Origin of the sequence: Pseudomonas sp. Root71, from assembly GCF_001429045.1 — a bacterium.
GTDB classification, from domain to species: Bacteria; Pseudomonadota; Gammaproteobacteria; order Pseudomonadales; family Pseudomonadaceae; genus Aquipseudomonas; species Aquipseudomonas monachiensis.
The window spans coordinates 114,149-171,819 of record NZ_LMHY01000005.1 but is presented as its reverse complement, the minus strand read 5'-3'; the positions used below and the strand labels follow the sequence as shown (position 1 = coordinate 171,819).

At 59.9% G+C, this 57,671-nt stretch carries 53 protein-coding genes and 1 pseudogene (1 of these 54 cut by a window edge); 37 read left to right on the top strand and 17 right to left on the bottom strand.

From position 1 onward, the window contains the following. Positions 1-30: 30 nt before the first annotated feature. The 4 genes from rfbC (at position 31) to ASD95_RS06985 (ending at position 4,365) form a co-directional block, all read left to right on the top strand. The gene (gene rfbC / locus ASD95_RS07000; protein ID WP_056726895.1) at positions 31-576 is read left to right on the top strand and encodes a dTDP-4-dehydrorhamnose 3,5-epimerase; all 546 of its coding nucleotides are present in this window, start codon (positions 31-33) and stop codon (positions 574-576) included. Between the two features lie 93 nt (positions 577-669). Then, positions 670-2,478 (top strand): sensor histidine kinase, encoded by a 1,809-nt coding sequence (locus ASD95_RS06995; RefSeq protein ID WP_056727033.1) that lies wholly within the window; start codon positions 670-672, stop codon positions 2,476-2,478. Further along, on the top strand, positions 2,475-3,869 hold the full coding sequence (locus ASD95_RS06990) for a sigma-54-dependent transcriptional regulator (RefSeq protein WP_056726896.1): 1,395 nt from the start codon (positions 2,475-2,477) through the stop codon (positions 3,867-3,869). The genes ASD95_RS06995 and ASD95_RS06990 overlap by 4 nt, the downstream gene beginning before the upstream one ends. A 40-nt stretch (positions 3,870-3,909) precedes the next feature. Beyond that, entirely contained in the window at positions 3,910-4,365 is a 456-nt protein-coding gene (locus tag ASD95_RS06985; protein WP_056726897.1) for a thioesterase domain-containing protein, read from the top strand. Between the two features lie 133 nt (positions 4,366-4,498). Here ASD95_RS06985 and cysQ read toward each other — a convergent pair whose 3' ends face one another. Both cysQ and nudE read right to left on the bottom strand, forming a co-directional pair. Then, the gene (cysQ, locus tag ASD95_RS06980; protein WP_056726898.1) at positions 4,499-5,326 is read right to left on the bottom strand and encodes a 3'(2'),5'-bisphosphate nucleotidase CysQ; all 828 of its coding nucleotides are present in this window, start codon (positions 5,324-5,326) and stop codon (positions 4,499-4,501) included. Beyond that, positions 5,323-5,889, bottom strand: a complete 567-nt coding sequence (gene nudE / locus ASD95_RS06975; RefSeq protein WP_056726899.1) for an ADP compounds hydrolase NudE — start codon at positions 5,887-5,889, stop codon at positions 5,323-5,325. The genes cysQ and nudE overlap by 4 nt, the downstream gene beginning before the upstream one ends. Before the next feature lie 88 nt (positions 5,890-5,977). On the opposite strand from nudE, the gene yrfG reads away from it, so the two are divergent. Further along, a complete protein-coding gene (yrfG, locus tag ASD95_RS06970) occupies positions 5,978-6,640 on the top strand; it encodes a GMP/IMP nucleotidase (RefSeq protein WP_056726900.1) in 663 nt (220 codons plus the stop codon). Positions 6,641-6,735: 95 nt separating this feature from the next. Here yrfG and lysM read toward each other — a convergent pair whose 3' ends face one another. After that, a complete protein-coding gene (gene lysM, locus ASD95_RS06965; RefSeq protein ID WP_007972838.1) occupies positions 6,736-7,176 on the bottom strand; it encodes a peptidoglycan-binding protein LysM in 441 nt (146 codons plus the stop codon). Positions 7,177-7,304: 128 nt separating this feature from the next. Here lysM and ASD95_RS06960 point away from each other — a divergent pair, with 128 nt between their 5' ends. The 4 genes from ASD95_RS06960 to ASD95_RS06945 all read left to right on the top strand — a co-directional run bounded on the left by ASD95_RS06960 (position 7,305) and on the right by ASD95_RS06945 (position 12,312). Next, entirely contained in the window at positions 7,305-8,192 is an 888-nt protein-coding gene (locus ASD95_RS06960) for a LysR family transcriptional regulator (protein ID WP_056726901.1), read from the top strand. A gap of 92 nt (positions 8,193-8,284) precedes the next feature. Further along, complete coding sequence (gene fdhD / locus ASD95_RS06955; protein ID WP_056726902.1) at positions 8,285-9,124, top strand: formate dehydrogenase accessory sulfurtransferase FdhD; 840 nt, start codon at positions 8,285-8,287, stop codon at positions 9,122-9,124. Beyond that, complete coding sequence (locus tag ASD95_RS06950) at positions 9,121-11,469, top strand: FdhF/YdeP family oxidoreductase (RefSeq protein ID WP_056726903.1); 2,349 nt, start codon at positions 9,121-9,123, stop codon at positions 11,467-11,469. The genes fdhD and ASD95_RS06950 overlap by 4 nt, the downstream gene beginning before the upstream one ends. A 354-nt stretch (positions 11,470-11,823) precedes the next feature. After that, on the top strand, positions 11,824-12,312 hold the full coding sequence (locus ASD95_RS06945; RefSeq protein ID WP_056726904.1) for a glycine zipper domain-containing protein: 489 nt from the start codon (positions 11,824-11,826) through the stop codon (positions 12,310-12,312). A 65-nt stretch (positions 12,313-12,377) separates the two neighbouring features. Here the strand turns inward: ASD95_RS06945 and ASD95_RS06940 are convergent, their stop codons facing one another. The 3 genes from ASD95_RS06940 to ASD95_RS06930 form a co-directional block, all read right to left on the bottom strand. Further along, a complete protein-coding gene (locus tag ASD95_RS06940; RefSeq protein ID WP_007972849.1) occupies positions 12,378-12,800 on the bottom strand; it encodes an acyl-CoA thioesterase in 423 nt (140 codons plus the stop codon). Between the two features lie 174 nt (positions 12,801-12,974). Further along, positions 12,975-14,201, bottom strand: a complete 1,227-nt coding sequence (locus tag ASD95_RS06935; protein ID WP_056726905.1) for a 3-hydroxyacyl-CoA dehydrogenase — start codon at positions 14,199-14,201, stop codon at positions 12,975-12,977. 246 nt (positions 14,202-14,447) lie between these two features. Further along, entirely contained in the window at positions 14,448-16,382 is a 1,935-nt protein-coding gene (locus ASD95_RS06930) for a RecQ family ATP-dependent DNA helicase (RefSeq protein ID WP_056726906.1), read from the bottom strand. A gap of 449 nt (positions 16,383-16,831) precedes the next feature. On the opposite strand from ASD95_RS06930, the gene ASD95_RS06925 reads away from it, so the two are divergent. The 5 genes from ASD95_RS06925 (at position 16,832) to ASD95_RS06905 (ending at position 20,172) form a co-directional block, all read left to right on the top strand. Beyond that, positions 16,832-17,122, top strand: a complete 291-nt coding sequence (locus ASD95_RS06925) for a hypothetical protein (RefSeq protein ID WP_056726907.1) — start codon at positions 16,832-16,834, stop codon at positions 17,120-17,122. 434 nt (positions 17,123-17,556) lie between these two features. Beyond that, positions 17,557-17,853 (top strand): hypothetical protein, encoded by a 297-nt coding sequence (locus tag ASD95_RS06920; RefSeq protein ID WP_056726908.1) that lies wholly within the window; start codon positions 17,557-17,559, stop codon positions 17,851-17,853. 203 nt (positions 17,854-18,056) lie between these two features. After that, entirely contained in the window at positions 18,057-18,548 is a 492-nt protein-coding gene (locus ASD95_RS06915; protein WP_056726909.1) for a helix-turn-helix domain-containing protein, read from the top strand. Continuing rightward, the gene (locus ASD95_RS06910; RefSeq protein ID WP_056726910.1) at positions 18,545-19,822 is read left to right on the top strand and encodes a type II toxin-antitoxin system HipA family toxin; all 1,278 of its coding nucleotides are present in this window, start codon (positions 18,545-18,547) and stop codon (positions 19,820-19,822) included. Before ASD95_RS06915 ends, ASD95_RS06910 begins: the two co-directional genes overlap by 4 nt. Then, positions 19,819-20,172 (top strand): DUF1493 family protein, encoded by a 354-nt coding sequence (locus ASD95_RS06905; RefSeq protein WP_056726911.1) that lies wholly within the window; start codon positions 19,819-19,821, stop codon positions 20,170-20,172. Before ASD95_RS06910 ends, ASD95_RS06905 begins: the two co-directional genes overlap by 4 nt. Before the next feature lie 690 nt (positions 20,173-20,862). Here ASD95_RS06905 and ASD95_RS30070 read toward each other — a convergent pair. Together ASD95_RS30070 and ASD95_RS06895 are read right to left on the bottom strand one after the other, a co-directional pair. After that, on the bottom strand, positions 20,863-20,994 hold the full coding sequence (locus ASD95_RS30070; RefSeq protein ID WP_269083127.1) for a hypothetical protein: 132 nt from the start codon (positions 20,992-20,994) through the stop codon (positions 20,863-20,865). Between the two features lie 313 nt (positions 20,995-21,307). Then, positions 21,308-22,927, bottom strand: coding sequence for a hypothetical protein (locus tag ASD95_RS06895; protein WP_056726913.1), 1,620 nt, complete (start codon positions 22,925-22,927; stop codon positions 21,308-21,310). Positions 22,928-23,478: 551 nt separating this feature from the next. Between ASD95_RS06895 and ASD95_RS06890 the strand changes: the two genes are divergently transcribed. After that, a complete protein-coding gene (locus ASD95_RS06890; RefSeq protein WP_056726914.1) occupies positions 23,479-23,871 on the top strand; it encodes a hypothetical protein in 393 nt (130 codons plus the stop codon). 3 nt (positions 23,872-23,874) lie between these two features. Next, positions 23,875-24,000, top strand: a pseudogene (locus ASD95_RS30230) (hypothetical protein); the annotation flags it as partial. A 730-nt stretch (positions 24,001-24,730) separates the two neighbouring features. Here ASD95_RS30230 and ASD95_RS06885 read toward each other — a convergent pair. From ASD95_RS06885 to ASD95_RS06875, 3 genes are all read right to left on the bottom strand, one after another. Beyond that, positions 24,731-26,272, bottom strand: coding sequence for a phosphoenolpyruvate carboxykinase (locus ASD95_RS06885; protein ID WP_056726915.1), 1,542 nt, complete (start codon positions 26,270-26,272; stop codon positions 24,731-24,733). A gap of 180 nt (positions 26,273-26,452) precedes the next feature. Then, a complete protein-coding gene (hslO, locus tag ASD95_RS06880) occupies positions 26,453-27,355 on the bottom strand; it encodes an Hsp33 family molecular chaperone HslO (protein WP_056726916.1) in 903 nt (300 codons plus the stop codon). Between the two features lie 363 nt (positions 27,356-27,718). Next, on the bottom strand, positions 27,719-28,126 hold the full coding sequence (locus ASD95_RS06875) for an RNA-binding S4 domain-containing protein (protein WP_008045331.1): 408 nt from the start codon (positions 28,124-28,126) through the stop codon (positions 27,719-27,721). Positions 28,127-28,342: 216 nt separating this feature from the next. Between ASD95_RS06875 and rimB the strand changes: the two genes are divergently transcribed. Continuing rightward, complete coding sequence (gene rimB, locus ASD95_RS06870) at positions 28,343-28,822, top strand: retropepsin-like aspartic endopeptidase RimB (RefSeq protein WP_007983163.1); 480 nt, start codon at positions 28,343-28,345, stop codon at positions 28,820-28,822. Continuing rightward, positions 28,819-29,724: a 30S ribosomal protein S6--L-glutamate ligase gene (rimK, locus tag ASD95_RS06865; protein WP_007972871.1), complete on the top strand. Its 906-nt coding sequence runs from the start codon at positions 28,819-28,821 to the stop codon at positions 29,722-29,724. The genes rimB and rimK overlap by 4 nt, the downstream gene beginning before the upstream one ends. Positions 29,725-29,893: 169 nt before the next feature. Here rimK and ASD95_RS06860 read toward each other — a convergent pair whose 3' ends face one another. After that, complete coding sequence (locus ASD95_RS06860; RefSeq protein WP_056726917.1) at positions 29,894-31,207, bottom strand: ATP-binding protein; 1,314 nt, start codon at positions 31,205-31,207, stop codon at positions 29,894-29,896. 115 nt (positions 31,208-31,322) lie between these two features. After that, positions 31,323-32,063: an osmolarity response regulator transcription factor OmpR gene (ompR, locus tag ASD95_RS06855; RefSeq protein WP_056726918.1), complete on the bottom strand. Its 741-nt coding sequence runs from the start codon at positions 32,061-32,063 to the stop codon at positions 31,323-31,325. A 359-nt stretch (positions 32,064-32,422) separates the two neighbouring features. Here ompR and ASD95_RS06850 point away from each other — a divergent pair, with 359 nt between their 5' ends. From ASD95_RS06850 to tauD, 7 genes are all read left to right on the top strand, one after another. Next, entirely contained in the window at positions 32,423-34,747 is a 2,325-nt protein-coding gene (locus tag ASD95_RS06850) for a Tex family protein (protein ID WP_056726919.1), read from the top strand. After that, positions 34,747-35,130 (top strand): PaaI family thioesterase, encoded by a 384-nt coding sequence (locus ASD95_RS06845; protein ID WP_056726920.1) that lies wholly within the window; start codon positions 34,747-34,749, stop codon positions 35,128-35,130. The genes ASD95_RS06850 and ASD95_RS06845 overlap by 1 nt, the downstream gene beginning before the upstream one ends. 244 nt (positions 35,131-35,374) lie before the next feature. Then, complete coding sequence (gshA, locus tag ASD95_RS06840; RefSeq protein WP_056726921.1) at positions 35,375-36,958, top strand: glutamate--cysteine ligase; 1,584 nt, start codon at positions 35,375-35,377, stop codon at positions 36,956-36,958. A 226-nt stretch (positions 36,959-37,184) separates the two neighbouring features. After that, positions 37,185-38,162, top strand: a complete 978-nt coding sequence (tauA, locus tag ASD95_RS06835; RefSeq protein ID WP_056726922.1) for a taurine ABC transporter substrate-binding protein — start codon at positions 37,185-37,187, stop codon at positions 38,160-38,162. A gap of 15 nt (positions 38,163-38,177) precedes the next feature. Continuing rightward, positions 38,178-38,972: a taurine ABC transporter ATP-binding subunit gene (tauB, locus tag ASD95_RS06830; RefSeq protein WP_056726923.1), complete on the top strand. Its 795-nt coding sequence runs from the start codon at positions 38,178-38,180 to the stop codon at positions 38,970-38,972. Continuing rightward, positions 38,969-39,802, top strand: coding sequence for a taurine ABC transporter permease TauC (gene tauC / locus ASD95_RS06825; protein WP_056726924.1), 834 nt, complete (start codon positions 38,969-38,971; stop codon positions 39,800-39,802). Before tauB ends, tauC begins: the two co-directional genes overlap by 4 nt. Positions 39,803-39,882: 80 nt before the next feature. Beyond that, positions 39,883-40,725 (top strand): taurine dioxygenase, encoded by an 843-nt coding sequence (gene tauD / locus ASD95_RS06820; protein ID WP_056726925.1) that lies wholly within the window; start codon positions 39,883-39,885, stop codon positions 40,723-40,725. Positions 40,726-40,900: 175 nt separating this feature from the next. Here the strand turns inward: tauD and mgrA are convergent, their stop codons facing one another. Continuing rightward, complete coding sequence (mgrA, locus tag ASD95_RS06815; protein WP_056726926.1) at positions 40,901-41,938, bottom strand: L-glyceraldehyde 3-phosphate reductase; 1,038 nt, start codon at positions 41,936-41,938, stop codon at positions 40,901-40,903. A gap of 134 nt (positions 41,939-42,072) precedes the next feature. Then, positions 42,073-42,963: a LysR family transcriptional regulator gene (locus ASD95_RS06810; protein ID WP_056726927.1), complete on the bottom strand. Its 891-nt coding sequence runs from the start codon at positions 42,961-42,963 to the stop codon at positions 42,073-42,075. A 120-nt stretch (positions 42,964-43,083) separates the two neighbouring features. On the opposite strand from ASD95_RS06810, the gene ASD95_RS06805 reads away from it, so the two are divergent. Both ASD95_RS06805 and ASD95_RS06800 read left to right on the top strand, forming a co-directional pair. Then, positions 43,084-43,824, top strand: coding sequence for an SDR family oxidoreductase (locus ASD95_RS06805; protein ID WP_056726928.1), 741 nt, complete (start codon positions 43,084-43,086; stop codon positions 43,822-43,824). A 162-nt stretch (positions 43,825-43,986) separates the two neighbouring features. After that, positions 43,987-44,247: a hypothetical protein gene (locus ASD95_RS06800; RefSeq protein ID WP_056726929.1), complete on the top strand. Its 261-nt coding sequence runs from the start codon at positions 43,987-43,989 to the stop codon at positions 44,245-44,247. 9 nt (positions 44,248-44,256) lie between these two features. On the opposite strand, the gene betT is transcribed toward ASD95_RS06800, so the two are convergent. Beyond that, on the bottom strand, positions 44,257-46,212 hold the full coding sequence (gene betT / locus ASD95_RS06795) for a choline transporter BetT (protein ID WP_162252428.1): 1,956 nt from the start codon (positions 46,210-46,212) through the stop codon (positions 44,257-44,259). Between the two features lie 348 nt (positions 46,213-46,560). Continuing rightward, positions 46,561-47,487 carry a serine O-acetyltransferase EpsC gene (epsC, locus tag ASD95_RS06790; RefSeq protein WP_056726931.1) on the bottom strand — a complete coding sequence of 309 codons (927 nt, stop codon included), beginning with the start codon at positions 47,485-47,487 and terminating at the stop codon, positions 46,561-46,563. 190 nt (positions 47,488-47,677) lie between these two features. On the opposite strand from epsC, the gene ASD95_RS06785 reads away from it, so the two are divergent. From ASD95_RS06785 to ASD95_RS06740, 10 genes are all read left to right on the top strand, one after another. Then, complete coding sequence (locus ASD95_RS06785; protein ID WP_056726932.1) at positions 47,678-48,670, top strand: D-cysteine desulfhydrase; 993 nt, start codon at positions 47,678-47,680, stop codon at positions 48,668-48,670. A 294-nt stretch (positions 48,671-48,964) separates the two neighbouring features. Then, positions 48,965-49,765: a cystine ABC transporter substrate-binding protein gene (gene tcyJ, locus ASD95_RS06780; protein WP_056726933.1), complete on the top strand. Its 801-nt coding sequence runs from the start codon at positions 48,965-48,967 to the stop codon at positions 49,763-49,765. Continuing rightward, the gene (tcyL, locus tag ASD95_RS06775) at positions 49,765-50,430 is read left to right on the top strand and encodes a cystine ABC transporter permease (RefSeq protein ID WP_046040764.1); all 666 of its coding nucleotides are present in this window, start codon (positions 49,765-49,767) and stop codon (positions 50,428-50,430) included. The genes tcyJ and tcyL overlap by 1 nt, the downstream gene beginning before the upstream one ends. Before the next feature lie 4 nt (positions 50,431-50,434). Then, on the top strand, positions 50,435-51,190 hold the full coding sequence (gene tcyN, locus ASD95_RS06770) for an L-cystine ABC transporter ATP-binding protein TcyN (protein ID WP_056726934.1): 756 nt from the start codon (positions 50,435-50,437) through the stop codon (positions 51,188-51,190). 480 nt (positions 51,191-51,670) lie between these two features. Further along, on the top strand, positions 51,671-52,435 hold the full coding sequence (locus ASD95_RS06765; protein ID WP_056726935.1) for a hypothetical protein: 765 nt from the start codon (positions 51,671-51,673) through the stop codon (positions 52,433-52,435). A 223-nt stretch (positions 52,436-52,658) separates the two neighbouring features. Continuing rightward, positions 52,659-53,891 carry an SfnB family sulfur acquisition oxidoreductase gene (locus ASD95_RS06760; RefSeq protein ID WP_056726936.1) on the top strand — a complete coding sequence of 411 codons (1,233 nt, stop codon included), beginning with the start codon at positions 52,659-52,661 and terminating at the stop codon, positions 53,889-53,891. 38 nt (positions 53,892-53,929) lie between these two features. Then, positions 53,930-55,123: an SfnB family sulfur acquisition oxidoreductase gene (locus tag ASD95_RS06755; protein ID WP_056726937.1), complete on the top strand. Its 1,194-nt coding sequence runs from the start codon at positions 53,930-53,932 to the stop codon at positions 55,121-55,123. Continuing rightward, positions 55,124-56,476, top strand: coding sequence for an LLM class flavin-dependent oxidoreductase (locus tag ASD95_RS06750; protein ID WP_056726938.1), 1,353 nt, complete (start codon positions 55,124-55,126; stop codon positions 56,474-56,476). A 129-nt stretch (positions 56,477-56,605) separates the two neighbouring features. Next, complete coding sequence (locus ASD95_RS06745; protein ID WP_056726939.1) at positions 56,606-57,415, top strand: MetQ/NlpA family ABC transporter substrate-binding protein; 810 nt, start codon at positions 56,606-56,608, stop codon at positions 57,413-57,415. Between the two features lie 2 nt (positions 57,416-57,417). Then, positions 57,418-57,671, top strand: the 5' end (the start) of a protein-coding gene (locus tag ASD95_RS06740; RefSeq protein ID WP_056726940.1) for a methionine ABC transporter ATP-binding protein. Its footprint extends 868 nt past the window's final position; only the first 254 of its 1,122 coding nucleotides appear in the window; its start codon is at positions 57,418-57,420; its stop codon lies beyond the right edge, outside the window.

Here is a 57,671-nt window from a genome sequence, read left to right as displayed (position 1 = left end):
CCATTAAACGCACACTGCTGGAGAGCCACCATGAATGTAGTGACCACCGACCTGCCCGGTGTTCTGATCCTCGAACCCAAGGTCTTTGGTGACGAACGTGGTTTCTTCTACGAGAGCTTCAACGCCAGGGCATTCAAAGAGGCCACCGGGCTGGAGACTGAATTCGTTCAAGACAATCACTCCCGTTCGCAGAAGGGCGTGCTGCGCGGCCTGCATTACCAACTGGAAAATACCCAGGGAAAACTGGTTCGCGTCACGGTCGGTGAAGTGCTGGACGTCGCCGTAGACATCCGTCGCAGCTCGCCTCACTTTGGTAAATGGGTCGCTGTGCGCCTGTCTGCCGCCAATCATCGCCAGCTCTGGGTCCCGGAAGGTTTCGCCCACGGGTTCGTGGTCTTGAGCGAATTTGCCGAGTTTCTTTACAAAACCACCGACTACTACACGCCATCGGCCGAGCGCAGCATTCGCTGGGACGACCCGGACCTGGCCATCGACTGGCAACTGCAAGGCACGCCGCAGCTGTCGGCGAAAGATCAGGCCGGGGTATTTTTCAGGGACGCCGATGTCTTTGCCTGACAGGCCGGCTGAAACTCGCCAATCAAGATGCAACTGACCCAAGGCGGGCAAGCCTAGGCATAATGCGCCTGTACCCACAGGCGCATGCTGCTCATGAAACCAACTCTTCCTCCCAGACCCCGTTGGCGCAGCCTGGCCCTGCTGGCACTGTGCCTGGCGCCGTTGCTGTGGCCGCTGGAGCATCTCGCCGAGCGTTACTACCGCAGCGAGTTGGCCAGCCAGAATCGTCAGACCCTCGACCTCTACGTCGCCAACCTGCTGGGTACCCTGCACCGCTATGAAGTGTTGCCGCAAATCCTCGGCGACCTGCCGGCCTTGCGTGCCGTGCTCGGCGCGCCGGACGATGGCGTCACCCAAGGCAATGCCAACCGCTTGCTGAAAAACATCGCCACCCAGACCGGTGCCGAAGTCATGTACCTGATGGACGCCACCGGCAAGACCCTGGCCGCCTCCAACTGGGACAAACACGACAGTTTTGTCGGGCGTAATTTTTCCTTCCGGCCGTATTTCAGCGAAGCCATGGCCGGGCGCCTCGGGCGCTTTTTCGGCCTGGGCACGACATCCGCCAAGCGCGGTTACTTCTTTGCCGCCGGCGTACGTGATGGCGAAAAAATCGTTGGTGTACTGGTAGTCAAGGTCGACCTCGACCACACCGAAAGCCTCTGGGGCGAAACCCCGGAACAACTGCTGCTGACCGACCACAACGGCGTGGTCATTCTCACCTCGCGACCGGAGTGGCGATTCCGCTCGACCCGCCCGTTGAGCGAAGACGAAAGCAAAGCCATCACGGCGATCCAGCCCTATCCAACCCGCGACCCAAAACCGCTGAAGCTCAATACCAATGCCTGGTTGACCCAGACCCGGCAGATCGCTGAAACCGGCTGGGACGTCAGCATCCTCGCCCCGCGCACCTTGATCGACCGCCCGGTGCGCACAGTGGTGGCTATCGGTGGCGCAACGTTGCTGGTGTTGATGCTGTTGCTTGGCCTGATGATGCAGCGCCGTCGCCACTACCTCGAACGCATCGCTTTCGAAGCCAAGGCCCGCCGCGAGCTGGAAGGCCGGGTCGCCGAGCGCACCAGCGATCTCGAGGGCCTGAACCGACGCCTGAAACAGGAAGTGCTGGAACGCGAGCAGGCCCAGCAAGAGCTGGTCCGCGCCCAGGATGATCTGGTGCAAGCCGGCAAATTGTCGGCGCTGGGCACCATGTCGGCGAGCATCAGCCACGAACTCAATCAGCCGCTGGCAGCAATTCGCAGCTACGCGGAAAACGCCGAAGTATTGCTCGATCACCAGCGCACCGACGACGCCCGAGGCAACCTCAAGCTGATCAGCGAATTGACTGGTCGCATGGCCTCGATCATCGCCCACCTGCGCGCCTTTGCCCGACGCGACCGCCACGCCCCGGAAAGCGTCGCCCTGCAACCGGCGCTGGACGATGCCCTGGCCTTGCTGGCCAAGCGTCGACGCAGCATGGAAGTCGAACTGATCCGCGACTTGCCCGCCGCCACCCTGTGGGTCGAGGCCGGGGAAACCCGCCTACGCCAGGTGCTCGGCAACCTGCTGGCCAATGCCCTGGACGCCCTGACGGAAAAAGGCCCGCCACGTAAACTCTGGCTCAGTGCCCAATCCACGGCCGATGGCGTCAACCTGTACATTCGCGACAACGGCCCAGGCTTTTGCATGGAAGCCCTTGGGCGCGCCAGCGAGCCGTTCTACACCACCAAGACCCGCACCCAGGGCCTCGGCCTGGGACTGGCGATTTGCGAAACCCTGATGCGCGCCTTCGGCGGTGAACTGTCGTTCGCCAACCACAAGGAGGGCGGCGCCCTGATTACCCTGAAGCTGCGCGCAGGCGCACCGGGCGTGAGCCTGCAACCGTCCGAGGACCGAAGTGCATGACCATCGACAACCGCATTCAGGTCGTGTTGATCGACGACGATCCCCACTTGCGCCAGGCCTTGAGCCAGACGCTGGATCTGGCGGGCCTGAAAATCCTGCCGCTGGCCGAAGCCAAGGGCCTGGCCGCGCAACTTGAACGCGACTGGCCAGGGGTGGTGGTCAGCGACATCCGCATGCCCGGCATGGACGGTCTCGAACTGTTGACCGAACTGCACGCCCAGGACCCGGAGCTACCGGTGCTGCTGATCACCGGCCACGGCGATGTGCCGCTGGCGGTTCAGGCCATGCGCGCCGGAGCCTATGACTTTCTGGAAAAACCCTTCGCCAGTGACGCCCTGCTCGACAGCGTACGCCGCGCATTGGCCCTGCGCCGACTGGTGCTGGACAACCGCAGCCTGCGGTTGGCCTTGAGCGACCGCAACGAGCTGAGCACGCGCCTGGTCGGCCACTCACCTTCGATGCTGCGCCTGCGCGAGCAGATCGGCGCCTTGGCGGCGACCAGGGCCGACGTGCTGATCCTCGGCGAAACCGGCGCTGGCAAAGAAGTCGTGGCCCGGGCGCTGCACGATTTATCAAGCCGTCGCAACGGTCCGTTCGTGGCGATCAACGCCGGTGCCCTGGCCGAATCGGTGGTCGAAAGCGAACTGTTCGGCCACGAGCCCGGCGCCTTCACCGGCGCGCAGAAACGTCGCATCGGCAAGTTCGAATTCGCCAATGGCGGCACGCTGTTCCTTGATGAAATCGAAAGCATGAGCCTGGATGTGCAGGTCAAGTTGCTGCGCTTGCTGCAAGAGCGGGTGGTCGAACGCCTGGGCGGCAATCAACTGATCCCGCTGGACATCCGCATCATTGCCGCCACCAAGGAAGACCTGCGCCAGGCGGCGGATCAGGGGCGTTTCCGTGCCGACCTGTATTACCGCCTGAACGTCGCGCCGCTACGGATTCCACCGCTGCGTGAACGGGGCGAAGATGCGCTGATGCTGTTCCAGCATTTTGCCGATGAAGCCAGTGCCCGCCACGGCTTGCCACCCCATGAACTGCAACCGGGGCAACGTGCGTTGCTGCTGCGCCACACCTGGCCCGGCAACGTGCGCGAGCTGCAAAATGCCGCCGAACGTTTTGCCCTCGGGCTGGAACTGGCCCTCGACAACAGCACGCCGGATGGCGGCGCTGGCAACAGGGTCGAAGTCGTCAGCGGCGGTTTGAGCGAGCAAGTGGAGAACTTCGAAAAAACCCTCATCGCCGCCGAACTGGCACGCTCGCACAGCTCCGTGCGCAGCGTTGCCGAAGCCCTCGGCATTCCGCGCAAGACCTTGCATGACAAACTGCGCAAGCACGGTCTGAGTTTCGCCGACAGTGGTGCCTCGGCCCACCCTGACGATCTCGACTGAGCTACCGTCCAATCATCCACTTCACGCCAGAGGCCCCTGAATGAGCCGCGACAGTCGACAACTGGAATCCGTTCTCCATCATGACATTCCCCTCACCCGGGACATGGGCCTCAAAGTGCTCGACTGGCATGACCAGCAACTGCGCCTGCACTTGCCGCTGGAAGCCAACGTCAACCACAAGAGCACCATGTTCGGCGGCAGCCTGTATTGCGGCGCGGTCCTGGCCGGTTGGGGCTGGCTGCATTTGCGCCTCAAGGAGGAAGGCATTACCGACGGGCACATCGTGATTCAGGAAGGGCAGATCAGCTATCCGCTGCCGGTGACGGGGGATGCCCACGCCATTTGCCAGGCGCCGGACCCGGTGATCTGGAAGAAATTCCTGACCACCTTCCAGCGATACAGCCGAGCGCGGTTGACGCTGCATACGCGGGTCGTCAATGAAGGTCGCGATGAGGATGCGGTGAGGTTTGTCGGGCAGTACGTGTTGCACCGCTGAACTTCAGATCGGTAAGAAACCCTGTGGCGAGGGAGCTTGCTCCCGTCAGGCTACACAGTAGCCGCAATAAAGCATTGGGGCCGCTTCGCGCCCCGACGGGAGCAAGCTCCCTCGCCACAAAAAGGTGTGAATCTCAGGACCGCGCCAATTCCAGCAGCTTCTCCCGCCAGGCTGCCTTCGCCGGCAATGCCAGGAAGAACGCATTCAACAGCGACTCCCGCGCCGGATAGCTGAACGGCTCACCGCTCAACTCCAGTACTTCACCGCCCGCGCCTTCCAGCACACCTTGCGCTGCCGCCGTGTCCCACTGGGAAGTCGGTGCCAGGCGCGGATAGCAATCCGCGGCGCCTTCGGCCAGCAGGCAAAACTTCAGCGAACTGCCGATATTGGCCAGTTGCAGCTCGCCAAGGCTGGCGCTCAACCCGGCCAGCAAGCGCTCCTGCTCCGGGCTCGAATGGCGACGGCTGGCCACCACGGTGAAGGACTCACCGGGCGCTAATGCATCACGCACCTTGATCGCCACGGGCGTACCACCTTTATCGCCGCGCCAGGCTCCGAGACCAGCGCCACCGACGTAAAAACGCCCGTTGGTCGGCATCGACACCACGCCGAACACCACCCGACCGTTTTCGATCAGCGCGATGTTGACGGTGAACTCTTCGCTGCCGCTGATGAATTCCTTGGTGCCATCCAGCGGATCGACCAGCCACCAGCGCTGCCAGCCGGCCCGCACGCTTTGGGGAATGTTGGCGTCCTCTTCGGAGAGCACCGGGATGCTCGGATCGAGCGCCGTCAACCCGGCCAGAATCAGGTGATGAGCAGCCAGGTCGGCAGCGGTCACCGGCGAATCATCAGCCTTTGCCGTGACGGCCGTGCCTGTGCGCCAGAACGGCAGGATCGCATTACCGGCCTGCAAAGCCAGTTCAATCACCGATGCCATCATCGGGTGTGGGAAATTCATGGCTGGAACGCTCCGCGCTGAGTCAACAGGTCTCGGGCCAGGTACAGCGCCGCCAAGGCACGGCCCTCGGTAAATTGCGGGTTTTGCGCCAGTGCCGAGAGTTCACGCAGATTGACCTTGTCCACCCGCATCGGCTCGGGCTCGTCGCCTTCCAGACGCTCTTCGTAGAGGTCGGTGGCCAGCACCACTTGGATCTTCTGGCTCATGTAACCGGGGGACAGCGACAACTCGGTCAGGTGCTCCAGTTGCCGCGCGCCAAATCCGGCCTCTTCCTTGAGTTCGCGCTCGGCCGCCGCCAGCACGTCTTCACCCGGCTCGATCAAGCCCTTGGGCAATGACATTTCATATGCATCCGTGCCGCCGCAATACTCCTCGACCAGCACCGCATGCTCGGCATCGAGCATCGCCACGATCATCACCGCGCCGTACCCGGCGCCCTTGCCGACCAGGCGTTCATACGTACGCTCCACGCCGTTGGAAAAGCGCAGCTTCATCTCTTCCACGCAGAACAATCGACTGGTGGCGACAATTTCGCGGGCGAGTATGGTGGGTTTCTGGCGCATGCAAAGCTCCTTGGCGTGAACGCGCTACTATAACGCGGCTTTCCCGATTGTTTACGCCAGAAATCTTTCTACTGCCCGAGACGTTGCCATGCCTTCATTACCCTGGTCCGACATCGATACCGTTCTGCTGGACATGGACGGCACGCTGCTGGACCTGCATTTCGACAATCACTTCTGGATGGAGCACCTGCCCCAGCGTTACGCCGAACTGCACAGGGTCAGCCGGGCCATGGCCGAGATGGAATTGCAGCCGTTGTTCGAGCGCAATGCCGGCCAGTTGCAGTGGTACTGCCTGGACTTCTGGAGCACCGAACTGAAGCTGTCGGTGCGCGACCTGAAACTGGAAACCGCGCACCTGATCGCCCTGCGTCCGGATGCCGACACCTTTTTGGCGGCGATCAAACGGGCGGGCAAGCGCGTGGTGCTGATCACCAATGCCCATCGGGATGCGCTGTCGTTGAAGCTGGAAAAAATCGAACTGGCGCCCTACTTCGAACGCTTGATCAGTTCCCATGACTACGGCTTCCCCAAGGAAAACCCGCAATTCTGGGATGCGCTGCAAGCCGATATCGATTTCGATCCGGCGCGCAGCCTGTTCATCGACGACACCTTGCCGATCCTGCGCAGCGCGCGGGACTTCGGCGTGGCGCATTTGCTGGCCGTGCGCGAGCCGGACAGCCGCAAGGGGCCGAAGGATACGGCGGAGTTTGCGGCGGTCGGGGATTATCGGGATTTGATTGCGGGACTTTGATTGACCGTAGGAGCTGCCGCAGGCTGCGATCTTTTCATCTTAATTGCGTCAAGGTCAAAAGATCGCAGCCTGCGGCAGCTCCTACGGGCCTCGTGTTACTCAGGAATCCGCAACGACTGCCCCGGATAGATCTTGTCCGGGTGCGACAGCATCGGCTTGTTGGCCTCGAAGATTTTGTTGTACTTGTTGGCGTCGCCGTACACGCGCTTGGAAATCGCGCTGAGGGTGTCACCCTTCACCACGGTGACAAATACCGCCGCTTTCACGACCGGGCCGGTCACGGTGATCTGATCATCCACACTGCCAACCCCGGCGATATTACCCACCGCCAGCAGAATCTTTTCCTTCTCTTCCTGGCTCGCCACTTCACCGGTCACCGTGACCTTGTCGCCGTCGACCGTCGCCTGCACATTCGGGTTGCCCAGGCCGACCTTGCTGATGTGCTCCTTCAACTGCTCACTGGCGTTGGCGTTACCTGGCGTCAGCAAATCCAGCAATTTTTCGCCTGCTTCCTTCACAAAGCTCAAAAGACTCATGGTGCACTCTCCTTGGGTTTCGGGTTCCAGACGTCAAAGCCTAGACCACGGTCGTCACCTGCGAATCCAACCCGACCAATGACCCCGCTTGCGATAGAATCCGCACCTTCCCACCCCTTGGAGCGCAGATGGACATCAAGCAGCTGAAATTCCTCATCGCGCTCGACGAAACCCGCCATTTCGGCCAGGCCGCCGCGCGTTGCCACATCACTCAGCCGACCCTGTCCATGCGCCTGCGCAGCCTCGAAGAAGAACTCGACCTGCCGTTGGTCAATCGCGGCCAGCGCTTCGAAGGCTTCACCGCGCCAGGCGAGCGGGTGCTGGCCTGGGCGCGCACGGTGTTGGCGGCCTACGACGGCTTGTACGCCGAGGCAGCCGCCTGTCGCGGCAATCTGGTCGGCACCTTGCGCCTGGGCGTAGTGCCGTTGTCGAGCTTCGATCCGCTGCCACTGATGCAACGCTTGCACGCCGAGCACCCAAACCTGCGCTTCGAACTCTCGGCCCTGAGTTCCGAGCAGATCCTCGAGCAACTGGCGAACAATCGCCTGGACCTCGGCGTTTCCTACCTGGAACGCCTCGATACCGAACACTTCGACTCACTGGCCTTCAGCGAAACCCGCATGGGCCTGCTCTATGATCAACGCTTCTTCAGCTTTGGCGAGGCACCGCTGAGCTGGGAATCCTTGATCGAACTGCCGCTGGGCATGCTCACCAGCGGCATGCACTTTCGTCAGTCCATCGACCACAACTTCCACAGCCGTGGCCTGACCCCGCAACCGTTGCTGCAGACCGATGCCGTGCATCAACTGTTACAAGCCGTGCACGGCGGCTTGTGTTGCGCCGTAATGCCATTGAACGGCGGCCTCGAAGGCCTGACCGAACACTTGCGCCTGCAACCGATCGAGAACGCCCAGACCCTCGGCCGCCTGGGGCTGATCATGCGTCGCAGCGCGCCACGCTCGGCGCTGGCAGAAGCCTGTTTTGCCCTCTATCAACAATCGCTGATCGGCGCTTGATCGACGGCATCTATCGGTAGATCAGTATTAGCGATTAGACGTGACAACTTGCCGCGCCTAGTCTTAAAGCTGATCAAACCGTCGGTGATGCCATGAACACCAAGCGCCCTGCATGCGCGGCGCCTGCCCTCGAAGCGCCCGCGCCCTCCGCAAGCCAGACGTACTGCTATAGCAATCTCGAATACTCCGAATCGGCCAGCACCGCACTGGCCGAGGAAGTCGCGCTGGCGATTGCCTTCAACGGCATCAGCCAGGCGGTCATGCTGGTGACGCCCACGGACCTGGAAGATTTCATCGTCGGCTTCAGCCTGGGCAGCGGCATCATCCAGGACGCCACGGACATCTATGACCTGCAACTCAGCGGCTCGGGATCGGCGCAATACGCGCAAGTGACCATCTCCAACCGCGCGTTCTGGAACCTCAAGCAGCAGCGTCGGCAACTGGCCGGCACCAGCGGTTGCGGGTTGTGCGGCGTGGAAGCAGTCGAGCAGGCGTTGCCTGACCTTCGGGTATTGCCCGGCGCCCCATTGCCGCCTGTCGAATGGCTTGATGGCCTGCGCGAGCGCATCGGTGCCTTCCAGCCCTTGGGCCAACATTGCGGTGCGGTGCATGCCGCAGTGTTCATGAATGACAAGGGCGAGTTGCTGCTGGGCCGCGAAGACATCGGCCGGCACAACGCCCTCGACAAACTGATCGGCGGATTGATCCGGCAAAAAATCCCGACCGCTGGCGGCCTGGCGATTGTCACCAGCCGCTGCAGCCTCGAATTGATCCAGAAAGTCTTGCGCGCTGGCATCCAGACCCTGGTCAGTCTGTCGTCGCCCACGGGCCTTGCCGTGCAATGGGCCCGTCGCCACAACCTCAATCTCATCCATCTGCCTCAGAAGAATGCACCGCGGGTCTACAGCCCAACGTTGGAGAATCAAGCGTGAGTCAACACCGTCAGGCCGACCAGAAACCCGTCCCTCGCTTCAAGCCCTACAAAGGCCCGGCCGGTGGCTGGGGGGCACTGATCAGCGTGGCCCAGGCCTGGTTGACCAGCGACAACGCGCTGAAGAACCTGCGCATCATGCTCAAGACCAACCAGAACGGTGGCTTCGACTGCCCGGGTTGCGCCTGGGGCGATTCTCCGGAAAAGGGCATGGTGATGTTCTGCGAGAACGGCGCCAAGGCGGTGAACTGGGAAGCGACCAAACGCCGTGTCGATGCCAAGTTCTTCGCCAAGCACAGCGTCACGTCGCTGCTGGAGCAAAGCGACTATTGGCTCGAGTATCAGGGCCGCCTGACCGAGCCGATGAGCTATGACGCCGAGACCGATCGCTACAAGCCGATCAGCTGGGACGACGCATTCGCCCTGATCGCCAAACACCTGAACGGCCTGTCGAGCCCGGATCAGGCCGAGTTCTACACCTCGGGCCGGGCAAGTAACGAAGCGGCGTACCTCTATCAGCTGTTCGTGCGCGCCTACGGTACCAACAACTTCCCTGACTGCTCGAACATGTGCCACGAGGCCAGCGGTGTCGCGTTGTCACAAAGCGTCGGGGTCGGCAAAGGCACCGTGACCTTCGACGACTTCGAACACGCCGATGCGATTTTCGTCTGGGGCCAGAACCCCGGCACCAACCACCCACGGATGCTCGAACCGCTGCGCGAAGCGGTGAAGCGCGGCGCCCAAGTGGTGTGCATCAACCCGCTCAAGGAGCGTGGCCTGGAGCGTTTTCAGCACCCCCAGCACGCGATCGAAATGCTCACCAATGGCGACAAGCCGACCAACACCGCATTCTTCCGCCCGGCCCTGGGTGGCGACATGGCGATCATGCGCGGCATGGCGAAATTCCTCCTGCTGTGGGAGCGTGACGCGCAGAAAACCGGTGAGCCGGCGGTGTTCGACCACGACTTCCTCAACGGGCACAGCGTCAACGTGCTGGAATACCTGGCCGTCATCGACGACACCCCCTGGGAGCAGATCGTCGAGCAGTCCGGCCTGAGCCTGGTGGAAATCGAGCAAGCGGCGCGCATGTACGCCAAGGGCAAGAACGTCATCATGTGCTGGGCCATGGGCATCACCCAACACCGCCATTCGGTGGCGACCATCCAGGAAATCGCCAACCTGATGCTGCTGCGCGGCAACATCGGCCGGCCGGGTGCCGGCCTGTGCCCGGTGCGTGGCCACAGCAACGTGCAGGGCGACCGGACCATGGGCATCAACGAACGCCCTCCTGCCGCGTTCCTCGATGTCCTGGAGCGGCGCTTCCAGTTCAAGGTGCCACGCGACAACGGCCACAACGTGGTCGAGGCGATTCATGCGATGGCTGAAGGGCGGGCGAAAGTCTTCATCGGTCTGGGCGGCAACTTCGCCCAGGCCACGCCAGACAGCCCGCGCACGTTCCAGGCCCTGCGAAACTGCGACCTGACCGTGCAGATCAGCACCAAGCTCAACCGCAGCCATTTGACCCACGGCAAGGACGCGCTGATCCTGCCGTGCCTGGGCCGCACCGACATCGATATCCAGACCCAAGGCCCGCAAGCGATCACCGTCGAAGACTCGTTCAGCATGGTCCACGCCTCCAATGGCCAACTGCAGCCGCTGTCGAACCAGATGCGCTCGGAACCGGCGATCCTGGCCGGCATCGCTGCCGCGACCCTGGGCAGCCACCCGGTGGACTGGAACTGGCTGGTGGCCGACTACAGCCGCATCCGCGATCTGATCGCCGAGACCATTCCCGGCTTCAAGGACTTCAACGAGAAAATCAAGAACCCGGGCGGCTTCTACCTGGGCAACAGTGCCGGCGCACGCAAGTGGAGCACCGCTTCGGGCCGGGCCAATTTCCGCTCGAACGCGCTGCCCAAAGACCTGGTGCACGAACGCACCCGCGCCACCGGAGTACTGCCGGACCTGATCATGCAATCGATGCGTTCCCATGATCAGTACAACACCACCATTTATGGCCTCAACGACCGTTATCGCGGCGTGAAAGGTCAGCGCGATGTGTTGTTCGTCAACGAAGCCGACATCATTCGCCTGGGCTTCAAGCCGGGGCAAAAGGCCGACATCGTTTCGCTCTGGGACGATGGCGTGGAACGTCGGGTAAAAGGCTTCACCCTGCTGGCGTTTGATATCCCGGCCGGGCAAGCGGCGGCCTACTATCCGGAGGTGAACCCGTTGGTGCCGCTGGAAAGCACCGGCGATGGCAGTGATACGCCGACATCGAAATTCGTGGCGGTCCGGTTGGAAGCGGCGAGTGAGACCGGGTTGATCATGGCCAGGTCTGCTTAATGTGTTGTCTGAACTGGCCCCATCGCGAGCAAGCTCGCTCCCACAGTCTTTTTCTGTTGTTCACATAATCTGCGTTCGACTGAAATCCCTGTGGGAGCGAGCTTGCTCGCGATGGGGCCAGACCAATCACCAAAAACTCCGGACCCTGCACTTTCCTTTCGCCCACAAAAAAGGCCGCTTTCTTATGAAAACGGCCTTTGCGAATAAGTAAAAGACCTGCAAAAAAACGTTAAGTTCCGCCCAAAAAACAGTAACTTGCAATATTGTATACAAGTCGTGTTATTCGTCGGATTTCGATTGTCACGCCCATTCCAGAGCCTCAGGATCGCGCCGTCATCCCCTTGAGGTTCCTCCATGAAGTTCTCCTCGATTCTCTTGTTGTCCCTTGGCCTGGTCAGCGGTATCGCGTCTGCTGGCGGCACCACCGAAGCCGGTGTAGGCGGCGCATTGGGCGGGGTTTTAGGCTCGGTCGTCGGTCAGTCGTTAGGCGGCAGCACAGGTTCCACCATCGGCGCGGCCCTGGGTGGCGCGGGTGGTAGCGCCGTCGGCGCAAACAAGCACAGCCGTGGCGAAGCAGCCCTTGGCGGTGCGTTGGGTGCAGCGGGCGGTAACGTGGTCGGCCGCAGCGTGGGCGGCACCACTGGCAGCCTGATCGGCGCCGCAGCGGGCGGCGGCGCTGGTGGCGCGCTGGGTAACTACATGGGCAAAGATTACGATGATGAAGACGGCGGTCATCGTTCGTATCGCGGCCATGACGATCGTCGTTACTACCGTGACGGCCATCCGGGCCGTGGCCATGCTTATGGCCATCGCAAGCACCACCACAAGTACTACCGCGACTAAGGCCTCGAGCGCCTCGCTGGTGAGTACAACAAAAATCGCAGCCCAAGGGCTGCGATTTTTTTGCCTTACTGAACCACCAGACGTTCCAGGGCCCCGCGCAACCCGGCAGGAATCGCCACGGGTTGATTCGATGCACGATCGACAAACACATGCACAAAGCGCCCCGCCGCGCAGGCCTCGTCTTCTCCTTGCTTGAACACGGCCAGTTCGTACTGCACCGAACTGTTGCCCAGCTTGCCCACCCGCAGACCGATCTCGATGCGGTCCGGGAAGGCAATGGAAGCAAAGTAATCACAGGAAGAACTCACCACGAACCCCACCACCTCACCGTCATGGATATCCAGGCCGCCGACTTCGATCAGGTAAGTGTTCACTGCCGTATCGAAGAAGCTGTAGTAGGTCACGTTGTTGACGTGACCGTAGGCGTCGTTGTCGTGCCAGCGGGTGGTGATGGGCTGGAAGTGCGGATAGTCGGTGCGTTGGGGCATTGGTGTTGATTCCTGAGTGGGTTCGCCAGTCTAAGGCGAAAACCGCGTTATCGTTCTTCGCGAGCAAGCCCGCTCCCACAATGGATCATCGCCGGACACAAATTTTGCAGGCAATGAAGTAACAGTGTGGGAGCGGGCTTGCTCGCGAAGGCGCCCTCACAGGCGCCACAACAATCACTTGTCAGCGAAGCCTTTGCCGGCTGCCGCCAACTCGCCAATCACCCGCGCCGGTTGCCAGTGATCGCCCTGACGCGTCTCAAGGTCCATCAAGCGCCGGTGAATGTCCGCCAGCCCTTGCTGATCGGCCCAGGCCATCGGCCCGCCCTTGTCCGCCGGGAAACCGTAACCGTTGAGGTACACCAGATCGATATCGCGGGCCGACCCGGCGATGCCTTCCTGGAGGATCTTCGCGCCTTCGTTGACCAGTGCCAGCAAACAGCGCTCGAGAATTTCTTCCGGGCCGATCTCGCGGCGCTGGAACCCCAGCTCCTCACTGACTTGAAGCACCAGTGCATCCACCTGCGGATCGTGTTCGGCCTGACGACTGCCGGGTTCATAGTGGTAAAAACCGTTGCCACTCTTCTGGCCAAAACGTCCCTGCTCACACAAACGATTATCCACCTGGACCTCCGGCGCATCCTGCCCGATGCCGGATAGCTGGCGCGAGCGCCATTGCAGGTCGACGCCCACCACATCGAACATGCGGAACGGCCCCATGGCGAAACCGAAGCCCTGCAGCGCTGCGTCAACCTGGTAGGGATAAGCGCCTTCCAGCAGCATTTTTCGCGCTTCGAGCACATAGGTATTGAGCATGCGGTTGCCGATGAAACCGTCGCAATTGCCCGACACCACACTGACCTTGCCCATGCGTTGGCCGAGCGCCAGCGCCGCGTCGAGTACCGCCGGTGCAGTCTGCGCGCCACGGACGACTTCCAGCAGTTTCATGATGTGCGCCGGGCTGAAGAAGTGCAGGCCCAGTACTTGTTGCGGCCGACGTGTGGCCGCAGCGATGGCATCGATGTCCAGCGCCGAAGTATTGCTCGCCAGAATCGCCTCAGGCTTGAGCAGGCCATCGAGCTCGCGGAAGATTTTCTGCTTGAGCTCAAGGTTTTCGTACACCGCTTCGATGACCAGGTCGACATCGCGGATGGCCACATAACCATCCGCCGCCGTAACCCGCGCCACACGGGCATCGGCTTCGCCTTGGTCAATGCGGCCCTGGCGCACGTTGTGGGCGTAGGTGTCGGCCACGGTGGCCAGCGCTTGCTCCAGCATTTGCGGATTGTTGTCGACCCACTGCACGGCCACCCCGGCGTTGGCCAGGCACATGACAATGCCACGGCCCATGGTGCCCGCGCCGATGACGGCGGCGCGCTGAATATTCGACGGTGTCTGGCTCATGTTTTGTTCTCTTGTTGGCGATCCGAAGACAGCCACCACCATAGTCAGCCACCAGGTTTTTTTGAAATTTATTCCTGTGATGAGCAACATTCAGCGGATGGATGTAGCCCTTTGAGCACACCGAAAACCCCTGTGGGAGCGGGCTTGCTCGCGAAGGCGATCCATCTAGTGGCAGTGATGGTGACTGACCCACCGCTTTCGTCGGATCGCCGCCCGGAGCAAGCCCGCCCCCACAAGGACCACGGTTCAGCCTGCCAGATGTTGCTCGGCCCACTCCCGCACCCCGGCATACGGATAATCCTCCAGCGCCGCAAACCCCGAAATCGACCGCGCCTTGAGCCTGGTGAACAACGGCACACTGATCCCGCACAGAAACCGTGTCACGCGTTCAGCCGAGGGCACGTTGCCCGTGTGCTGCTCGTGCCTGTGGATAAAACCGCCACACAGTGCCTCGAAATTCTTATCCACAAGGGCCGGCAACTCCGGTGGTGCCGGTAGCCGCGCCACTTGCCCATGACACACCGAACAATGCCCGCATTGCTGCGGCGCATTGTGGTCGCCGAAATACTCGGCCAGGCGATAACCCAGGCAACGGTCGGTGGCGAACAGGTCCAGCATCGCGTGAATCCGCGCGACCTCGGTGCGCTCATGCCGAGTGAAATAGCCGTGCAGTTCCTCGCTCAACGCGGCGCTGTCGAACCCGCTTTGCAGCACGCTGTAGACCTCGGTCATCTGCTTGCTTTCGAGCTCCACCCAGCCCTTCTCCTGGAAGTAATCCAGTGCCTTGACCACCCGACTGCGCTCGGCCTGATGCTGCTCGTACAACGCCTCGAAATTCACCGTGGCCCAGGTCCGTGCGCGGCTGGAGGTCTGGATGATCGCCGCGACAAAATCCCTGCGCTCGCCCTCGAAGCGTGCCAATAGCGCCTCGGGCTCCTGCACATACTTGAAACGGTACTCGGCGTAGTACGCGTAGCGCGGGGCGATCAACCCGCGCAACTCGAGCTGCACCAGCAAGGTCTTGAGCGGCAACTGGCGAATATTGCTCTGATCGGCCAACGGCCCCAGCAGAAACTCCCACTGCCCTTCGGTTGCGGCGGCATGCATCTCGTCAAGCACGCAACGGATGCCATCGAGCTCGGGCGTGTCGCCGTAGACGAAGTTCTCCAGCACGTTGAGGCTGTCGCGGTTGGCCAACACCAGGCAGTCCGACGGCTGCCCGTCACGCCCGGCGCGGCCGATTTCCTGGCTGTAGTTTTCGATGGATTTGGGCAGGTCGAAATGCACCACGTTGCGGATGTCACTCTTGTCGATGCCCATGCCGAAAGCGATGGTGGCGACGATGCAATTGGACTGCCCGCCCATGAATCGACGCTGGATCGCTTCCCGTTGCTCATGGGGCAACCCGGCGTGATAAGCCTCGGCCTGAATGCCGTTGCGGTTCAGATGTTCGGCGATGTGCTCGGCGGTTTTCTGCAAGGTGACATAGACGATGCTCGGCTGGTCCGGACGCTGGCTCATCCATTCGACCAGACGCCTGCGCTTGTCCGCTCCGCGAACCGGTTCCACCAGCAAATTGAGGTTCGGACGATAGAAACCGGTGGTCACCACATCGTTGGCGGCGATGGCGAATTTCGCCTGCATGTCGGCGATGACCTTGGGCGTCGCCGTTGCGGTCAACAACAACACCTGAGGGATGTTGAACTGGCGTTGATAGTCGGGAAGCTTGAGGTAGTCCGGGCGAAAGTTATGTCCCCATTCGGAAATGCAGTGCGCCTCGTCCACCACCAGCAGCGAAATCGGTACTTGCTGCAAAAAATGCCGGAAGCGCTCGTTCTTCAGGCGCTCCACGGAGATCATCAAAATCTTCAGTTCGCCGGATTTTGCCCGGGTCATGACATCGCTGGCGTCATCGCGACTCTGCGCCGAATCGATACTGCCCGCCGAGATGCCGTGGCGTTGCAGGAACGCCAGTTGATCCTGCATCAACGCCAGCAGCGGTGAGACCACCAGCGTCAGGTGCGGCAGCAACAGCGCCGGCAATTGGTAGCAAAGGGACTTGCCGGAACCGGTGGGGAAAATCGCCGCCGCCGAGCGCCCCGCCAGCACGGCACTGACGGCCGCCTCCTGACCGGGTCGAAATTGTGGATAACCGAAAACCTGTTCCAGGGTGTTGTGCATAAGCTGTCACTCCGTTGACTGCTGCGGAGTCAAAAGCCTGGCCGGCGATCGCAGCGAGTCGAGAAAAGGTCGGGGGCAAAAACGATACCGGATCATACAGCGGATGGCTGGAAGGGCTTGAGATCGCTTTCGCGAGCAGGCTCGCGAAGAGGCCAGCACACCCACCGCAAAACTCGAAATACCCGACATTGTCCGAGGCCCCCTCTACCGAGATTTACTGCGAAGCGGCTGAAAACGCTGTAAGCATTTTTACCTCTCGCCATTCCACGTTGAAAACCCAGCCCCAACGTGTAGTCCGCTTCCTCAAAATATGACAAAACCCTTACAAAGCCTGTCGATCTCAGCCGTCTTGTCCCGTAACGCCATACCCTCCTATAGTTTCCAGCGCGGCTGAAAACAGTGTCTCGGCCTGCCGGGAACACTTGCCGATTTCGCACAGGACCCATTCAATGAAAAACCCCGACTCACTGACAACCCGCTACCACCCACTCAAGACCCGCTACAGCGAAACCCCGGTGCTGGTCATCGATACCGAGGCCGACCCCTTCGAGATCCTCGACGCCGCCCGACAACGCATCCACGCCGCCAGCGACCTGCTCGAAACCCTCTATTGCATGTGCTTCAAACAGGCCAATGCCAGCGACATCCCCAAGATCGTCAGCGCGCTGTACCTGCTGACCCAGGACGGCAATGACCTGCTCGACATCGCCCGCCAGCGCTTGCCGAAACTCACCGGCTGAAAAACACCACAACCGCCTGTGGGAGCGAGCCTGCTCGCGAAGAACGATAACGCGGTCCTTCTGCGGACATGCAAGTTCTGGATATTTCGCTGTGGATAACTCCGTCAGCAACGACCTATGGAAGCTTCGGCAAGGTCCTACAAAACAAGACAACTTGTCGGCTATCGCCAGCCAGTGGCTCGAACATATAGTCCGGACTGTCGCTGCCAAATCAGCGATCAGGTTTGGTCACCTGAGAACAACGCACATAGTTGTGCCATCATTCGCGCCGCGGACATCTATGTCCTCGCAGTGCATTGTCATGGCGACTGTGTGCGGGACGCCTTCGGGCGAGCCGAGTTGTTGTTCTCGGTTGACCAAGCCTGCGCACAGTCCGCCTCCCATCGTTTGGTCACGGTGCTGGCGGTTAATTAACAACAAACCGAGTACATGCCATGTCAACTCTGAACCCGTTTCCAAATCGCTACCGCCCACTCCACACCAACCTCACCGACACCCCGCCCCTGATCATCGACACAGAGGCCAACCCCCAAGACATCCTCGAAGCCGCCCTCCAGCGCATCCGGGCCTCCAGCGAACTGCTGCAAACCCTGCACTGCCAATGCTTCAAACACGGCGGTCTCGAAGACATCCCGCACATCACCCACGCGCTCTACCTGCTGACCCAGGACGGCTGCGACCTGCTCAAGGTCGCCCAACAACGCATGCTGAACTGGAAAGCCCCAGCCTGACGCCATTCATCAGAGCACCTAAGTGGCATTATTCTGGCTATTTAAATAAAAAACAGCTGGAATAATGGCAGTTATCATCCCTTCCTTAAGGAAATCAGCGTCACGAGAATGGTGTCTTTTTCAATATCCCAATCGCAGCTCACCTTTTCCTTAAGTGCTATTATTCTGGCAGTTATAGCGCCCTAATGAAGGAATATTGGCACATGGCCAAGAAGACAGCTCCACTCTTGCCCGCCGCTTCCAGACTACTTTCCGAGTTCGGCGAGCGACTGAAACTCGCTCGCCTACGCCGCAAACTCACAGCTAAACAAGTCGCTGAGAGGGCGGGCATGTCACTGACAACTTTGCGCTCCCTGGAATCAGGTGGCTCAGGGGTGACCATCGGAGCCTACCTGTCTGTCATGCAAGTTCTGGGTCTGGAAAAAGACTTGAGCAAACTCGCGGCAGCCGATGAAGTGGGCCGTCAACTGCAGGACGCACAACTGAAATCCAGCACCACCTCCACCGCAGGCTCAAGCCAGCGAACACGCAGAACGAGTGCAGTGAAAACAAATGCTCCAATACCTGAAAAAGGCACTGGAGTGATTGAAAGCGCCAGCACAGCAGACCTATCCGCTGACTACCCCTTCAACACCCACTCGCTTTCCAATCTGTTGACCCAGAAAAAAACCAAGTCCACGACGGGTGATAAATGACTCAGATTGCGGTGTATGCCGATTGGGAATCCTTGAATGGACCCAGACGTCTCGGCTTCCTGCATGCCCGAAAGGCCCGCTCCACAGAAGTCTTCGAATTTGAGTACGACAAGGCTGCGCTGGCAGATCCCGAGTTGAACTTCACACCCCTGGACCCTCGAATCGGGCTCTATGAAGGTCGTCAGTTCCCGGGGCAACATCAAAACCGATTTGGCGTGTTCGCTGATTCAAGCCCGGATCGGTGGGGTCAATTACTGATGAAGCGACGACTGGAGCGCGATATCCGCGACGGCCTGGCTGCCAAAGGCAGCAAGCTCCACGAGTCAGATTTCCTGTTAGGCGTGCATGATCTCTATCGGGTCGGTGCAATCCGCTACAAGCTCAATGACCAAGGCAACTTTCTCGATGATCGTGATGGCGTGGCCGCCCCACCGTTCATTGAGCTGCGGGCTTTGGAACAAGCAAGCCGAGCTCTGGAAAACGATCCGGACAACACCTCACTCGATGGCCGCGAGTGGCTGAGAATGCTGATCGCACCAGGAGGCTCACTGGGTGGCGCCCGCCCCAAGGCCAGCGTTGCAGACGAGCAGGGGCACTTGTGGATTGCCAAGTTCCCCAGCACCCGCGATGACTATGACATTGGCGCTTGGGAACTGGTGGTGAATGCCTTGGCCAATCATTGTGGTCTGCGAGTCGCGACCGGTATCGCCCGACGCTATGCCAGTGATCATCATTGCTTCATGGTCAAGCGCTTCGACCGCACTGAACGGGGTGGCCGACTGCACTTTGCCTCAGGCATGACCATGACTGATCGCATTGACGGTGACGATGCCTCAGTCGGCGCGAGCTACCTTGAGTTGGCTGAAGTGCTCATGGAGCACGGCTCGGAAACCAAAGCAGACTTACGGGAATTGTGGTCTCGGATTGTGTTCAACATCCTGGTCTCCAACAGCGACGACCACCTGCGTAACCATGGCTTTATCCTTGATCCGGGTCGTGGATGGCGATTGTCTGCCGCCTATGACATGAACCCGGTGGCCTATGCCGACGGCTTGAAGCTCAACATCACCGATACCGATAACGCACTGGATCTGGAGCTGGCCCGGGAAGTGGCAGAGTATTTTCGGGTCAGTCGTGCGGATGCAGAAAACATCATCGACAGCTTCAAAGAAGTTGTCAGCCAATGGCCAACACTCGCGGGGGCATTGGGGCTATCGAAACGTGAACAGGATAATATGGCGCCTGCATTTCGATTAGCGGAGCCTACGTCATGAACCTCGCCCCCAACCTCCCCGACGACGACTTGATGCAGCAACTCATGCAATTGCTGCATGAAGAACTCGGCTTCCCCGAACGCAAAACCATCAACCTCGGCACCTCGATCAATTTAGACCTGGGCTGCAACGGTGCAGACGCCCGGCATTTGATCGAAACCCTGGAAGACCACTTCGCCATCGATTTCGTGGATTTCGACAGTTATCGCTATTTCCAGCCCGACGGCTTTGACGTGAATCTAAAGCGAAAGGCCAAGGGTCGCGGCGAGAAGGTGCCATTGACCCTCGACATGCTCTACCGGGCCATCAAGGCCCAACGCTGGGACACGGATGAGCTCGAAGGCCTATGACGGCCCGACGCATTCTGACTTGCCCGCGAAAAACCGAATTTTGCGCACAAAAAAACCGCCCTCTCAAGACTTATACCGTAACGGTACATAGTTCAGGGGCGGATAGCTCAGAAGCCAACCTGGTCAAGGGTCTGGCCCATCTGAGTTAGCGATGTATCGCTACCAAGCGGATCTGGCAAATCTCTCCCTTCGCAAGGGCGACAAGCTCCTCGAAGGAAGTCGGCGATGCGAGAATGGCTTGTCGATCGGGGTCGACGCTGTCCGCGTAGAGCCAAGCTGCGAGGTCACGGTATATCAAACAAAGAATCAGGCCATAGTAAATGGCATGACCAAAGAAATATGCATTGTAGAGGGCAGCAGTGCATTTAGTTTCGACCACAGCACTGAAGGTGCAATCAAAAACCATATCAACAAATTATGCCAGTGCGGAGTTAGAAACGCTTACATTGAGTCAGCCCACACAGAGTCCCAAATGGGCATGAAGGGCATATCCTACATAAATCTGGTTAGGTTCAAATAGCACCTAACAAACAATGCGTATATGGACACTCCTCACAAGTAGTGAGTAAAGCTCCTCCAACCCTGTCGTCAGTGCGGTTGCATTCGTATATTCGGCCTGTAGTGGGCGTTACCGCCCTGGCCACTCTGTAGTTCGCGCAGCGGGGATAACCGTGGACAGTCCACGATTAGTCAGACAAAATCGAAATAGATAACCGTGGTCTGTCCCCTATTGTCACGACCCTTTTGCAGCCTGATGGCACCGAAGATCGACACCAGCATCACCACCTCGGCGTGTTCGACCGCTTCATTGGTGGCTGCCATCACGCCCAGCGCCGAAGCCTACGTCGTCAAGCCGTCATACTCGCAGGCACGCCGATAGCCAAAGCCATCCCGCACAGACTGATCATTCGTCCGATAGATTTCAACTGCTTGCTCCTCACTTGTCCGCATTGAGCCCGTTGAAATGCGGACGATACGTTCCAAAGTCCTTCGTCTTGGAGGCTAAGTGACCCTGAGGATTTCGATGCCCCGGGCCGTCCGGGCCGGGGCCATCCGTTGTGTTCAGAACCAGCAGGAAGCCTTCACACCGAACTCGCGCACCATGGTCACCGACAGGTCTGGGCACAATTTGAACCTATCTGGCACCGGCCGTTGCCTCGGGGCGATCTCTCAACGTGACCAACCCGTTCCGCACGCCGGCAACCATCACACCGCCAGGCAGGAAATTGATTGACAGCATCGGGCTGTCCAGCCTCTTTCCACTTCCAATAAATATTTCTGAAGCTAGTTTGCCAGTCTGGAAATCGAGGGCACTGAGATAAAATGCGCCCAGCTTGTCTCCATCGCCCGATTTCATAGTGTATTGATAAACATAACCATCGGCAGTCGAAAGTTTGGGTGGAACCTTTGACGAAACCGCGTAATTCTCCCAGATCGTGTTGCATCCACTGTATCCAGGCCTGACATCGACTCTCGCAAGCCCGGGTTCGGATGCTGCCGGTTCAAAGAACTTCGACCCATAATTATTTTGAATTACAAGTGACTTTCCATAACCCACAAATGTATTATCAAGATATCCTCTATCTTCTTTAAACACGGGATGCTCACATACGACCCTGGAGCTGCTTGCCATTGCTGCGCTATCGGTTTTAAGTACCAGCACCCTCGCAAAGCGATGCGAGTCATCGTTCAAACCGAATGAGATCAACTTACCTTCATCGAACAGCGTCGGAGCGGTCAAATCACCACTTGAGTTGGACTGTCCATATTCATATCGCCAGCGAGTGATAATCTTTCCATCATCATCTATTTCAAAGCGATAAAGTGCCATGGTAGTGAGTACGAACGTCGCATCCGCGTTCAACGCCAGTGCCGTACCTGAAACCTCACCCCCCGGAAGTTTCATACGTTCTATCTTACCGGTCATTTGGTTGATGTAGCCGACATAGCCATACATCGTGCTAAACCAGAGATTATTTTTCCAGTCAGGATGAACATCTGAAATTGGTTGGCCATCAGGCAAGGCGCTGCTTAGGTCATACTCTTTTTCAAGAGACCATTTGTATTGGTCATTGCTTCCAACAATAGAATATATCTGAACTTTTTGTTCCGGGTTCGCCACGATGGCCCGACCCAGAGCGTCGAGGCCGGTGTACCATCCCATTCCCGGCTCCATGAAATTCATTTTCTTGCTGGTCGTGGCGACCTGCGCCGCGACCTTGAAATTGTTCTTGGGATCAAAAAGCACCAGCTGGCTCGGATTGCCCAAGCCGACGCACAAGGACGCCAGTTTTTCACCAGGCGTCATGAGCATGGGCGTGCACATCGAAATCTCGTTGCCGGGGCGTGTCGGCACATATGTCGCTATTGGCGCGATCCCGAGAGGCCCCGCATATGGCGTGGTACTGGAATTATACGTATCCCCATGAACCCCGCCGCTCGCGGTTTCATCCATAAGAAATGGATGGTCTGGCATAGGCAGTCTCGACAGGGGGTGCGGAATCAGCGGGTGGCTTCCAACCAGCGTTGGCACCCTGATTCCGTCTGCCACTTGAAATTCGCGGTTTGCCGATCCGTTGGCCAGGTGGCCAATATCGCCAGCCCCCCCGAGGATCTCCCGAAAGGCGGTCAGCGAGAGGGGCAGCTTATCCGCAACCAGGAACTTTATACCAATACAGGCCAGCACCAGCATCGAAGCTGACAGAAGAATATAGATCTTTTTCCTGGACCTGCGCTCATGGATATTTGTTGGCATGATTGGCAAATTCCGGATTAATTGAGAAGCCGCCATTGTCGAGCGCGCGCAAGCATCATTCTTCGTCCAATGGGACTATACCAAGGCCCGCTCGAGTCGCCTCCGTGGAAGACTTTCCTGGAGGCGCTCAAGGAGCACCCGTCGGTAGGCGTGGCGGCTAATTCCTCGAACAGCCGCCACGGACTTACTTCAATGGCGCATCAGCCGCCGCTGCAGCCATCACCCCGTACAAGGTATTCAAGGATATGCTACTGACCCTTGGAGTCCTCATAGGTCTGCGTGTAGGCACGACCTCACAGGCGTAGGGAAGGGGGCTGTGGCGATGACCTTGGCAATATCCAGGTTCATCGAGTAGTTGTAGATCTCCACTGGCAGTTCATTGGACGCATCCATGCTTGCCAGGGCAAGGGGGCAAAGGCTGGCCGATACCCTGGATACGCTATCGAGCAATGGCATGTGCAGTGCCGGCGCCGGGCACGACCGGCAAGCTGCCGAAGCGCCCGCCGTGCTGCCGCCCTTTGGCTTAATCGTTAGCCGCTAGGGAGATCGTGGTGCTGAATGTCGGAGAGCAACTGGTGTCATCGTATCTGCGGTACATCCGCAAATGCGACTTCATTCAAACCAATCTCTACCCCGTTGAGGCTCACGGCGAGATCGACGTTGTGGGCATCAATCTCAAAGAGAAGCAGGTCTACATTTGTGAGGTTGCCATTCACCTGACTACAGGACTCCAGTACGTCAAGGACAAACGGCCCAACAACGTACAGAAACTCACCGATAAATTCTCAAGAGACATTGAGTACGCAAACAAGTACCTGTCGGAGTACAGCCGACACTTCATGCTTTGGAGCCCACTTGTTAAGGACAGCCAAGGCCAAGCGACGTACAACCAGCTCGGGCAACTGGACGGCCTCAATGAAGAACTGGGCGGCGTTGAGCAGTAGCTCAACCGCGATCTGTACGGCAGTGACTTCACCTGGGTGGTCGGCGAATGGTTGGTGGGGCATAGCAAGCCGGCCGAGCTAATGACCCTGGAGCGTCGCGAGTGGGGCAACTTACGGTCGAGCTTGATCCAGTGGCTGTGAGGCGGGGCCACGCTCGACACCTCGTTAATTGCGCTGAAGAGTTCCCCACACTCACCACGTCTGAGACGCGGCGCGGATCGCGGGTGGCGACCAGTATTGCTTTGTCATACACGTGCTGCACCTCGAACCAGATCGAGCAGGAACCGGCGCGGACGAACCAGCCGGGCTGGACGCCGATCTGCTTGAGGTTGGTGTTGGCTTCGACGCGGATGACGCGGGGGTAGGTCTGTTCGTCACTCATCTTTTGTATCCCCATATTCGGCGGCGTATTCGGCTGCATTGCATTTCGGGCATGGAATATCGCCGCCGTTATGCAAAGCGCCACCCGGTTCATCGCAGCTGTCTTCGTCCCAGAGAAAACCATCAATGCACTGAGCGTCAAGGTACGGAGCGCCAAAGTGCTTGCCGTGATAGTCGCAACCCAGTGCGGCTGGAGAATTCGGTGTGAGCCCCTGAAGCTGTCAGCATCTATCCGTACACACGGTCAACTCGCCGGAACCTGCAAACTCTGCCGAGGAGCACAACGTGGTCATGCATAAGACTGGGCCTCGCCTACATGCCATGCTAAATCATGGTATGGCTTTCACATCTACGGATAAAAAAATACCCCTCATAGAGGGGTATTGATGCAGTAACTGGCTGAAAAGGGCCTAACTATGTATTCCCAAGAGGGGGGGAATAACCGAGGGGCGGCTTCTTCGTTAGCTCAATCCAACACTTACAGCTTTGGACCCGCAGCCTTGATCGCGTCGCTCACTTCGAACTTCTTGAAGTTCTCGATGAACAGGCCGGCCAGTGCTTTGGCGGCTTCGTCGTAGGCGGCTTTATCGGCCCAGGTGTTGCGTGGGTTCAGCAGGCCAGTCTCAACGCCCGGTACGGCCACTGGCACGTCGAGGTTGATGGTATCCAGGTGCTCGGTCTCGGTACCGATCAGCGCGCCGCTCTGGATCGCTGCGATCACGGCACGAGTGGTCGGGATGTTGAAGCGTTTGCCGACGCCGTAGCCACCACCGGTCCAGCCGGTGTTGACCAGGTAGACCTTGGAACCGAAGCCGCGGATGCGCTTGATCAGCAGCTCAGCGTATTCGCCGGCCGGACGCGGGAAGAACGGTGCGCCGAAGCAGGTGGAGAAGGTCGACTTGATGCCGCTGCCCGAACCCATTTCGGTCGAACCGACCAGAGCGGTGTAGCCGGACAGGAAGTGGTAAGCCGCTTGTTCTTCGTTGAGGATCGACACTGGCGGCAGCACGCCGGTCAGGTCGCAGGTCAGGAAGATCACAGCGTTCGGCTCGCCACCGAGGTTCTTCTCGGAGCGCTTGGCAACGTGCTCCAGCGGGTAGGCGGCGCGGCTGTTCTGGGTCAGGCTGACATCGGCGTAGTCGGCGTGCTTGGCGTCGTCGATAACGACGTTTTCCAATACCGCACCGTGCTTGATGGCTTTCCAGATAACCGGCTCGTTCTTCTCGGACAGGTCAATGCACTTGGCATAGCAACCGCCTTCGATGTTGAACACAACGCCTTCACCCCAGCCGTGCTCGTCGTCACCGATCAGGTAACGGCTTTCGTCGGCCGACAGGGTGGTCTTGCCGGTACCGGACAGACCGAAGAACAGGGTCACGTCGCCTTCTTCGCCGATGTTGGCGGCGCAGTGCATTGGCAGTACGTCGGCAGCCGGCAGCAGGAAGTTCTGCACCGAGAACATGGCTTTCTTCATTTCACCGGCGTAACGCATGCCGGCGATCAGCACTTTCTTCTGTGCGAAGTTGAGGATCACGCAGCCGTCGGAGTTGGTGCCGTCACGCTCTGGCACGCACTCGAAGTTGGCAACGTTGAGGACCTGCCACTCGTCACGACCCGCCGGGTTGTACTGAGCCGGGTTGATGAACAGGCAACGGCCGAACAGGTTCTGCCAGGCAGTCTGGGTGGTCATCTTCACGGCCAGGTAGTGCTCGGAAGCCGCACCTACATGCACGTGGGAAACGAAATGCTCTTGCGCGTTGTTGAATGCCTCAACGCGAGCCCACAGGGCGTCGAACTTGTCGGCCGGGAACTTGCGGTTGATCGGGCCCCAGGCGATAGCGGCCTGGGTGCTTGGCTCTTCAACGATGAAACGGTCGACTGGCGAACGGCCGGTACGGTGACCGGTACGAACAACCAGTGCGCCGGTATCGGCAAGCTCGCCTTCACCGCGATTGAGGGCTTCTTTAACCAGATCATCAACACTCAGATCGGTGTACACGGCATTGTTGGCTTGCGTCATGAGGTTCCCCGTCGGCCAGTGGCCGAGTGCTCCAAACGTTTTTGTAGTAGAAAGTCGTGCACTACTACCGCGAAAAAAGTGGGCCGGATTATGCCAGAAAAGCCCAAAAAGAGTAGGCCCCTCCTGTCGTAACGGCGTTAATCCGGCACAAGGCAGTGAATTTACCTGCGCTGAATCGTTTTAGTGACGGGTATCTGACGGCGTCTCGATACCCGCGCCGGCGAACAATTGAGTGACATCGGCCGCGTCAAACAGGTAGCGCTGATTGCAGAACTGGCAATCGATTTCGATGTTGCCACCGTGTTCGACCACCAGTTGCTGCGCGTCTTCCATACCCAGACTGACCAGCGCATTGGCCGATCGTTCGCGCGAGCAACTGCAACGGAAGCGCAGCTTCTGCACATCGAACAGACGCACCTGCTCGTCGTGGTACAGGCGATGCAGCACGGTTTCGTTGTCCAGGCCCAACAGCTCATCGGCGGTCAGCGTACCGCCCAGGGTGGTGATGTGCTGCCAGCTGGCGGCGCGTTCGTCTTCGTCTTTCAAACGGTCGGCAGGCAGTTGTTGCAGCAACAGGCCACGGGCGCGGCGGCCATCGGCGTACAGCCAGAAACGCGTGCCGACTTGCTGGGACATGACGAAGTAGTTGGTGAAGCATTCGGACAGGGTGGCGCCGTCGAGGTCGACGATGCCCTGGTAGCGCTGGCCCTGTTTCGGGTCGATGGTCAATGCCAGCACGCCGTCCGGCATCAGGTCGGCCAGGGTTGCATCGGCAGCGATGCGGTCCGCGTCGTAACGGGCCAGACCACGGATGTCGCGCTCGCTGGAGCACTCGATCATCAGCAGCGGGATCGGGCCTTCGGAACGGGCCTGCAGAATCAGCAAGCCATCGAACTTCATCGTGCCAACCAGCAACGACGCGGCCGCCATCAGCTCGCCGAGCAGTTGCGCAACCGGCTGCGGGTAGGCGTGTTTGGCCAGGACTTCGGCGTAGCTGAGCTCCAACGAGACCAGCTCGCCACGGGTGTCGCTGTCATCGAAGATGAAGCGTTGGGTGAAGTCGTTATCCGCGTGATCGGTCATAGGTCTGGGTATCTGAAGTAGTGAAAATGGTTACAGGAAACAGGAAATTGACCTTGCGCCACCCCTCGGGTGCGCAACGTTCAGCCATGAAAGGCATTTTATGAACAATCCGGGCCTGATCCAAGCAAGGTGGAATAAGCGCTGATGGGTTCCAGGTCGTTTCCCGCCCTGCACTGCTGGCAATGTGGTTATGGCCTACAGGTCAGAGACTGTGTGTGATTTTCGACGAGCGGCGATATCGTCCATGCAATGCACTGCTGGCCAGGCACAGATATGGATGCGCACCGGGTCAATTGCAAGTCTTGGCCTGAAGGCGCGGTGAAACCTGGCGAGTACGCGGCACTCGCCCGAGCAATATCTGTATCAGTCGTCGTTACTGCTGCCACGAAACTTGAACAAATCCCGCCGCTGCTTCTTGCTCGGCTTACCGTCGGTGCTCACGCCCAGGGCTCCGGCCTTTCTTTGCGCCGCGGCCTCTTCGCGCTTGGCGATGCTGGCCAGGGTCTCGGCATACAAGGTTTGCGCCTGCGGTGCGCCGCGACGAACGATCGACAGTGCCAGGACTACCACCGTGCGCTCCTCGAAACCGGTGCGAATCACGAACTCATCGCCGATTCGTGGCTCTTTACCCGGCTTGCAGCGTTCGCCCCGGCAATGCACCTTGCCGCTTTCAATCGCTGCCTTGGCCAGGGCGCGGGTTTTGTAGAATCGTGCAGCCCACAACCATTTATCGAGGCGGACTTTGTCGTCCTCTTCGTTTTTTTGTGCCATGGAATTTCCTCATTCTGAAATATTGGTGAACTGTACTACCGTTTCTGACGTACCAAGAATTTCACCGGCTCGGATTACAATGCCGACATTCCATAACCTCCCTGGGAGGCTGGAAATCCGGGCCGTAGATATCTGTCGCCTTTTAATCATTATTCTGCGTGAATACCGCGAATCCGGCCGCATGCGGCCCGAGCGGTTTCTACCGGTTGAGCACTATTGAAGACATTTGACCATTTGACCGTTGTCGGTCTGCGCGAGTGGGTGGCGCTCCCGGATTTGGGAGTCGCCGGCCTTCGGGCAAAAATCGACACCGGTGCCAGCACCTCAAGCCTCCACGCCACCGAAATCGAGCCGTTCGAGCGCGATGGTGAGCAGTGGGTGCGTTTTACCGCCCACCTGGGTTCCGTCGTACAACTGCGCCACCGACGCTGCGAAGCTCCGTTGGTGACTATGAAAACCATTAAAAGCTCAAACGGTCACGCGCAGGTGCGATACGTGATCAGCACCACCCTGGCCCTTGGTGATCGGGTCTGGCGGGTCGAGTTCACGCTCGCCTGCCGCAAGTCCATGCGTTATCGCCTGTTGCTCGGTTCCAAAGCCCTGATCCACGGCCAGTTGGTGGTCAATCCGGGCATCAAGTATGTACAAGACAAGCCGGTGTTCCCGGTATCTACCTCCTCCACAGGTGTTGCATGAAGATCGCTGTGCTGTCGCGGAATCCGCGTCTGTATTCCACCCGTCGTCTGGTCGAAGCCGGTACCGAGCGTGGCCATGAAATGGTGGTGGTCGACACCTTGCGCGCCTACATGAACATCGCCAGTCACAAGCCGCAGATCCACTACCGCGGCAAACCGCTGGAGGGTTTCGATGCGGTGATTCCACGGATCGGCGCATCCGTGACCTTTTATGGCTGCGCAGTGTTGCGCCAGTTCGAAATGATGGGGGTATTTCCGCTCAACGAATCGGTGGCCATTGCCCGCTCCCGGGACAAGCTGCGTTCACTGCAATTGTTGTCCCGTCGCGGGATCGGCTTGCCGGTGACCGGGTTTGCCCACTCCCCCGATGACATTCCCGACCTGATCGAAATGGTCAACGGCGCGCCGTTGGTGATCAAGGTGCTGGAAGGCACCCAGGGCATCGGCGTGGTGCTGTGCGAAACCGCCACGGCCGCGGAATCGGTGATCGAGGCGTTCATGGGCCTCAAGCAGAACATCATGGTTCAGGAGTACATCAAGGAAGCCGGTGGTGCGGACATTCGCTGCTTCGTCGTCGGCGACAAGGTGATTGCAGCGATGAAGCGCCAGGCCAAACCCGGCGAATTCCGCTCCAACCTGCATCGCGGTGGCAGCGCGAGCCTGATCAAGATCACCCCGGAAGAGCGCATGACGGCGTTGCGTGCGGCGAAGGTCATGGGGCTGGCGGTGGCAGGCGTCGACATCCTGCGCTCCAATCACGGGCCGTTGGTGATGGAAGTGAACTCGTCGCCAGGGCTTGAGGGGATTGAGACCACCACCGGGAAGAATGTGGCGGGGATCATCATTGAACATCTGGAGAAGAATGGCGGGCCGAATATGACCCGGACCAAAGGGAAGGGTTAAACCCCCAAGCCTTGTAGCGGCAGGGATGCCGCCATCGCGAGCAAGCTCGCTCCCACAGTGATCTTCAGTGGACATAAAATTTGTGTTCAACACGATCATTGTGGAAGCGGGCTTGCCCCGGGCGGCGTTCCGACGAAGGGGCCATCAGCCCCACTGAAAAAATCAGGTTTTAAACGGCATCCCGCGGCAGCATCAACCCCAACGGCAACCGCACCCGCGCTTCCAGCCCTCCGCCCGAGCGGTTGCGCAGCTCAACGTTGCCGCCATGCATCGAAGCAATCCGCTTCACGATTGCCAATCCCAACCCGGTACCCTTGCCACCCCGGGCACGATCACCGCGGGTGAACGGATTGAAAATCGCCTCCAGCTCCGAAGGGTCGATCCCGGCGCCACGGTCCATGACACTCAGCACTACATACGGTGCGCTGGTGTCCCCGGACACATACGCCGCTACCTCTACACCGCTTCCGGCATGATGCAGCGCGTTGCCGATCAGGTTGTTCAGCAGCCGCTTCATCGATACCCGACGCAGCGGAAACGGCTGGATAGGCTCCAGGCGCAATCGCACTTTTTCTTCGGTCTGGTTAAACGGCGCGGCAACTTCACGGACCAGCTCGCTCAGGTCAACCTCTTCCACCGACTCGTCGCGCCCGTCACGAATGAACGCCAGGAACTGATCGAGAATTGCGTCCATGTCTTCGATGTCGCGCACCATGTCGTCGGTCAGGTCGGTGTGATCGCCCATCAATTCCAGGGACAGGCGCAAGCGGGTCAACGGCGTGCGCAAGTCGTGGGACACTCCGGCCAGCATCAGTTCACGCTCGCGACCGGCCTGCTCGACGTCTTCGGCCATCTGGTTGAAGGCGCGGTAAACCTCGGTCATCTCACTCGGTGTATCGCTGATTGGCAGGCGCACGCTACGGCCCTGGCCGAGTTGCCGCGCGGCATACACCAGACGCTTCAAAGGTTGATTGAGCTGGCTGACAAAGATCCAGGCCGAAGCGGTGGACAGCAGGCCAATCGCGAGGAACCAGCCCAGCACGTTCCAGATTTTCTGGCCGCGCAACGGATGGGGATAAAGCGGTACTTTCAGCCAGCCATCGCCCAGGCTTGGCGCCCGGACCCAAAGCGCCGGTGGCGAATGCATGCGCAGCCGGACTTCAGTGTCGGCACCCAGCTCCGCTTGCATCTGCCGCTGGTAGATCTCGCTGTAAGGCCAGTGCTGTTCGCCTTCCGGCACGCCGGCACCCACTACCCGGATCAAGGTCGCGGCCTCGGCAATCTTGCCGCGGTTTTCTTCATCGGCCGCCCAATAGGCGCGCAGCGTCAGGGCGACACCGTGGCTGTACTGGCGGTCCACCAGCACGTCTTCGTTCATCAGCAGATAAACCAGGGTCAGTGCCTTGGAGAAGAGTACGACGATGAGCACCAGCCAAAGGGTGCGGGAGAAGAAGCTCTGGGGGAACCAAACGGGGGTTTTCATGGATAACCGTTAAACACTTGCAGGAGCGAGCGATGCTCGCATATTGCGGGTCGCGAGTCTGCGGACAGGATCGATTGATCCGCTGTCCGCGTGACCCGCTCCTACAAATCGCCAATCACTTGGTGGCGGCACCATCCGGTACAAACACGTAACCCACGCCCCAGACAGTCTGGATGTAACGCGGTTTGGACGGATCGGGCTCGATCATCCGGCGCAGACGGGAAATCTGCACATCGATGGAACGCTCCAGGGCATCCCACTCGCGACCACGGGCCAGGTTCATCAACTTGTCGCGGGTCAGCGGTTGACGGGCGTTCATCACCAGGGCCTTGAGTACAGCGAACTCACCGGTGGTAAGCATGTGCACTTCTTCGCCGCGCTTGAGCTCGCGGGTGGCCAGGGATAATTCGTAGTCACCGAAGGTCACGCTTTCGTCTTCGCTGCCCGGGGCGCCAGGCACTGGAGCCGACTGGCGACGCAATACCGCCTTGACGCGAGCCATCAGTTCATCGGGGTTGAACGGCTTGGCCAGGTAATCGTCGGCACCCAGCTCCAGGCCCTTGATGCGGCTCAGCTCGTCGCCCTTGGCGGTGAGCATGATGATCGGAATCTGGTTGTTCGCGTTGCGCAGGCGGCGGCAGGCAGTCAGGCCGTCTTCGCCGGGCAACATCAGGTCGAGGACGACCAGGTTGAACACTTCGCGCGCCAGCAGGCGATCCATTTGCTCGGTGTTCGGTACGGCGCGGGCGCGGTAGCCTTTGCTGACGAAAAAACGCTCCAGCAGGCTGCTGAGCCCCGGATCGTCGTCAACGATAAGAATTTTTTCGCCTTCAGCAGTTTGTGCAGTGCTGCTCATTGGATGCTCCTTTGATCTCGGCACGCATTATGGCGTAGCTGCCGTTATACGCACCGTGTGCATTGTTAGCAGATTTTTCCTCTAGCGCCAGAAAACCGGCCATTGCACCTGCATCCGCGATGTCCCCGAATGCCGGAACGCTGGTTATAATGCGCGGCCTTTTGTGTCAGGCAACATCAGACAGGTACTACAGACCGACACCATTTTTTTCATGGCGCCGGCAGTAATTGTTCGATTTCACGGGTCAACGGGATACCTTTTGATCCAGGTAGCGGCGCAGGCCAGGCCGCTCAACCAGACTCGCCCAGGCCCTATCCCGGCGCCTGCGAGCCTGCTTTCACAATTTGTCAGGTGGTTTTATGGACAGCATCAACAGCCGCATCGCCGAGGAACTCGGTGTACGCCCACAACAGGTCGAAGCGGCCGTCGCGCTACTCGATGAAGGCTCTACCGTTCCCTTCATCGCCCGTTACCGGAAAGAAGTGACCGGCAGCCTCGACGATACGCAATTGCGTCATCTGGAAGAGCGCCTGCGCTACCTGCGAGAACTCGACGAACGGCGTATCAGCATCCTCGCCAGCATCCAGGAGCAGGGCAAGCTGACCCCGCAACTTGAGCGCGACATCAAGCTCGCCGACACCAAGACCCGTCTCGAAGACTTGTACCTGCCGTACAAGCAGAAGCGCCGCACCAAGGGCCAGATCGCCCTGGAAGCCGGCCTCGGCGAGCTGGCCGACGGCCTGTTCAACGACCCGTCCCTGAGCCCGGAAACCGAAGCCGCACGCTTTATCGATGCGGAAAAAGGCGTGGCCGATGTGAAGGCGGCCCTCGAAGGCGCCAAGTACATCCTCATGGAACGCTTCGCCGAAGACGCGGGCCTGCTGGACAAGCTGCGCAATTACCTGAAGCAGGAAGCCACCCTCAGTGCCCGCGTGATCGCCGGCAAGGAAGAGGAAGGCGCCAAGTTCCGCGACTATTTCGAACACGACGAACCGCTCAAAAGCATGCCGTCGCACCGCGCGCTGGCAATTTTCCGTGGCCGTAACGAAGGCATCCTCAGCTCCGCGCTGAAGGTCGGCGACGAACTGCCAGGCACCATGCACCCGTGCGAAGGCATGATCGGCCAGCAATTCGGCATCCAGAACCAGAACCGCGCCGCCGACAAATGGCTGGGCGAAGTGGTGCGCTGGACCTGGAAGGTCAAGCTCTACACCCACCTGGAAACCGATCTGCTGGGCGAGCTGCGCGATGGCGCGGAAACCGAGGCGATCAACGTGTTCGCCCACAACCTGCACGACCTGCTGCTGTCGGCCCCGGCCGGCCCGCGCGCCACTTTGGGTCTCGACCCGGGCCTGCGCACCGGTTGCAAGGTCGCCGTGGTCGACTCCACCGGAAAACTGCTGGATCACGCAACGGTTTACCCGCACGTGCCACACAACAAGTGGGACCAGACTCTCGCCGTGCTCGCCGCCCTGTGCGCCAAGCACTCGGTGGACCTGATCGCCATCGGCAACGGTACCGCCAGCCGCGAGACCGACAAGCTGGCCGCTGAACTGATCAAAAAATACCCGGCCATGAAGATGACCAAGGTCATGGTGTCCGAGGCCGGTGCATCGGTTTACTCGGCGTCGGAGCTGGCCTCCAAGGAATTCCCGGACCTCGACGTGTCGATCCGTGGCGCCGTGTCGATTGCCCGTCGCCTGCAAGACCCGTTGGCTGAGCTGGTGAAGATCGACCCGAAATCCATCGGTGTCGGCCAGTACCAGCACGACGTATCGCAACTGAAACTGGCCCGAGGCCTGGATGCGGTTGTCGAAGACTGCGTGAACGCCGTCGGTGTCGACGTGAACACGGCTTCCGTAGCGCTGCTGGCACGGATCTCCGGCCTCAACGCGACCCTGGCGCAGAACATCGTCAGCCATCGCGACGAGCATGGCGCGTTCAAGACCCGCGCAGCGCTGAAGAAAGTTGCGCGCCTGGGCGAGAAAACCTTCGAACAGGCCGCCGGATTCCTGCGCGTCATGAATGGCGAAAACCCGCTGGATTCGTCGGCGGTTCACCCGGAAGCCTATCCGCTGGTTCAGCGCATCGCCGCTGAAACCGAGCGTGACATCCGCTCGCTGATCGGCGATGCCGCGTTCCTCAAGCGTCTCGATCCGAAGAAGTACACCGATGAAACCTTCGGTCTGCCAACCGTGACCGACATCCTCCAGGAGCTTGAAAAGCCTGGGCGTGACCCGCGTCCCGAGTTCAAGACCGCCGAGTTCCAGGAAGGCGTCGAAGACCTCAAGGACCTGCAACTGGGCATGATCCTCGAAGGCGTGGTGACCAACGTGACCAACTTCGGTGCCTTCGTGGATATCGGTGTGCATCAGGACGGTTTGGTGCACATCTCCGCACTTTCGGAGAAGTTCATCAAGGATCCACGGGAAGCGGTGAAGGCCGGTGACGTGGTGAAAGTGAAGGTCATGGAAGTCGACATCCCGCGCAAACGCGTGGGCCTGTCGATGCGCATGAGCGACACCCCGGGCGAGAAAATCGACGGCGCTCGCGGCGCGCGTCCGGGGTCGGCGCCACGCCAGTCCCAGAACACCGCACCGCGCAAGGAAACCACGGCGGCAGCACCGAGCAACAATGCCATGGCTTCGTTGTTCGCCAATGCCAAGCAGTTGAAGAAACGCTGATGGACATTCCCGCCGGGCTGACCGAAAGCGCGTTTTTCAAGCTGTTGGGCTGCCGCTTGCACAGTCTGGAAACCGGGGTGGCGCAAGTCGCCCTGGCGCTGGAACCCGAGCTGCGCAATCGCGGCGGCAAGCTGCACGGCGGGGCCTTGTTCAGCCTGGTGGACATTGCCATGGGGCTGGCCTGTTCCAGCACCCACGGCTTTGACCAGCAGAGCGCGACCATCGAGTGCAAGATCAACTACATCCGCGCCGTCTCTGACGGCGAGGTGATGTGCACGGCGCGGGTGATCCACCCGGGTCGCCGCACATTGGTGGTCGAGGCCGATGTGGTGCAGGGCGACAAACTGGTCGCAAAAGCACAAGGCACGTTCGCTGTCCTGTAGCTACTCGTTATCGATTTGAGTTAATTTCAGCAGAACGCAACCTGTGGGAGCGGGCTTGCTCGCGAAGGCGGTGTATCAGGTGGCATCTGTGCTGACTGGCACACCGCCTTCGCGAGCAAGCCCGCTCCCACATTAGTTGCGGCGAGTTCAAAAAACCAGGCGAAAACGCCAGTTTTAACTTCACCCTTGTAGACCGTCTTGCCCACCCCCATATTGGGGCGACTGACGCGTGAAGGAATCCAACTTGAGCGAACTTCTCAACCGCCGCCTGGCTCTGCTCGGCGAGCGCGCTAACCTCTCTCTGCTCGAACAGTGCCTTCACGGCATCGAACGTGAATGCCTGCGCGTGACCGATGAAGGTCGCCTGGCGCAAACGCCGCACCCGGAAGAATTGGGTTCCGCGCTGACCAATGAACAGATCACCACCGACTATTCCGAGTCGCTGCTGGAGTTCATCACCCCGGCCCTGCCCGACCCGGCGGACACACTGGCGAGCCTGGACAGCATTCACCGCTTTGCCTACAGCAAGCTCGGCAACGAGTACCTGTGGAGCCCATCGATGCCGTGCCCGTTGCCGGCCGAGGAAGACATCCCGATCGCCTATTACGGCACGTCCAATATCGGGCAGCTCAAGTACGTGTACCGCAAGGGCCTGGCCCTGCGTTACGGCAAGACCATGCAGTGCATTGCCGGCATTCACTACAACTTTTCCCTGCCGGAAAAACTCTGGCCGTTGCTCAAGCAGGCCGAAGGCTTTGTCGGCACCGACCGCGACTTCCAGTCGTCGTCCTATATCGCGCTGATCCGCAACTTCCGCCGCTACAGCTGGCTGCTGATGTACCTGTTCGGTGCTTCACCGGCACTGGACGCCGGCTTCCTGCGCGGTCGTTCGCACCAGTTGGAACAACTGGACCCGCATACCCTGTACCTGCCGTACGCTACCAGCCTGCGCATGAGCGACCTGGGTTACCAGAGCAACGCCCAGGCCGGCCTGACGCCGTGCTACAACGATCTGAACAGCTACACCGACAGCCTGCGCAAAGCGGTGGCCACGCCGTATGCGCCATACGTCGAAGTCGGCACCCACCAGGATGGCGAGTGGGTACAGCTCAACACCAACATTCTGCAGATTGAAAACGAGTACTACTCCAACATCCGCCCGAAACGCGTGACCTACACCGGCGAGCGCCCTATCCAGGCGCTGATGGCCCGTGGCATCCAGTACGTCGAAGTACGCTGCCTGGACATCAACCCCTTCCTGCCGATGGGCATCGATCTCACCGAGTCACGCTTCCTCGATGCGTTCCTGCTGTACTGCGCACTCAATGACAGCCCGCTGCTGACCAACACCAGTTGCGGCAACGCGACCTCGAACTTCCTCAGCGTGGTCAAGGAAGGTCGCCGTCCGGGCCTGCAACTGCAGCGGGATGGCCAGCCGGTTGACCTGAAGGAATGGGCCGGCGAGCTGCTGGAAAAAATCGCTCCTCTGGCGGCGATGCTCGACCAGAGCCATGGCGGTGATGCCCACAGCAAGGCGCTGGACGCCCAGATGTCGAAGGTCCAGGACCCGTCCCTGACGCCGTCGGCCCAGGTATTGGCGGCGATGGCTGAACACAAGGAAAGCTTCGCCCAGTTCTCCCTGCGTCAGAGCCAGGTCCATGCCGAGTTCTTCCGCAGCGAGCCGTTGCCGGCTGAGGAGCAGGCGAAGTTTGAAGAGCGGGCGCGTTCGTCGCTGGCTCAGCAGGCTGAACTGGAGCAGAACGAAGTCGGTGATTTCGATGTGTTCGTCGGGGCATACCAGGCGAGCATTCTGGCGATCAGTAACTAATCGGCGCCTGTAAGAAAGATCGCAGCCTTCGGCAGCTCCTACATTGGAATGCGTTTCCTGTAGGAGCTGCCGAAGGCTGCGATCTTTTTGTTTCCAGCCCATTCACAATGACTCACCGGGTTTTCGCCTCATAAGCTAATTCGAAAAAGTTATTTATTTTCGAATTCTTAGATCATTTAGTCTCTTTCTCACGCCGACATTCGGTCGCCTGACAAGGAGCTTTCTGATGAAACTGACTTTCCCTCTTCGCTTGCTGGCGGCCGCTTCCTTGGCTACCGCAAGTTTTTTTGCCCAGGCGGCCGACTTCACCGTCGCCTACCAGACCACCGTTGACCCGGCGAAAGTCGCCCAGGCTGACGGCGCTTACGAAAAGGCCAGCAAGGCCGATATCAGCTGGCGCAAATTCGATAACGGTGCCGATATCATCGCCGCCATTGCCTCCGGCGACGTGCAGATCGGCTACCTCGGTTCCAGTCCCCTGACCGCTGCGATCACTCGTAAAGTCCCGGTCGAAACCTTCCTCATCGCCACCCAGATCGGCGCTGCCGAAGCCCTGGTCGCCCGCGACGGTTCCGGGATCAAGACCCCGCAAGACCTGATCGGCAAGAAAATCGCCGTGCCGTTCGTTTCCACCGGCCACTACAGCCTGCTGGCTGCGCTGAAGCACTGGAACATTGATCCATCGAAAGTCACCGTCCTCAACCTGGCTCCGCCCGCGATCATTGCTGCCTGGAAACGCGGTGACATCGACGCCACTTACGTCTGGGACCCGGCCCTCGGTGTCGCCAAGGAAAACGGCAAGGTACTGATCACCTCCGGTGAGCTGGCCAAGTTCGGCGCACCGACCTTCGACGCCTGGATCGTGCGCAAGGACTTCGCCGAGAAGCACCCGGAGATCGTCACCGCGTTCGCCAAAGTGACCCTGGACGCCTACGCCGATTACCGCAAAGACCCACAAGCCTGGCTGGCCAATCAGGGCAACGTCGACAAGCTTGTAAAACTGTCTGGCGCCAAGGCCAGCGACATTCCATTGCTGCTGCAAGGCAACGTCTACCCGCTAGCGGCTGACCAGGTGCTCACCCTCGGCGCGCCGACCACCAAAGCCATCACCGACACGGCGGCGTTCCTCAAGGAACAAGGCAAGGTCGAGGCGGTACTGCCGGACTACGCGCCGTACGTCAGCGCCAAGTTCATCACCAACTGATCGGGAGTCAACGCGATGGCCTTGCTACAGCTGGAGCGCATCAGCGCACAGTACCCCGGCAACCCGGAACCGGTGTTGGCGGATATCTCCCTGAGCCTGGGGCCCCGGCAATTGCTGGTCGCCCTCGGCCCGTCCGGCAGTGGCAAGACTTCGCTGTTGAACCTGATTGCCGGTTTCGTCGAACCCAGCGCCGGGCGCATCACCCTCGACGGCGTGCCCGTCAAAGGCCCGAGTGCCGAGCGCGGCGTGGTGTTCCAGGACGACGCGCTGCTGCCGTGGCAAAACGTGCTGGCCAACGTCGGGTTCGGCCTGGAGCTGGCCGGTATCGCCCGGGACAAACGCGAAGCTCGCGCCCGGGAAATGCTCGCCCTGGTCGATCTGTCCGGTTTTGAACAGCGCCGCATCTGGCAACTTTCGGGCGGCCAGAAGCAGCGTGTCGGCCTGGCCCGCGCCCTCGCCGCCGACCCACGCGTGTTGCTGATGGACGAACCTTTCGGAGCCCTCGACGCCTTCACCCGCGAGCAAATGCAGGAGTTGTTGCTGCAAGTCTGGCAACGCACCGCCAAACCGGTGTTCCTGATTACCCACGACATAGAAGAAGCCGTATTCCTCGCCACTGACCTGATTCTGTTGGCGCCCAACCCTGGGCAAATCGTCGAGCGTCTGAGCCTCGATTTCGGTCAGCGTTATGCCGCCGGTGAGTCGGCTCGCTCGATCAAGTCCGACCCGCGTTTTATCGAAACCCGCGAACACGTACTCGCCAAAGTGTTCTCCCAACGCAGTGCCGCCCAGCGGCAGGAGCGCGCATGAGCAGTTATGAAATTCCCGTCGCAGCGATAACGCCAGGCTCAGCCGTGATTGCGGCAAGTCGCCGTTTGAGCACCCGGTGGATCAGTGTGATGACACTGGTCGCTCTCGTTGCTATTTGGTGGGCCGTGACGGCGACCGGCTTGATCGAGCCGCTGTTCCTGCCGCCGCCCTCTGCCGTTCTGCAAAAAGGCTGGCTGCTGGCGACCTCGGGTTACATGGATTCAACCCTGTGGCAGCACCTCGGCGCGAGCCTGAGCCGCATCGGCCTGGGCCTCGGCTTTGCGATTCTCACTGCCGTGCCGGTGGGAATCGCCATCGGTGCCAACCGTATCGCCCGTGGCGTGCTCGACCCGCTGATCGAGTTCTACCGGCCGATCCCTCCGTTGGCCTATCTGCCGCTGATCGTGATCTGGTGCGGCATCGGTGAATTGTCCAAAGTGCTGCTGATCTACCTGGCGATCTTCGCCCCGATTGCCATCGCCACCGCCACCGGTGTGCGCACGGTCGACCCGGCCAAATTGCGTGCCGCGCAGTCGCTGGGCGCAACCCGCGTGCAGTTGATTCGCCACGTCATTTTGCCGAGTGCCTTGCCGGACATTCTGACCGGTGTGCGCATTGGCCTCGGCGTAGGGTGGTCGACCCTGGTCGCCGCCGAATTGATCGCCGCCACCAGCGGCCTGGGCTTCATGGTGCAATCGGCCGCGCAGTTTCTGGTCACCGATGTGGTGGTACTGGGGATTCTGGTGATCGCACTGATCGCCTTCGCGATGGAACTGGGCCTGCGTGCCCTGCAACGCAAACTGGTGCCGTGGCATGGCCAGGCTCACTGAATAATTTCCCTGTGAGAAACCCTGTGGGAGCGAGCTCGCTCCCACAGTAATCAACACCCCCGAATTTCAAGAGAATCACCATGAGTGACTTGACCATCGTCCCCTTAAGCTCCGCCCTCGGCGCACAGATCAGTGGCATCGACATCAGCCAGCCGCTGAACCTGGAGCAACGCGATGCCATCGAACAGGCCCTGCTCAAGCATCAGGTGCTGTTCTTCCGCAACCAGCCGATCACGCCACAGCAACAGGCGCGATTCGCCGCGAATTTCGGCGACCTGCACATTCATCCGATCTACCCGAATGTGCCGGAGCAACCCGAAGTGCTGATCCTCGACACCGCCGTCACCGACGTGCGCGATAACGCGATCTGGCACACCGACGTGACCTTCCTGCCGACCCCGGCCATGGGCGCGGTGCTCAGTGCCAAGCTGCTGCCGGAGTTTGGCGGCGACACGTTGTGGGCCAGCGGGATTGCCGCGTACGAAGCCCTGTCGGCACCGCTGAAAACCTTGCTCGAAGGCCTGACCGCCACCCACGATTTCACCCGTTCGTTTCCGCTGGAGCGCTACGGCAACACGCCCGAGGCACTGGTCCAGTGGGAAGAAGCACGGCGCAAGAATCCGCCGCTGTCGCACCCGGTGATCCGCACGCACCCGGTCAGCGGGCGCCGCTCGCTGTTCGTCAACGAAGGTTTCACTTCGAAGATCAACGAGCTGTCGGAAACCGAGAGCGAGGCGATTCTGAAGTTCCTGTTCGCCCATTCAACGCGGCCGGAGTTCACCATTCGCTGGCGCTGGCAGCAGGACGACATCGCGTTCTGGGATAACCGCGTGACCCAGCATTACGCGGTGGATGATTACCGGCCGGCGCGGCGGGTGATGCAGCGGGCGACGGTGTTGGGGGATGTGCCGTTTTTTCGGTGAACAGCCAGTTTTTGTACTGACATTGATGGCCTCATCGCGAGCAAGCTCGCTCCCACAGTGTCCGTGGCGTACACAAAACCTGTGAACACCGCCAAACCAGTGGGAGCGAGCTTGCTCCGGGCGGCGTTCCGACGATGGCGATCTGAAAGGCGCCGAATAATCCGGCGCCAACTACTTATTCAGCCGTCGAAGGCTTCTCCCAAAGATTGATCCCGCCCTCCTGGGCAAACCGGTCAATTTCCGCCAGTTCCTCTGCACTGAAGCTCAAGTTCTTCAACGCCCCGACGTTCTCGATAATCTGCTCCGGTCGACTCGCGCCAATCAACGCGGAAGTGACCCGGGGGTCGCGCAGGGTCCAGGCCAACGCCAGTTGCGCCAGGCTCTGGCCGCGACGTTTGGCGATTTCGTTGAGTGCCCGCACCTGGGCGATGTTGGCCTCTGACAAATGCGATGCCTGCAACGAACCACCGCCCGGACGGTTGACCCGCGCATCCGCCGGCACGCCGTTGAGGTATTTGTCGGTCAGCAAACCCTGGGCCAACGGAGTGAAGGCAATCACGCCGGTACCGAGTTCATCAGTGGTATCGAGCAGGTCTTTTTCCACCCAGCGATTGAGCAGGTTGTAGGCCGGCTGGTGAATCAGCAGCGGCACTTTCCATTCTTTGAGCAACGCCGCCATTTCGCGGGTTTTCACCCCGGAGTACGACGAGATGCCGATGTACAACGCCTTGCCCTGCTGCACCGCCGTGGCGAGTGCGCTGGCGGTTTCTTCCAGCGGGGTGTCCGGATCGAAACGGTGGGAGTAGAAGATGTCGACGTAGTCCACGCCCAGGCGTTGCAGGCTCTGGTCGAGGCTGGCCAGCACGTACTTGCGCGAACCGCCGCCCTGACCGTAAGGGCCGGGCCACATGTCCCAGCCGGCCTTGCTGGAAATGATCATCTCGTCGCGGTACTGCTTGAAGTCTTCACGCAGTAAACGGCCGAAGTTGATCTCGGCGCTGCCATACGGCGGGCCGTAGTTGTTGGCCAGGTCGAAATGGTTGATGCCCAGGTCGAACGCCGTGCGCAACAATGCGCGCTGGGTACCGATCGGCGTGCTGTCGCCGAAGTTGTGCCACAGGCCCAACGACAGTGCCGGCAGCACCAGCCCGCTGCGGCCCACGCGGCGGTAGGGGATGGAGTCGTAGCGGTTTTCGGCAGCGGTGTAGGTCATCGAATCCTCTCTTGTCGGTCTTGAATCTGATATCGACTGCTTTGCCAGTCGCTCAGCATACGCCCGGACAAACGCCAGAAAACCCCTGATTCGACTAATGACTGAAACGTTTCACGTATTTCCCCGCCAACAAGCTACCGTGCCCCCGTAAACACCTCTCCCAACCAGTCCACAAACACCCGGACCCTGGGCGACATGTGTCGGTTGTGCGGGTACAACACCGATACCGGCATTGATGGCGGAGGGGTGTCGACGAGGACTTCCTGCACCAGGCCTTGGGAGATCTGCGTTTCCATTCGGTAGTGCGGGCACTGGATCAGGCCCAGCCCGGCAATCGCCGAGGCGGCGTAGATTTCTGCGCCGAACACCGATACCGCACCGTCGATGGCCACTTCCTTGAGTTCACCGTCCACCATGAATTCAAACGGGAACAACCTGGCCGTCGTGCGCGAAACGTAGTTCACCGCACGGTGCCGGCTGAGGTCGGCGAGGCTTTTCGGTTCGCCGTATTTGCGCAAATAGGCGGGGCTGGCGCAGGTGATCTGACGCAGGTTGGCGACACGTTTGCCGATCAGCGTGGAGTCACCCAATGTTCCCGCCCGCAACACGCAATCGATACCTTCGGTGATCAGGTCGACCTGGCGGTCAGCCTCGCTGATGGACAGCTCGATGTCGGGATAACGCGCCATGAATTGCGGCAATGCCGGGATCACGAAGTGCTTGGCCAATGTCCCGTGCAAGTCCACCCGTAGCCGCCCCTTCGGGGCCACGCCGCGAAACGCCAACTCCGCTTCCTCCAGCTCTGCCAGCAGTTGCACGCAACGCAGGTAGTACGCCTCGCCATCCAGCGTCGGACGCACTTTACGCGTGCTGCGCTCCAACAAACGCGTACCCAGCCAGGCCTCGAACTGATTCAACGTATGGGTCAGCGTTGCGCGGGGCAGGTTCAGGTCATCGGCCGCCAGCGTGAAGCTGCTGCGCTCGTAGATCCGCACAAAAACCTTCATCGCTTTGACTTGGTCCACAGCTCACTCCAGGCACTCGATTGTTGGCAATCATTGAACAGTCAAGGCAACTCTCGTGCATTTATCGGCCTGAGTAAACATGTGAAATTGGCTTCACACCCCATCAACAGGAACATCAACATGACGGCTCAAACTCCGAAAGTTGCCATCGTGACCGGTGCCTCCCGCGGCATCGGCGCGGTCATCGCCAAACAACTGGCCAGCGAAGGTTTCGCCGTTGCCATCAACTACGCCAGCAGCGCCACCGAAGCCTCGAAACGGGTGGTGGAGCTGCGTCAGGCCGGCCACCAGGCCATAGCGATCAAGGCCGATGTGGCCAATGCCGACGACGTGCGCCGGATGTTCGACGAGGTTGAAACCCAGTTCGGCAAGGTCGATGTTTTGGTGAACAACGCCGGCATCCTCAAGGTCCTGCCGCTGGCGCAACACAGCGACGAACTGTTCGAGCAGACCTTCAACATCCACACTCGCGGTACCTTCAATATCCTGCGTGAAGCGGCGACCCGCCTGAACAGCGGTGGCCGAATCATCAACTTCTCCAGCAGCACCGTCGGCATGAACCTGCCGGGTTACGCGGTGTACATCGCCAGCAAAGCGGCAGTGGAATCCCTGACCCAGGTGTTCGCCAAAGAGATGCGCGGGCGCAACATCACCGTCAATGCGGTGGCTCCCGGGCCGGTGGCGACTGAGTTGTTTTTACACGGCAAGAGTGAGGAGCAGATTCAGAATTTCGCGAAGATGGCGCCGCTGGAGCGCCTGGGGCAGCCGGAGGATATTTCCCGTGTTGTGTCGTTTCTGGCGGGGCCGGATTCGGGTTGGGTCAATGGGCAGATTTTGCGGGTGAATGGCGGGTTGGTTTAACTGAGTTCACACTGAGACCGCAGCGCCCCCAATCGCGAGCAAGCTCGCTCCCACATTGATCTTGGTTGCTCACAAAATTTGTGCTCAAGGGAAATCCCCTGTGGGAGATTGCTCGCGATGGCTGCCTCCAAAGCAATGCACATCTGAAGGGCGGGACAGTTCATGCACACCACCATCATCACAACCTTCGGCCTGATCCTCCTGGCGTTGATGCTCTATATCGGCGAGAAAATCGGCTTTACCCGTCAGACCCTGGCCTACTGTTTTATCGTGCTGTGGCTGGCGCTGACGCTGATCAACGGCGCAGTCGGCATAGTGCATGCCGGCCAGCCATTGAGCACCGAACTGGCGGTCGGTAGCGCCGTGTTCGGTGTCCCGGTGGCGGCGCTGGTGTTGTTCATGGTGTTGACCACCGAGACATGAAGGCCTTGATCAGCGCACCAGATGCAGGAACTGCATGTGCCGTTCGTACTGGTCGAGGATGTCGTTGATGATCTGTTCCTTGGTATAGCCGACCAGATCGTAGTCCTGACTGCCTTCGCTCAAATGCACTTCGGCCCGGTAGTAGCGGCGATTGTTGAGTTGCTTGGAACCCATGCCGCCACGGGCAAACGATGGCGTGAAGTAACCGCGCATCTGCACCTGATAAACAAACGGATGTTGATCGCCGTGGCCGATTTCCAGGCTGACGCTGTCATTGGCCGGGTCCGGGTGTGTCGCTACGTGCAAACCCTTTTCGATGAACACGGCAGACACTTCTTCAATCGCCGGGCGCACCGTCGTGTCGAGGAAGCGGTAGACCTCATCCCGCGACGGGAAATGCACCGCCTGACTCAAACGCTGACGCCAGCCACCCCGCCGTGAACCGGACACCGGTGCCAAGGAATGCATCTGCGCAATCTGCTTCTGCGACTCCAGATAAAACGCTTTGTGCAGCCCCCACATTATCAACAGCAGGATCAGCGAGAACGGCAACGAGGTCAGGACCACCGCCGACTTCAACGCATCGATGCTGCCGGAGAACAGCAGCGCGCTGGTCACCAGGGCGGTCATCGCGCCCCAGAACACCCGCAACCATTTCGGCCCGTCTTCATCGGGGTTACCGCCCTTGGCGGACAGCGTCGACAACACCACGGTGCCGGAGTCGGCGGAGGTGACGAAGAACACAAAGCTGATAAACACCGTGACCGCGATGACGGTTTTGCTCCACGGGTAGGTTTCCAGCAGCAGGTAGAGCGTCATCGACGGATTGTCGATGGCCGACATACCGAGCGCGCTCATGCCATGGTTGAGCACTTGATCGATGGCGCTGTTGCCGAAGATCGACATCCACGCCAGGGTAAAGCCCAGCGGAATCAACAGCACGCCGAAGACGAACTCGCGGATGGTGCGACCACGGGAAATCCGTGCGATGAACAAGCCCACGAACGGCGACCACGCAATCCACCAGGCCCAGTAGAACACCGTCCAGCCGCCCAGCCAGTCGCTGGGTTTGTCGTAGGCATAGAGGTCGAAACTCTTCATCGGCAAGGCGCCGAGGTAATCACCGAGGTTCTGGATCAGGGTGTTGAGCAAGTGCTGCGTAGGGCCGGCGAACAATACGAACAGCAGCAGCGCGCAGGCCAGCAGCATGTTGATGTCGGACATCACCCGCACGCCCTTGTCGACGCCGGATACGGCAACGATGATCGCAGCACCCATCATCAGGGTGATCAGGCCGACCTGAATCCATTGGGTGTGGGCGATGCCGAACAGATAGTCCAGGCCCGAGTTGAGGTGCAACACGCCAAAGCCCATGTCGGCACCGAGGCCGAACACCGTGGCGATGATGCCGAAGCCATCCACCGCGTAGCCGATGGGGCCGTTGATACGCTTGCCGATCAGCGGATACAGCGCCGAGCGCAGGGCCAGTGGCAGGTTATGCCGGTAGGCGAAGTAGGCCAGCGCCATGCCGACAAAGGCGAACACGCCCCAGCCATGCAGGCCCCAGTGCAGAAACAGAATCTGCATCGCCTGGCGCGCCGCATCCGCCGTACCGGCCTCGCCTTGGGGCGGTTGCAGCATGTGGGTCAGCGGTTCGGACACGCAGAAGAAAAACAGGGTGATGCTGATCCCGGCGGCGAACAGCATGCCAGCCCAGGACAGATAACTGAATTCGGGTTCGTCGTGGTCGGCACCGAGCTTGATCTTGCCGTAGCCGGACAAGGCGGTGACCACCACGAAGACCAGATACAGGGTCATCGCCAGCAGGTAATACCAGCCGACCGTGTTGGCCGCCCAGTTTTGCGCCGCCAGCAACCAGGCACCGGCCTGCTCCGGCATGGCGATGACAACGACACCAAACAACAGAATGAAACTCGCCGAGAACCAGAACACCGGCGGATTCATGCGGATCAGACCGCTTGGAGAGATGGACGATGCACTCATGTTCGGTGCACCTCGAAGGGGTAGAAAGTGGCTGTAGAAATCGGACTCAGCAAAGGCAAGCCTCCTGTTGTGAGCGGGCAGCGAACCGCCGGTTTAACTTGAATGAACGTTCAAGTTAAACATGGATAGGGGGCTAAGGACTAATCGCAGGGCTCGGCGGTGGTGTTGTTACGCTAGCTCAAGGAAAGGTTTTACGCGGAATTTAGAGGTGTTCTGTAGGAGCTGCCGCAGGCTGCGATCTTTTGATTTTGGTTCGCGGCGCGCTTGGAAAAGATCGCAGCCTCGTTGCACTCGACAGCTCCTACATCCTCACTTCTGCGCCCCATCATCCAACTGCAAACTCGCCTGGGTCAGGTTGCTGCCCGCCGGCACGCTGCGGGTCAGCCAGACGTTGCCGCCAATGGTCGAGCCCTGACCGATGGTGATCCGCCCGAGAATCGTCGCCCCGGCATAAATCACCACGTCATCCTCGACAATCGGGTGCCGTGGCTGACCTTTCTGCAGTTGGCCATCTTCGTCCGCCGGGAAGCGCTTGGCGCCCAAGGTCACCGCCTGATAGATCCGCACGCGTTCGCCGATGATCGCCGTCTCGCCAATCACCACACCCGTCCCATGGTCGATGAAGAAACTGCGGCCGATCTGCGCGCCGGGGTGAATGTCGATGCCGGTGGCCGAGTGAGCGATTTCCGCGCTGATCCGCGCCAGCAGCGGCAACCCGGCGCGATACAAATGGTGGGCCAGACGATGGTGAATCACCGCCAGAATCCCCGGATAGCACAACAACACTTCATCGACACTGCGGGCCGCCGGGTCACCGTGATAGGCCGCGAGCACGTCACTGTCCAACAGGCTGCGCAACCCAGGCAACGCGAGGGCAAAGTCCTGAATGATCTGGATGGTTTTGGCTTCGACTTCAGTCTCGGCCTGGGCACTGTGGCGAGCGGCGTAGCGCAATTCGAGTCGCGCCTGGGCCAACAGCGCATTCAGCGCCACATCCAGGGTATGACCGACATAGAAGTCTTCACTCTCTTCGCGCAGGTCAACCGGCCCCAGGCGCATCGGGAACAACGCACCGCACAGGGCCTCGAGAATGTCCGCCATGGCTGCGCGGGAAGGCAATTCGCGACCGCCCTGCTCGCCGGTGGCCCGGCCGTTTTGTGCACGCCACTGTTCACGTGCCGTGCGCAGCTGGCTGACGATGGTCTGCAATTGCCAATGGCTGGAACGCTCACTCACGGTAAAAACTCCTCACGGGCGGCCGGACTGTCTGGCCGCACTGACGGCGATTACTTTACGGCAAGGGCCGCGAGGCAAATTAAGAACCAATAGTGCTGTACTCATTTCGATTGGCTATAAGCGATTGGCGGTTGCCCCAACTTTTTGGCGTGCCTATAGTCCTGAGATCTTCAACCGCCAGTACGGACTCATGATCAAACAACAGCTCGCCAGCTTTACCCGCCTCGACCTGCTCGGTCAGCCCACCGCCCTGGAAAAACTCGAACGCCTGTCGACCTGGCTGGGTCGCGACCTGTACGTCAAGCGCGATGACCTGACGCCGCTGGCAATGGGCGGCAACAAGCTGCGCAAACTCGAATACCTGGCCGCCGATGCCTTGGCCCAGGGCGCCGACACCTTGATCACCGCGGGCGCGCTGCAATCGAACCACGTACGGCAGACAGCCGCCATTGCCGCAAAATTGGGCCTGGGCTGCGTAGCCCTTCTGGAAAATCCTCTCGGCACTGACGACAGCAATTACACCGGCAACGGCAACCGCCTGCTGCTCGACCTGTTCGATGCCAAGGTCGAACTGGTGGAAAACCTCGACAACGCCGACGAGCAACTGCAAGCCCTGGCCAACCGACTGCGCAGCAACGGCAAGAAGCCGTACCTGGTGCCGATCGGTGGCTCCAATGCGCTGGGCGCCCTGGGCTACGTGCGTGCCGGTCTGGAACTGGCCGAACAGATCAAGGATACCGGCCTGAAGTTCGCCGCCGTGGTCCTGGCCTCGGGCAGCGCCGGTACCCACAGCGGCCTGGCACTGGCCCTGAGTGAAGCACTGCCGAATCTGCCAGTAATCGGCGTGACGGTTTCGCGCAGCGATGAAGATCAGCGGCCAAAGGTTCAAGGCCTGGCCGAACGCACCGCCGAGTTGCTGGGCGTGAATCTGCCGGAGGCTTTCAAGGTCGAGTTGTGGGACGAGTATTTCGCCCCGCGTTATGGCGAGCCGAATGCCGGCACACTGGCGGCGGTGAAGCTGCTGGCGAGTCACGAAGGCTTGCTGCTGGACCCGGTCTACACTGGCAAGGCCATGGCCGGCTTGCTGGACGGGATCGGCCGTCAGCGGTTCGACGAGGGTCCGATTATTTTCCTGCACACCGGTGGCGCGCCGGCGTTGTTTGCCTATAAGGATTTTCTGTAAGCGATTCAGAAGATCAAAAGATCGCAGCCTGCGGCAGCTCCTACAGATGCATGCCGATCCATGTAGGAGCTGCCGCAGGCTGCGATCTTTTCCATGAAACGCATATGCAATTAACGAATAACAAAAATAATATTCATTATTTTCAATTCTATAGGCATCATCTTATAGTCACGCCGCAGGCGAATTTGCAGCGAGACGCATAAGCTGCATTAGGGCAGGATATCGCAGTCGTCCAAATCCCGAATTTGCCAACTTTCCTAAAGCGTCTTCCATAAGAAAACACAGGGGCTTGTCATGAATTTTTCCGCACTACGTCGCAATCTGCTGGTGGGTTCGCTGGGCCTGGCACTGAGCGCCGGCCTGATTGGCCAGGCGGTTGCCGGTGAGCAACTGCAACAAATCAAGGACAAAGGCGTAATCAACGTCGGCCTGGAAGGCACCTACCCACCATTCAGTTTCGTCGACGCCGACGGCAAGCTGACCGGCTTCGAAGTCGAGTTCTCCGAAGCCCTGGCCAAAGAACTGGGCGTGAAGGTCAAGCTGCAACCAACCAAATGGGACGGCATCCTCGCGGCCCTGGAATCCAAGCGTCTGGACGCAGTGATCAACCAGGTGACCATCTCCGAAGAGCGCAAGAAGAAGTATGACTTCTCCGAACCCTACACCGTTTCCGGTATTCAGGCGCTGGTGCTGACGAAGAAGGCCGCCGAGCTGAACATCAAGTCCGCCGCCGACCTGTCTGGCAAGAAAGTCGGTGTAGGCCTGGGCACCAACTACGAAGAGTGGGTGAAGGCCAATGTGCCGACCGCTGACATCCGCACCTACGAAGATGATCCGACCAAGTTCCAGGACCTGCGTGTCGGCCGTATCGACGCCATTCTGATCGACCGCCTGGCCGCGCTGGAATACGCCAAGAAGGCCAAGGACACCACCGCCGCCGGTGATGCGTTCTCCCGCCAGGAAGCCGGCATTGCCCTGCGCAAAGGCGAGCCTGAACTGCTGGCCGCGGTCAACAAGGCAATCGATAAGCTGCGCGCCGATGGCACCCTGAAAAAGCTCTCGGAAAAATACTTCAACGCTGACGTCACTCAATAATGGGAGAAGCTTTCCAACTCGCACTGGACTCCGCGCCCTTTCTGCTCAAGGGCGCGTATTACACGGTCATCCTCAGCCTGGGCGGGATGTTCTTCGGCCTGGTGATGGGCTTCGGTCTGGCGCTGATGCGCCTGTCGCGCTTCAAACTGGTGAGCTGGATCGCCCGCATCTACGTGTCGTTCTTTCGCGGCACGCCGTTGCTGGTGCAACTGTTCGTGATCTATTACGGCTTGCCGCAATTGGGTCTGGAACTGGATCCGCTGCCGGCGGCCCTGATCGGCTTCTCGCTGAACATGGCCGCCTACGCCTGTGAAATCCTGCGTGCCGCGATCAGCTCCATCGAGCGCGGCCAGTGGGAAGCGGCTGCCAGTATCGGCATGACCCGCGCGCAGACCCTGCGCCGGGCCATCCTGCCGCAGGCGATGCGCACCGCATTGCCGCCGCTGGGCAACAGCTTCATTTCGCTGGTCAAGGACACCGCGCTGGCCGCCACCATCCAGGTGCCGGAACTGTTCCGTCAGGCGCAGCTGATCACCGCTCGCACCTTCGAAATCTTCACCATGTATCTTGCCGCCGCACTGATCTACTGGGTCCTCGCAACCGTGCTTTCGCACCTGCAGAACCAGTTGGAAGCGCGGGTCAATCGGCACGACCAGGAGTCCTGACCCAATGATTGTCGTGGAAAAACTGACAAAGCAGTTCAAGGGTCAAGTCGTGCTCAACGGCATCGATCTTGAGGTCAAGGAAGGCGAGGTGGTCGCGATCATCGGCCCTAGCGGTTCGGGCAAGACCACCTTCCTGCGCTGCCTGAATTTTCTGGAAGAGCCCACCAGCGGCCGGATCAAGGTCGGTGATATCGAAGTCGATACCAGCCGCCCCCTGAACCAGCAGCAGAGCCTGGTGCGGCGCTTGCGCCAACACGTGGGTTTCGTGTTCCAGAACTTCAACCTGTTCCCCCATCGCACCGCGCTGGAAAACGTTATCGAAGGCCCGATCATCGTCAAGAAGATCGCGCACGCCGATGCCGTTGCCCTGGGTAAAAAGCTATTGGCCAAGGTAGGCCTGGCGGGTAAGGAAGACGCCTATCCGCGTCGCCTCTCCGGTGGTCAGCAACAGCGCGTGGCGATTGCCCGGGCGCTGGCGATGGAACCGGAAGTGATCCTGTTCGATGAACCGACCTCGGCCCTCGACCCGGAGCTGGTGGGCGAGGTATTGGCGACTATCCGCGGCCTGGCCGAAGAGAATCGCACCATGGTGATCGTCACTCACGAAATGGGCTTTGCCCGCGACGTGGCCAATCGCGTGGTGTTTTTCGACAAGGGCGTGATCGTCGAGCAAGGCGAAGCGAAGGCGTTGTTTGCCAACCCGAAAGAAGAGCGAACCAAACAGTTTCTCAGCAAGTTCCTGAACAACAGCCACAACTAACAACCCGTTCAATAATTGTCATCTTCCATGGATGGAAGTGACACCATCGCAAAAAATACTTTATCAATACCAAACTAACCCAATCTATTCGACATACATATCTTGTACGCGCGCGCGGTACATATATCTGCACAATAACAATTAACCTCCCTTTCCCCACCAGGTTCCTTTCACAACACCTGGCCGACCACGCACGCCAAGCCGCCCGGCTTTAGACACTTTCAGCGGACAAATTCGACACGCCGCCATGGTTTACTTACTTCGTACCGTAGGAACTTTCTGAATAACAGCACACTTCACCCATAACTAATAAATCTCATTGACACTTACTCCCCCTGACTCTTATCTAGTCTCCAACCGACGTCACTCATCACGCCAAACTCATTATTTCAATTAAAAGTAATGAATGGTTTTGCTGTTCGATATTTAGTTTTTGATTTCCCAGAAACGGACTTCGTTGCAAAACTTCAAGGAGACTTCATGAAAAGCACCTCGAACAAATCCGGGCTTGTGGCCCCGACCCTGGCGCAATCCAACAAGACCGGCATCAACGTCACTTGTGCGGCGCACCTGCTGATCGATGTGGCGCCCTACCCCGCCATGGACGAAGGCGACCTGATCGAACTGTTCTGGGATAGCTGCTACGTGGCCTCCCGCGTGCTGATGGCCAGCGATGTCGGCCAACCGGTGCAGTTGCGGGTGCCTGAAAGCTTTGTCGCCAACGGTACCTCGCGCATTCACTACCGGGTCATGCAGGTGGGTCGAGACCCAGTGATTTCGGCCAGCCAAAACGTGCAGATCAAACTCGACTGCCCAGGCGGCCAACCTTCCGAGCTGTGCGGCGATGAAAACCAGTGCCTGGCACCGGTGAGCATTCCCGAGGCGATTCGCCGTCAGGGGGTCAATCCGAGCCAGGTCAAACGCGGTGTTCCCTTGACCATCGAGCCGTACCTGAACATGGCCGTCGACGATGAAATCACCCTGCGCTGGGGCGATGTGCGCATGGATCTGCCACGGATCAAGTCCGCCGATGTGGGCCAGCCGATTCATGTCTGGATTCCGCCGGCCATCATCCTCGAAGCCGGCGAAGACCTGCGGCTGGAGGTGACGTACTGCATTCTCGACCGGGTGGGCAACAACTCCCGCTGGGCTCCAGCCCGCACGCTGAAGATTGGTTGTGCAAACACTTATCTGAAAGTCCCGAAGAAACAGCCCCTCAAGGCCGCCGAACCCCGTAGACGATGAAGAGGCCTCTTTGGCGGAATCATCCTTCTATGCATATTCCTAAAAGTTAGTTCATAAAATATTTATACACGTTTAGGGTATATACACCGGACCACCGGACATCCTTGTTTTCATGCGCGGCCACAAGCGGCGCTTCCATAAGATGTGAGGTAGGTATGGTCCGGAACACAATCACCCCAGTGCAGATCGCCAGGGCATTGCGTGCAGCCAAGGAGCGGCACTGATGTCCAGTCTGGCAGATGCAAACGTCCAGAGTGACCTGGACATCGCCCCGCTGTTGTTGCCCGCAAAAGTCTTGCGCAATGACGCTCAAGCCATCAAGGCGGCCCACGAGCTGGCGCAAGTCGCCCGCCTGCAAGCGGCCAAACGTGACCGGCAGCGCAAGCTCCCATGGTCTGAAATAGAACAGTTCACCCGCAGCGGCCTGGGCAGCATTTCCATCCCCCGCGAGTACGGTGGCCCGCAGGTTTCGTTCGTTACCCTGGCTGAGGTTTTCGCGATCATTTCCGCGGCAGACCCGGCACTTGGGCAGATCCCGCAAAACCAGTTCGGCATTCTTAACCTGGTGCTCGGCAGCGCCACCGAGGCGCAGAAAAAACAGCTGTTCAAAAGCGTCCTCGACGGCTGGCGCATCGGCAATGCCGGGCCGGAACGCGGCACCAAGAACACCCTGGAACTGAAGGCGCGCATCACCGCTGACGGCGTCCTCAACGGCCAGAAGTTCTATTCCACCGGCGCACTGTTCGCCCATTGGGTCGCAGTCAAAGCGTTGAACGACGATGGCAAGCAAGTACTGGCGTTCATCCGTCGCGGCACACCTGGATTGCGCATCGTCGATGACTGGTCCGGTTTTGGTCAGCGCACCACCGCCAGCGGCACGATTTTGCTCAACAACGTGCAGGCCGATCCTGAACTGGTGGTGGATAACTGGCGGATCAATGACACGCCGAACATCCAGGGTGCCGTCTCGCAGCTGATTCAAGCGGCCATCGACGCCGGTATCGCCCGAGGCGCCATCGACGACGCCATCGACTTCGTGAAAACCCGCGCCCGGCCGTGGATCGACGCCAAGGTCGAGCGGGCCAGCGATGACCTGTACGTGATCGCCGATATCGGCAGATTGAAAATCGAATTGCACGCCGCCCAAGCGCTGCTGCGCAAGGCCGGGCAAGTGCTCGATGATGTCAGCGCCGCACCTTTCACCGCCGAGTCCGCCGCCCGCGCCTCGATTGCCGTGGCCGAAGCCAAAGTGCTGACCACCGAGATTTCGCTGCTGGCCAGCGAAAAGCTGCTCGAACTGGCCGGCAGCCGCGCGACCCTCGCCGAATTCAACCTCGACCGCCACTGGCGCAACGCCCGGGTGCACACCCTGCACGATCCGGTGCGCTGGAAGTATCACGCGGTCGGCGCCTATCGCCTCAACGGCACGCTGCCCAATCGCCATTCCTGGATCTGACGACCAGAACACTTTTTACCAGAGCTCTGGAGAAACACATGACAAGTTCTCACCACGTCGCGGTCATCACCAGCGATGAGCAAGCCCTGGTCGTCGCCAGCGACCTTGCCGAAGACTTTAAACGCGACAGCGCCACACGCGACCGTTTACGCCGCTTGCCACACCCGGAACTGGAAGTGTTTTCCCGCTCGGGCCTGTGGGGCATCAGCGTGCCAAAGGAATACGGCGGCGCCGGTGTTTCCAACATCACCCTGGCCAACGTCATCGCCTTGATCGCCCGGGCCGACGGCTCCCTGGGGCAGATTCCGCAGAACCATTTCTATGCCCTCGAAGTACTGCGGGTGAACGGCAGCCACGAGCAGAAGCAACGCCTGTACGCCGAAGTATTGGCCGGTCAGCGCTTCGGCAATGCGTTGGCTGAACTCGGCACCAAAACCGCACACGATCGGGTCACCAGCCTGACTCGCGATGGCAGCGGCTATCGCATCAATGGTCGCAAGTTCTACGCCACGGGCGCGATCTACGCCCAGCGCATTCCCACCTCGGTGGTGGATGAAAACGGTGTGCAGCAACTGGCGTTCGTGCCACGCGACAGCAAGGGCCTGAGTGTGATCGACGACTGGAGCGGCTTCGGCCAGCGCACCACCGGCAGCGGTTCGGTGGTGTTCGAAGATGTCTTTGTTGCTGCTGAAGATGTCATCCCCTTTCAAAGCGCTTTCGAGCGCCCGACCCCGGTCGGCCCGCTGGCGCAGATTCTCCATGCCGCCATCGACACCGGCATCGCCCGCGCCGCGTATGAAGATGCGCTGCACTTCGTGCGCACCAAAACCCGGCCGTGGATCGACGCCACCCACGAAAAAGCCACGGACGATCCATTGACCCTCAAGAGCTTCGGCCACCTGAGCATTCGCCTGCACGCCGCCGAGGCACTGCTGGAGCGTGCCGGTGAATACCTCGACAAGGCCCAGGCCGACACGAACGCCGAGACCGTCGCAGCGGCGTCGATTGCCGTCGCCGAAACCCGCGCCCTCAGCACCGAAATCTCCCTGGCCGCCGGCAGCACACTATTCGAACTGGCCGGCAGCCAGGCGACCCTGATCGAACACGGCCTCGACCGCCACTGGCGCAACGCCCGGGTACACACCCTGCACGACCCGGTACGCTGGAAGTACCACGCCGTGGGCAATTACTACCTCAACGATGAAAACCCGCCACTGCGGGGGACCATCTGAATGGCCAAGAAAAAGATCCTGCTCAATGCCTTCAACATGAACTGCATCGGGCACATCAACCATGGCTTGTGGACGCACCCGCGCGATACGTCCACCCGCTACAACACGATCGAATACTGGACCGAACTGGCGCAGCTGCTGGAGCGCGGGCTGTTCGACGGCCTGTTCATCGCCGACATCGTCGGGGTCTACGACGTCTACCGGAACTCGGTGGACGTGCCGTTGAAAGAGTCGATCCAGTTGCCGGTCAACGATCCGCTGCTGCTGGTCTCGGCCATGGCTGCAGTGACGAAAAACCTCGGCTTCGGCCTGACCGCCAACCTCACCTACGAAGCGCCGTATCTGTTCGCCCGCCGCCTGTCGACGCTGGATCACCTGAGCCGTGGGCGGGTCGGCTGGAACATCGTCACCGGCTATCTCGACAGCGCTGCCAAGGCCATGGGCCGTAGTGAACAGGTTGAGCATGACCGTCGTTATGACCAGGCCGACGAGTACCTGGAGGTGCTCTACAAACTCCTGGAAGGCAGTTGGGAAAATGGCGCGGTGCTCAACGATCCACGGCAACGGATCTACGCGCAGCCAGACAAAGTGCACAAGGTCGAGCACAAGGGCGAGTTCTATCAGGTCGAGGGTTATCACCTCTGTGAGCCCTCGCCACAGCGCACGCCGGTGCTGTTCCAGGCCGGCAGTTCGGATCGCGGTTTGCTGTTCGCCGGGCGACATGCCGAGTGCGTGTTCATCAGCGGCCAGACCAAGGCATCGACCAAGGCGCAGGTGGACAAGGTGCGCGCCGCGGCCGCCTCCGCCGGGCGCAATCCCGAAGACATCAAGGTGTTCATGGGCCTGAACGTGATCGTTGGCGCCACCGAAGAGCGGGCCTGGGCCAAGCACGCCGAATACCTGAGCTACGCCAGTGCCGAGGCCGGCGTGGCGCACTTTTCGGCGTCCACCGGGATCGATTTTTCCCAATATGAAATCGACGAGCCGATCCAGTACGTGAAGAGCAACGCGATCCAGTCCGCCACCAAACACCTGCAAAACAACGACTGGACCCGCCGCAAATTGCTGGAACAACACGCCCTTGGCGGGCGCTACATCACCGTGGTCGGCTCACCGCAGCAAGTGGCGGATGAACTGGAATCCTGGATCGCCGAAACCGGGCTGGATGGTTTCAACCTGACGCGGATTGTCACGCCGGAAAGCTATGAGGATTTCATCGAACTGGTGATCCCCGAGTTGCAACGGCGGGGCTCGTACAAGACGGCGTACGACAGCGGCACCTTGCGCGAAAAGCTGTTTCAGCGAGAGGCGCATTTGCCTGAGCAACATACCGGTTCGGCTTACCGCCGCTAAAAGCATCGCGAGCAAGCTCGCTCCCACAGTGGATCTCGGGTGTTCACAAAAACCCTGTGGGAGCGAGCTTGCTCGCGATGAGGCCCGAACAGACACCACAAACTTAATGCACTGACTGGATAACTCATCATGAAAAAGAACTACCTCTCCCACCCAGTCAAAGCACTGGCCCTGGCCCTCGGCCTGTTCAGCTCGGTAACCTTCGCCGCCGACGCCCCACTGAAAATCGGCACCACCGCCGCCTTCGCCATTCCCCTTGAAGCGGCGGTCGAAGAAGCCGGCAAACAAGGCCTGAAAGTCGAACTGGTGGAGTTCAGCGACTGGATCGCACCGAACGTCAGCCTGGCTTCAGGCGACATCGACGTGAACTACTTCCAGCACATCCCGTTCCTGGAGAACGCCAAGGCAGCATCAGGTTTCGACCTGGTGCCGTTCGCCCCCGGGATCATCAACAACGTCGGCCTCTACTCGAAGAAATACAAAAGCTTCGACGAACTGCCGCAAGGCGCCAGCGTGGCCATCGCCAACGATCCGATCAACAGCGGTCGTGGCTTGCAGCTGCTGGCCAAGGCCGGCCTGATCACCCTCAAGCCCGGCGTCGGCTACAAGGCCACCGAAGAAGACATCATCGCCAACCCGAAGCACATCAAGATCCTCCAGGTCGAAGCCGTGCAACTGGTGCGCGCCTATGACGACGCCGATCTGGTGCAGGGCTACCCGGCCTACATTCGCTTGTCGAAAACCTTCGACGCAGGCTCTGCGCTGCTGTTCGACGGCCTCGATCACAAGGAGTACGTGATTCAGTTCGTGATCCAGCCCAAGAGCAAAACCGACCCGCGCCTGATCAAGTTCGTCGACATCTACCAGCACTCACCCGCGGTGCGCGCCGCGCTGGATAAGGCCCACGGCAAGCTCTATCAAGCCGGTTGGGAAAGCTGAACATGACCGCCGCCATTCAACGGCGACTGGAGCTTCCAGAGCCTCAACGCGCTGAACAAACCGAGCTGCATCCCGAGCTCAATCGTGCTCATGTGCGCTTCATCAATCTGGGTAAAACCTACAATGGCCAGCAAGGCCCGGTGGCCGCGTTGCACGGCATCGACCTGGCGATCCAGCGCGGCGAAGTGTTCGGCATCATCGGTCGCAGCGGCGCCGGCAAGTCGTCGCTGATCCGCACCATCAATCGCCTGGAACA

Bases quoted from the DNA above. Each gene is read 5' to 3' on its own strand.
- rfbC (WP_056726895.1), top strand. From the start codon at position 31: ATGAATGTAGTGACCACCGACCTGCCCGGTGTTCTGATCCTCGAACCC.
- ASD95_RS06995 (WP_056727033.1), top strand. From the start codon at position 670: ATGAAACCAACTCTTCCTCCCAGACCCCGTTGGCGCAGCCTGGCCCTG.
- ASD95_RS06990 (WP_056726896.1), top strand. From the start codon at position 2,475: ATGACCATCGACAACCGCATTCAGGTCGTGTTGATCGACGACGATCCC.
- ASD95_RS06985 (WP_056726897.1), top strand. From the start codon at position 3,910: ATGAGCCGCGACAGTCGACAACTGGAATCCGTTCTCCATCATGACATT.
- cysQ (WP_056726898.1), bottom strand. From the start codon at position 5,326: ATGAATTTCCCACACCCGATGATGGCATCGGTGATTGAACTGGCTTTG.
- nudE (WP_056726899.1), bottom strand. From the start codon at position 5,889: ATGCGCCAGAAACCCACCATACTCGCCCGCGAAATTGTCGCCACCAGT.
- yrfG (WP_056726900.1), top strand. From the start codon at position 5,978: ATGCCTTCATTACCCTGGTCCGACATCGATACCGTTCTGCTGGACATG.
- lysM (WP_007972838.1), bottom strand. From the start codon at position 7,176: ATGAGTCTTTTGAGCTTTGTGAAGGAAGCAGGCGAAAAATTGCTGGAT.
- ASD95_RS06960 (WP_056726901.1), top strand. From the start codon at position 7,305: ATGGACATCAAGCAGCTGAAATTCCTCATCGCGCTCGACGAAACCCGC.
- fdhD (WP_056726902.1), top strand. From the start codon at position 8,285: ATGAACACCAAGCGCCCTGCATGCGCGGCGCCTGCCCTCGAAGCGCCC.
- ASD95_RS06945 (WP_056726904.1), top strand. From the start codon at position 11,824: ATGAAGTTCTCCTCGATTCTCTTGTTGTCCCTTGGCCTGGTCAGCGGT.
- ASD95_RS06940 (WP_007972849.1), bottom strand. From the start codon at position 12,800: ATGCCCCAACGCACCGACTATCCGCACTTCCAGCCCATCACCACCCGC.
- ASD95_RS06935 (WP_056726905.1), bottom strand. From the start codon at position 14,201: ATGAGCCAGACACCGTCGAATATTCAGCGCGCCGCCGTCATCGGCGCG.
- ASD95_RS06930 (WP_056726906.1), bottom strand. From the start codon at position 16,382: ATGCACAACACCCTGGAACAGGTTTTCGGTTATCCACAATTTCGACCC.
- ASD95_RS06925 (WP_056726907.1), top strand. From the start codon at position 16,832: ATGAAAAACCCCGACTCACTGACAACCCGCTACCACCCACTCAAGACC.
- ASD95_RS06920 (WP_056726908.1), top strand. From the start codon at position 17,557: ATGTCAACTCTGAACCCGTTTCCAAATCGCTACCGCCCACTCCACACC.
- ASD95_RS06915 (WP_056726909.1), top strand. From the start codon at position 18,057: ATGGCCAAGAAGACAGCTCCACTCTTGCCCGCCGCTTCCAGACTACTT.
- ASD95_RS06910 (WP_056726910.1), top strand. From the start codon at position 18,545: ATGACTCAGATTGCGGTGTATGCCGATTGGGAATCCTTGAATGGACCC.
- ASD95_RS06905 (WP_056726911.1), top strand. From the start codon at position 19,819: ATGAACCTCGCCCCCAACCTCCCCGACGACGACTTGATGCAGCAACTC.
- ASD95_RS30070 (WP_269083127.1), bottom strand. From the start codon at position 20,994: ATGGCAGCCACCAATGAAGCGGTCGAACACGCCGAGGTGGTGATGCTG.
- ASD95_RS06895 (WP_056726913.1), bottom strand. From the start codon at position 22,927: ATGCCAACAAATATCCATGAGCGCAGGTCCAGGAAAAAGATCTATATT.
- ASD95_RS06885 (WP_056726915.1), bottom strand. From the start codon at position 26,272: ATGACGCAAGCCAACAATGCCGTGTACACCGATCTGAGTGTTGATGAT.
- hslO (WP_056726916.1), bottom strand. From the start codon at position 27,355: ATGACCGATCACGCGGATAACGACTTCACCCAACGCTTCATCTTCGAT.
- ASD95_RS06875 (WP_008045331.1), bottom strand. From the start codon at position 28,126: ATGGCACAAAAAAACGAAGAGGACGACAAAGTCCGCCTCGATAAATGG.
- rimK (WP_007972871.1), top strand. From the start codon at position 28,819: ATGAAGATCGCTGTGCTGTCGCGGAATCCGCGTCTGTATTCCACCCGT.
- ASD95_RS06860 (WP_056726917.1), bottom strand. From the start codon at position 31,207: ATGAAAACCCCCGTTTGGTTCCCCCAGAGCTTCTTCTCCCGCACCCTT.
- ompR (WP_056726918.1), bottom strand. From the start codon at position 32,063: ATGAGCAGCACTGCACAAACTGCTGAAGGCGAAAAAATTCTTATCGTT.
- ASD95_RS06850 (WP_056726919.1), top strand. From the start codon at position 32,423: ATGGACAGCATCAACAGCCGCATCGCCGAGGAACTCGGTGTACGCCCA.
- ASD95_RS06845 (WP_056726920.1), top strand. From the start codon at position 34,747: ATGGACATTCCCGCCGGGCTGACCGAAAGCGCGTTTTTCAAGCTGTTG.
- tauA (WP_056726922.1), top strand. From the start codon at position 37,185: ATGAAACTGACTTTCCCTCTTCGCTTGCTGGCGGCCGCTTCCTTGGCT.
- tauB (WP_056726923.1), top strand. From the start codon at position 38,178: ATGGCCTTGCTACAGCTGGAGCGCATCAGCGCACAGTACCCCGGCAAC.
- tauC (WP_056726924.1), top strand. From the start codon at position 38,969: ATGAGCAGTTATGAAATTCCCGTCGCAGCGATAACGCCAGGCTCAGCC.
- tauD (WP_056726925.1), top strand. From the start codon at position 39,883: ATGAGTGACTTGACCATCGTCCCCTTAAGCTCCGCCCTCGGCGCACAG.
- mgrA (WP_056726926.1), bottom strand. From the start codon at position 41,938: ATGACCTACACCGCTGCCGAAAACCGCTACGACTCCATCCCCTACCGC.
- ASD95_RS06805 (WP_056726928.1), top strand. From the start codon at position 43,084: ATGACGGCTCAAACTCCGAAAGTTGCCATCGTGACCGGTGCCTCCCGC.
- ASD95_RS06800 (WP_056726929.1), top strand. From the start codon at position 43,987: ATGCACACCACCATCATCACAACCTTCGGCCTGATCCTCCTGGCGTTG.
- betT (WP_162252428.1), bottom strand. From the start codon at position 46,212: ATGAATCCGCCGGTGTTCTGGTTCTCGGCGAGTTTCATTCTGTTGTTT.
- ASD95_RS06785 (WP_056726932.1), top strand. From the start codon at position 47,678: ATGATCAAACAACAGCTCGCCAGCTTTACCCGCCTCGACCTGCTCGGT.
- tcyJ (WP_056726933.1), top strand. From the start codon at position 48,965: ATGAATTTTTCCGCACTACGTCGCAATCTGCTGGTGGGTTCGCTGGGC.
- tcyL (WP_046040764.1), top strand. From the start codon at position 49,765: ATGGGAGAAGCTTTCCAACTCGCACTGGACTCCGCGCCCTTTCTGCTC.
- tcyN (WP_056726934.1), top strand. From the start codon at position 50,435: ATGATTGTCGTGGAAAAACTGACAAAGCAGTTCAAGGGTCAAGTCGTG.
- ASD95_RS06765 (WP_056726935.1), top strand. From the start codon at position 51,671: ATGAAAAGCACCTCGAACAAATCCGGGCTTGTGGCCCCGACCCTGGCG.
- ASD95_RS06760 (WP_056726936.1), top strand. From the start codon at position 52,659: ATGTCCAGTCTGGCAGATGCAAACGTCCAGAGTGACCTGGACATCGCC.
- ASD95_RS06755 (WP_056726937.1), top strand. From the start codon at position 53,930: ATGACAAGTTCTCACCACGTCGCGGTCATCACCAGCGATGAGCAAGCC.
- ASD95_RS06750 (WP_056726938.1), top strand. From the start codon at position 55,124: ATGGCCAAGAAAAAGATCCTGCTCAATGCCTTCAACATGAACTGCATC.
- ASD95_RS06745 (WP_056726939.1), top strand. From the start codon at position 56,606: ATGAAAAAGAACTACCTCTCCCACCCAGTCAAAGCACTGGCCCTGGCC.